We start from the raw sequence: 49,485 nt of genomic DNA on the forward strand, positions 1-49,485 counted from the left end.
TTCCTATAAGGGATGGAAACTTATACAAGCATATGCGTGTATAATAATAGTAGAACTTTTTATACTTCCTATAAGGGATGGAAACCATAAAGAAGCATCTTTGTTGTTATCTTAACAGGATCCTTTTTATACTTCCTATAAGGGATGGAAACTTCGGAGGCTGTCACTTTTATTAGGCCGTGGCATCATCTTTTTATACTTCCTATAAGGGATGGAAACAATGCCGCTTGAATCTTTTTTCGAAGATGCTTTTCCTTTTTATACTTCCTATAAGGGATGGAAACTCGTAAGAAACTGTCAGTGTTGCCGAAGCCTCTATCCTTTTTATACTTCCTATAAGGGATGGAAACTCTGTTATGGCTGCGTAGTGTTCAGAAATGGCCGGTCTTTTTATACTTCCTATAAGGGATGGAAACATCTTCCCGAAAGTGCGTAAGTTCATCGAAGCCGAGGCTTTTTATACTTCCTATAAGGGATGGAAACGGCTCTTCGAGTTCCTTGGGGTCCTGAGAATCTTCGGCTTTTTATACTTCCTATAAGGGATGGAAACTTCAGCCGATGAACCCTAAGGTAGAGATGCATGGCGACTTTTTATACTTCCTATAAGGGATGGAAACCCCACTACTCGGTTCTCGTGTGCATTGAAGTCTATACTTTTTATACTTCCTATAAGGGATGGAAACTCTACACTCCCGCTTGGATGGTATTTTTTTGAGCCATCCTTTTTATACTTCCTATAAGGGATGGAAACTTTGCAAGAATAGTATAACATCTTTTGCAACACATGCTTTTTATACTTCCTATAAGGGATGGAAACTAGGATCACGAATCGCCACTGGAACCCCCATAGCCTCTTTTTATACTTCCTATAAGGGATGGAAACCAGGTACAGACAGGATAGAACCGTGCATCACAATAACTTTTTATACTTCCTATAAGGGATGGAAACATATTCTAAAACGCTATATTACCTATAAAAATTAATCTTTTTATACTTCCTATAAGGGATGGAAACTCCAACCGTGGGGCGGCACTTTTCTTGTACATGTTTCTTTTTATACTTCCTATAAGGGATGGAAACTCGTTCGCAACTTTCCTGAGTACGTAGCTCAAAATACTTTTTATACTTCCTATAAGGGATGGAAACAAGCTCGATGCGGCGGGGAAACTCCCAGGTGACATTCTTTTTATACTTCCTATAAGGGATGGAAACATGCCTTGCAATTCCCACTCACCCCTCCTACCTGAGACTTTTTATGCTTCCCATAAGGGATGGAAACACAAATAACACCGGAAAATGGCATGGGTAGCGGGGTCTTTTTATGCTTCCCATAAGGGATGGAAACACGATTCCCCTTTTGCCGCATCGCCGAGAAGTGCCTCTTTTTATGCTTCCTATAAGGGATGGAAACCAATTGTATAGCTATGGATGGTAGTTGCAATGGCTTGCTTTCCCTGTTGAAACATTAAAACAGACCCCTAGGGTGCTGGCTGCCCCTCTCTTGATTTTCGATTCGGCGACGGTCTCCGGTAGCCTAGTTGCTATGGTGGAGTTAAAAGACCCCGATGGGGCAACTCTTGTGGTGCCCTTGCGACTTAATAAGAGGCAGGAAGGGTGGTATGTAGTTAACGAGATTTCTAGTGTTTACGGAAGAAAGCAGCATGGCACTCAGAAGCCGAACAATCAGTGGTTTATTAATCAAGCAGAAGAAGGTCGGTTACGTTACATAGACACAAAAAAAGCTCCGCGTGGTCAGACCTGTCGGGACAGGATTTACTTCTAGGCAAATCCCATCCGCATGGCCGAGCAAGCGAAGCCTTGTTAAACCAAAATATACCAACAGAAGCTGACCTTGTCAAACTAAAATAACAATTCTCATTCTTTTATCAAGGTAAAGCTCATGGCTCTACGTCTTTTAGCTCCAGAGATACTGTAATCAGACTGTTCCAGACAGCGAATAGGCCCTCTCCCCTATTTGCATGGCGAGTAGCCGCAGCTAAAACAGTAGGCGCATCCGGAAATCATTTCCATGGGGCTGCCACACTCAGGGCAGCGTAAATCATGTTTTTCCTCCACGTGCCCCTCTTTTTCAATAAGCTTCTCAAGCAACATGGCTATAGCGTCAGGAATAGATCTGGCAATGTGGGTATCATCGTAATCAAATACCCAGTATTCCTTCCCCGATAGCCCTTTCAATGTAGCAATAAAGTCTTCCAGCTTGCCCCCGCTGCGCAAACCGATGGATATGGCACGAGAGAGAGCTTCTGTCATAGCATTGAGCTCCGATCCACTTTTACCTATAGTGGCAAAAACCTCAAAAGGCTCGCAACCATCAAAATTGAGGGTAACGTACATGCTTCCCCATGGTGTTTTCTGCTTTATAGTTTTGCCAAAAACAATAAGACCCGGCCGCTTCTTTACTTTACTGGTATGAGGTTTTTCCTCTGCCTTTCTCTCTATCTCTTCTTTTTTCTTCACTTCGATAGGTTGGGCAGAACGGGATCCATCTCTATAAATAGTAATCCCCTTGGCACCCATTTTATAGCACATGGCGTACACACGTTTTACATCATCCACGGTGGCAGAGTTGAGAAGGTTCACAGTTTTACTAATTCCACTATCGATGTACCGAGCAAAAATACCTGTTACCGCTACATGCTCATCAGTAGAAATATCGTAGGCTGTAACATAAATAGGGTTAGAAAGAGCTCCTGTTTGTTGCAGTTCTTCCTGTTGTTCTTCATCTAGCAGTTTATGGCAGAATTGCCGAAGTTCATGGCCAGATCCATCAGTCTTCATTATGCGTCGTGTCCATGACCATGCAAAGTTAGGTTCGATTCCCGAACTTGTATCTACAAGCATGGAAATAGAACCGGTAGGAGCAATACTTAAACGACGACTATTTCGAATATTGCCTGAAGCCAGGGCTTTTAAAAGGTTTTTCACCTTCTGGATCCGCTCTTTTTCATTCCCCATAGAGTCATGGGTCAACACGCTTTCCAGAGCATTGACCAGTGTGTAAGGGATGGTTTCCGTTGCTCGCATGGTGGCTATCAGGGCGTAAAGATCTTCCTCGCCAACACGGGCGAACCATTCCTCTGAGAAAAGATCTTCTCCTTCCGTTTCCTCCTTAAAAAGTTTAAAAAGTTTTTCTACTAAATGGCTTTCATCAAAGGGAGTTTTGTTGGCTGACGATACGAGTTCTTCAGTAGCGCATAATGCAGCGGCAGCTAAACTTTCTCCCAGAGATGTGCAGTACAAGTTAAAACTCTCGCTTCCATAACGCATACCCAGCATAATAGCAGCATCGGCAAGTCCCATAATACCAAGACCCACTGGGCGGATCTTTTTCGTCCGCTCCTCTATTCGTTTCAATGGGTAGGAACAGGCGTCGATCACAAGATCAAGATAATACATAGACCGATATACCTGATCCACAAATGCTTCCATATCAAAGAAGGACAAGTCTCCCTTTGCTGTTACAAAAGATTCCACATTGATAGAGCCTAAGTTGCAGCTTGTGTAATTAGGCAAAGGCTGCTCACCGCAAGGGTTTGTCGATTCGATACGCCATTCTTTATCAAGTTTTAGAAGATTATCAACATTGGCCCGGTCAATAAAGAAAACACCAGGATCTCCCCTTCTCCAAGCGCTTTCACAGAGCTTATCCCACAATTCTCTGGCTGGCAGCGTACGGACTACGCTCCCATTAATACGCGAAAGGAGGGGAAAATCTCCATCGTCATGTACAGCTTGAATAAGGCGATCAGAGACACAAACAGAAATATTAAAGTAAGAGAGCTTCCCTTCCTCAACCTTGGCATCAATAAAATCCATAATATCAGGGTGATTATCGTAGAGCATCCCCATAAGGGCAGCTCTTCGCCGTCCTCCCTGCACAACCACCGATCCCATAGTGTTCCATGTCTCCATAAAGGAGATGGGACCACTGGCTTGTCCTCCCGTTCCGCCATTTATATCGGCGCCTCTTTCTCTGAGGTTGCCAAAGTTTCCCCCTACTCCACCCCCGAATTTGCTTATGATGCTGGCGTCTTTCACAGAGTCGAAGATCCCTTCTATGCTGTCTGGGATGTTGATGACAAAGCAGGCGAAAAGCTGTTGATTTTTCGTTTTCGCCTCTAAGAGAGTCGCATAGTCTTCGAATGTCATTTCCGTTGGAGATTTGTAAATCCGTTCTGCCAATTCCGGCACAATAGTCATTCCTGCGCCAGCACTGAAAAGACACGGCGAGTTAAAAAGAAAACGCCTGTTGAGAATATCGTTGAAGATGTTCATTTCAAGAATTTGGAGCCACGGAAGACTCTGAGGATCGTCTTTCTCAAGGTAAAGGATTTCGGCACTGGCTATGATACGTGATATGCGCCGAGCAAATTCCTCGAAAGATCGTTCTTGACGGATCCCTTCCTCTTCTTCATCGTATCGCTGAATAAAATACCTTTGGGAAAGAAGCCACATGGCATTTTCAGACAGTCGAAGTTCGGCGGGATGTTCCAAAACATCCAGGTCGATATGGTGGTTGAAGCGTTCGCGGAACAGTTTGATCATCTCTCTCGACCTCTTTTCGTTGAAATACCCTATATATAGGGCCATTACTATAATATGACGCTAACTTGAAAGATACCACTGTATTTTATTAGGCCTTTCTGTCTCTTTTTTATGGGCGGTAAAACCTATATAAAAAAGAATATACTCTTTAGGGTAAAATGATATTATAGATGAAATTGTTGAAGATAATACTGCTATATATTCCACGGAGGTGTTAAGTAGTGGGCACATACAACTTCGATGCAATTATTGATCGACACCATACGTCCTGTGAAAAATGGGATTTTATGACGAAGAAATTTGGCCGTGACGATCTTCTGGCCATGTGGGTTGCAGATATGGATTTTACAGCTCCTCCTGAGGTTGCGGAGGTGTTAAAAAATCGAGTTGATCATGGAATTTTTGGCTATACAGGGAAAAGTGACAATTATTTTCAATCCATTGTAGAGTGGGTTGAGAAACGACACAAGTGGGGAATAGAAGCGGAATGGATCCGCCATTCCCCGGGGGTTGTTCCTGCCCTTTCCATGGCTGTTCTTGCCTTTACGAAGCCGGGAGATGGAATTGTCGTGCAACCGCCAGTGTATCCCCCTTTCTTTAGCGCTGCTAGCGGGCGTGGACGCCATATTATAGAGAATCCGTTAGTAGAGCGACATGGCCGTTTCGAAATGGATTTTGAAGATCTCGAGAAAAAAATAGATTCTTCCGTGAAAATGATTTTCCTTTGCAGCCCTCACAACCCTGTAGGAAGGGTTTGGACCAAAGAGGAGCTCACGAAGCTTGGAGAAATTTGCCTTCGCCACAATTTGATTGTGGTTTCTGACGAGATCCACTCAGATATTATTTACAAGGGCTTTCACCATATTCCCATGGCGTCTCTTTCCCCGGAGATCGCTTCCAGAACTATTACTTGTATAGCTCCGAGCAAGACTTTCAATATTGCGGGGCTTTCTACATCGGCAGTAATTATTCCAGATCCTCAAATTCGGGACGCCTATACTTCTGTTTTAAACTTCCTTCACATTGATGGAGGGAACCTTTTTGGAACCTTTGCCCTAGAAGCTGCTTATAGGAAAGGGGAGCCGTGGCTTCATGCTTTACTAGAGTATTTGGAAGGAAACGTGAATTTTATTGAAAAATATCTAACTGAAAATCTTCCCGACATTAAACTTGTACGACCGGAAGGAACATATGTTCCTTTCCTTGACTGCAGAGGACTTGGCCTTTCTGGCGAAGATCTTTTCAATCTTATAATTAACAAAGCGCGAGTGGCCATGAACAATGGAGCTTGGTTTGGCACGGGAGGGGAAGGCTTCATGAGAATGAATATCGCAACACCCCGGGCCTTGATCAAAGAAGGCCTTGACAGAATATCCCGAGCTGTTGCCTGTATTGAAAAATAGTTTATGCGCGTAAAAGAGCGGGGCCATTCTTTCCAGAACAGCCCCGTTCTTTGTTTCTAACTACGTTTTTATTTCGTTCTTTCCTTCAGTGGTTTCCCTAAGTTTTTTCGAATATAAGGGCAGTAAAGAGCCGCTACAGGATTATGCCCAAGCTTCCGGTCTTTTACCACTAAGGTCGTCGCAGGAGCTACAGAATGGCGATAAAAAACAGCGTCATGGCCTACACAAAGGCCTAAAACAATATTAAGTTCGCTTCCCGATTCGTTTAAAACCCTGGCTTGCTCTGCAGGATTGCAGGAGATCGTGCCCACCCACGGCTTCAGCTTCGCACCTACACTCTCTTTAGGAAGAGAGCCAACTTTACAGCAAACGGAACAAAGCTCAAACTCCTTTTCAATAATTGAGGCAAGGAGAGTTGCCTCTTCAGAAAATCCAACGCAAAAGGCGAGGCCAAGTTTTTTAAATCTCATGCGTCTGGCAAACTCCAATGTTTCATCAACTCGACAGGCCTCTCCATAAAAGAGGGCTTCTATTTCAGAAGACACCGCAACGAGACGACGATCAAGATCGTTTTCATACAGGGGCAGACTCTCCTTGGTTTCGCAAGGGTTCCCTTTCTGACAAGGGTGAGCAAGGCACTTATGACACTGCATTTTTAGCTGAAACCTCCTCTTTATAGCGGTTTAAAATGAAATTAATAATGATACGATCCACGTTTTTCATGCCCTCCACATTAATAGCAGCAGCATTTTCCACGGTTTTTTCAATGGTTTCATCTACAACTCCTTGAGGACCATCTAGTTCATGCCCCTCTAATACCATCATTGCAGCACAATAGGCTTCATACGCCCCTGTCCCAACTTTGAGAGCACACGTGTCTTTGGCTCCATCGCAAATCATGCCAACAAGGTTGCTTACGAGAATCGCCATGGCTTTTTCTGCCTTGCATATATCTTGAGACAAAAGGTAGGCTATGCCAGCCGCTGCTCCAGCACCGGCTGCTACACTACATCCACATACTGGGCTCAGGCGCCCCATGCGGCTTTTTATAAAGCTTGTGGAAAGATGACTTAACACTATAGCACGAGCTATTTCTTCCCTGGTTTTCTGATAATATTTCCCCACTGTGGCTACAGGCAGAATAGCGGTAATACCGTGATTGCCACTTCCAGCGCTGCTCATAACGGGAAGAGCTGCTCCAGACATTCTGGCATCTGATGCCGCTGCAGAAATAGCTTTTATTCTATCGCCAAGGGTTCGGAAATCATTGTCGTCGCCAGCAAGTTTCATTACAGTTTTTCCTACTCCGAGCCCTGTTTTTCGCGTTGGATCGAGTCCCAGCATGGCAATTTCCATGTTCATGCGTACGCCTTCCATAACATACTCTATGTCTTCTTCATCTATGTCGTTAATAAGACGTGCGAGATCACGGTAGGCCATTGTCTTAATTTGGTCAGAAATATTTTTTACATCACTCTTGTTCTTTTCGGAAATTCCCTGCAGTTCATACCGAGATTTGCCATCGAGGGCAACTTGAACAATATTTGTATGACTTCCTTCAATTACGCACTCTGATACATGTTGGTCCGTGGTTACTACAGCCTTAACATAAACGCCATTCTTGTTCATATCAGGCAGAACTTTAATTTTACCTTGATCTATATATTTTTGTGCCTGTTGCACAGCCTCTCTCGAACAATCTTTTAATACTTCAAGGCCATACTCGGCATTGCCGCAAACAGAAGATAAAGCAGCCGCAATTACATTTCCTTTTAACCCTTGTGTGCCGGGAATGCTTACAGCTATGCCATTTTTGTAGATACTGCCACTTACTGTAACCTCAACAAACCTCACACTCTCATCCCCTATTTCCTGACGCGCCCGGGCCACAGCCAAAGCCACAGCACCGGGCTCGGTACACCCAAGAGCTGGTGTAACTTCAGAGCGCAAAAACTCTTTCGCTGAAAACATGTTTTATGCCCCCTTTACTTCATATTTATATTTATCTTCTTAATTTTAAATCAAGAAGTACTTTCTCGCAGACACAAAATGTTAAAAATCTACACCCCATGAAGTAACGATGGAGCAACCATTTTCTGAGGGCATACCCACCTCTCAAACTCCTCTGTCGTTACATATCCGAGTTGCAACGCCGCTTCTTTTAATGACATCCCCTCTTTATGAGCTTTCTTGGCAATTTCTGCTGCCTTATCATAACCAATATGGGGTGTAAGAGCTGTAACAAGCATCAGAGAGTTCTGAAGGTACATATCAATGCGTTTCTGGCATGGCTTTAAGCCACAGGCGCAATGCTCCTCAAAGGAGTTCATTGCATCGGCAAGGAGGCGACATGACTGTAAGAAATTATAGATAATGACAGGCATAAATACATTCAGCTCAAAATTTCCCTGACTGGCGGCAAAACCAATAGCACTGTCGTTGCCCATTACCTGTACAGCTACCATGGTTACAGCTTCGCATTGGGTGGGATTCACTTTTCCGGGCATAATAGAGCTACCCGGCTCATTAGCGGGGATGGTTATCTCCCCCAGACCGCAGCGAGGACCAGAGGCCAACCAGCGAATATCGTTGGCTATCTTCATGAGATCAGCCGCTAAGGATTTGAGTGCGCCATGTGCAAACACGAGTTCGTCTTTACTTGTAAGAGAATGAAATTTATTTTCTGCCGTACAAAAGGATTTCCCTGTGAGAGAACTTATTTGCTCAGCCACGCAAGAAGCGAAATCTGGATGGCTATTCAGGCCAGTACCAACGGCTGTTCCTCCAAGGGCCAAATCTTTCAACATGTTGGATCCATTAAGAATCATGGCTCCGCAACGTTCAAGCATCCTCACCCATCCACTTACTTCCTGCCCCAGAGTAAGAGGTGTAGCATCTTGTAAATGAGTTCTCCCCACTTTCACAATATGCTGGAACTCTGCCGACTTTTTCAAAAGCGTTTCATGGAGACGGCGAAGAGCAGGCAAAACGTTGTCTTCCATGGCAAGAACAGCCGCTATATGCATAGCCGTGGGGAACGTATCGTTAGAACTTTGAGAACAATTAACGTGATCGTTAGGATGAACAGCTGGGGAATTGCCGGTAATTTCATTCGCGCGATGAGCAAGAACTTCGTTCACATTCATATTTGTTTGGGTACCGCTGCCCGTTTGCCATACTACGAGGGGGAAATGTTCCTGAAGTTTACCTTCTAAGGCTTCGTCAGCCGCTTGCACAATGGCATTTCTTCTCTCCTTATCAAGGAGCTCTAGGTTACAGTTCACAACAGCCGCGGCTTTTTTAAGAATAAAAAATGCTTTCAGTATGTCATAAGGCATTGTTTCAGTGCCAATTTTAAAATTTTCAAGGCTCCTTTGCGTCTGGGCCCCCCACTTTTTATCTGCTGGAACCTGTACTTCTCCTAGAGAGTCTCGCTCCACCCTATATTCCATTCCATGTCCCTCCCCAAAAAAAATGGGGGCATCTTATAGAGATGTCCCCACATAAATACATATCTCCTGCCTTTATTTCTGGCAGGCGATAAGCTCCATTTCTACCTGACCGCCAAGGGGCAGCGCTGCCACCTGAACGCAGGAACGAGCTGGTTTATCGCCAGGGAAATATTCGGCATAGACCTCGTTCACCGCAGAGAAGTTAGCCATATCAGTAAGGAAAATGGTTGTCTTCACCACGTCATCAAAAGAAAGATCCGCTTCCTTCAACACAGCAGAGAGATTCTTCATCACCTGATGGAACTGATTTTTAATGTCGCCTTCCACAAGCTTTCCTGCTGCCGGATTCACTGGTAACTGCCCTGACGCAAACAAGAAACCATTCACCAAAACAGCCTGAGAATAAGGTCCTACAGCTTTGGGAGCTGTCGGCGATGCAATTATTTTTTTCATTTCATATCGTCCTTTCCGAATAAAATTAACCGCTAAAGCGGTCGTCGGCCTTCACGTTTTCTGGAGAAATATCTTGTTTTTCCAGCCATCCTGACCGAAATTCTCTGCCAAAAATATCAAACTCTGGCACAAAAGGTTTAATATCAAGAAGAGGGGTTCCATCAAGAATATCCACATCTTCTATAATAAGCTTACCCTGTTGAATAGCCACAAGGCGAACAACAGAAAGCCCGATCTGGTTAGGGCGACGAGGGGCTCTAGTAGCAAAAACACCGTGATGCTCGACGTCCATAAACGGCTTGACTGTCAGATCAAAGCCTTCTGAAAGGTGAAACCAGTATAAAAGGTAAATGTGGGAAAAGCCTTCGAGGCCCTGAAGACCTTTTTCAAATTCTGGAAGCACTTCCACACTTCCACGAATACCTCGGGCGCCGGCTGGCTGGATAGGCATTCCTTTCCTCTGTCTAAAAGGGGACCGGATAATCCCAATACTTTGCAGCTTATATTCCAAACCCATAGCTTCCCCTCCAATATCTTTTTAATTTCATTATATCTCACAGTCGATAAAAAAACTTTTTTGACGGAATAAATTTCTTCGCTAAAATAGAACTATGTGGAAAAATTATCCGTTTCCTGATGAAGAATGGTTCGATAATGAAAAAAAGAAGTCATCCAGGTTCCCGAAATATTTTCGAGATATTCTGCCGAAAGTATGGGGATTATGGTTGTTGCTGTTTGTTGCTCTTCTCGCTTCTCTTGCTTTCCCCTCTTTCGCTCGTTTTTATACAGACTATCTTTGGTTTAAATCTCTGGGGCATGGTTCCGTATTCTGGACGATGCTCCTCCCCAAATGGGCTCTTTTTATACTATCAGCTCTCGTCTCTTTCTCGTTTCTTTTCCTGAATTTTCGAATAGCTCGTCACAATACGCTACAGCTTATAACTGCAGATTCCCCTTTCGGGAATGTTCCCAAAAAGTTTACTTCTGTTGTGGTTCTCTCTGCATCCGGTATTTTAGCTATACTCAATGGTCTTTCCACTCAGAGATACTGGGACATGATCCTCCGTTATCTCCATAGCAGCTCTTTTGGTTCTGTAGATCCTATCTTCGGGAAGGAAATGGCTTTTTACATTTATAAACTTCCTTTCTTAAGCTTCCTACAAACCTGGTTTATGGGACTTCTTATTCTGGCTCTTGTTGGTGCGGGCTTTATGTATTCTTTTGTCATCGCTCCAATTGTTATGGGGCAACATAACCCAGTTCCACGTACAATTTTTAAACATCTATCCCTTTTGGCAGCAACTATAGCCCTCCTTTGGGGTGCCGGTTTTTGGCTCGAACGGTTCAATCTTCTCTATTCTCCCCGGGGCGTGGCTTTCGGAGCCAGCTATACCGATATACATGCCGAGCTGTTGGCTCTGAACGTTATGTGGGTTCTGACCATTATCGTGGCTCTGCTTTTAGCGGTAGGGCATTACAAGAAAACGTGGAAATTCTCCTTAGGGATTATTGGCCTTTTGTTTGCCTCCTCTCTCCTTCTGCGAGGCGTGTACCCTAGCATTATCCAAAAGTACGTTGTAGAGCCCAATGAATTTGACAAAGAACGACCATATATAGAGTACAACATAGACGCAACATTAAAAGCTTATAAACTAGATTCGCTGAAAACAGTCTCTGTGGTTCCAGAATCAGAAGTTACATGGCCTATGATAGATAAAAACAAAGAGACAATTCAGAACGTGCGTTTATGGGACTACGACCCTCTTCTCAGGAGTTTTAAACAGCTTCAGGAAATTCGATCTTACTATGATTTTATTGACGTGGATATCGACCGATATACTTTTAATGGCGACTATCGTCAGGTTATGGTTGCTGCGAGAGAACTAGATTTTAAAAACCTTCAGAACCCTACATGGGTGAACCAGCGTGTAGAGTTTACACACGGCTACGGAATTGTAATGAATCCGGTTAACGAAGTGGGTCGCAGTGGGCTTCCTGCGCTCTGGATTGAAAACATTCCACCTCATATAGCAGTTCCCATAGAACTAAATCGTCCTCAAATTTATTACGGAGAGAAACCTAGCTCCTATGTTTTTGTTAAAACTACGGAAAAAGAATTCGACTACCCTATTGGGGATTCTAATGCGAGAACGACCTACGAAGGAAGTGGGGGCGTTTCTATTGGCAACTTTGCCAGACGGCTCCTCTTTGCTCTGCGTTTTGGAGACTCTAAAATTCTTTTTACAAACTTTTTTACTCCTGAAAGCCGTGTGCTTTACTACCGAAACATACAGGAACGACTGCAACGGTTAGCTCCTTTCCTTTTCTATGATGAGGATCCCTATCTCGTTATTCATGAGGGGCATCTTGTATGGATGCAAGACGCCTATACAGTAACTGATCGGTATCCCTACGCAGAGCCTGTCCTTATTGGCTCCGAAGAAAGGCAACGTAACGTTAAAATCAACTACATTCGCAATAGTGTAAAAGCCACAGTCGATGCATATGACGGGACCGTCCATTTTTATATTTCAGACGAGAAGGATCCTTTAATTAAAACATGGGCTCAAATTTTCCCAGGCCTTTTCCAACCCATGAGCCACATGCCTGAAGGCCTGAAAAAACATATTCGATACCCTAAAGACCTTTTTTCTGTGCAAAGTGAGATATTAAAAATCTACCACATGCAAGACCCTAATACTTTCTATAACAAAGAAGATGTATGGCAAACATATAAAGGCAGTGGGAATAAAGAAGAACTTGGGGCTTTTTATGTCATTATGAAGATAGAGGAAGATCAGTCTGCAGAATTCGCCCTCATCACACCCTTTACTCCCGTCGGCCGTGACAACATGATCGCATGGATGGCGGGAAGATGTGATGGTGACCGTTATGGAGAACTTTTTGTTTATACGTTCCCTAAGCAAAAACTGATCTATGGGCCGGCTCAAGTGGAAGCCCTTACAAATCAGCACCCAGATATCTCTGCCCAGCTTTCTTTATGGAGCCAAAGAGGCTCTGATGTTATAAAAGGTAATATTATCGTTATTCCAATAGAGAAAGCCGTTCTTTACGTTCAGCCTCTCTATCTCAAGGCTGAAAATAGTGATTTGCCGGAACTAAAACGAGTTATTGTTTCCACTGGAGGGCGAGTTGTATGGGCAGAGCGTCTTGACGAAGCCCTGGAAAAGCTTTTAGGGAAACGAGAAGGGGTAGCAGTTCCATCAAAGGTTGTCTCGCCAGAAAGGCCTGCGGATGTAACAAAACCCGCTGAAGGAATAGATACAACACAAAAACAACAGGTGCGAATAATGATAGAAGAAGCACAAAAGACTTGGGAAACAGCACAGGAAGCCCTTCGTCTTGGGGACTGGGCCCAATATGGAGAAGCTATGAAGCATCTTGAAACGTTACTTCAGTTATTGTATCGTTCTACACAAGAGTAAGAGTCGCCTCTCTCGCATAGGGTTACTTAAGATAAGAAGAGTTGCCTTGACTTTTGTGTATGTTTTTGGTTTCATTTCTCCCTCTATGCATAAATGTCTTCACGTAAACGTAAAAGACAAATAATATCTATTATTTTAGCTTCTAAGGATAAGAGAAAAAGGGGAACGGGCCGCCTTAAAAAAGCGGCCCGTTTTGGTGCGCCCGTGGTGTTTGGTGTTATACGAATGATATTAACGTTATGCTTCAGATTCTTTCGGTTTCAAATATCCCTGTTTATCGTATTCATACTCATTGAGGGCCTTCGAAACAACCTTCGCCAAACCGAGAACAGCAATAAGGTTGGGGATAACCATCAAACCATTGAAGGTATCTGCCAATTCCCACACAAGATTCACTTTCAAGGTAGAGCCGAGTACGATAAAAATCATGACCAGAATTCGATAGGGGGTAAGGCCCTTTAACCCAAAGAGGTAGCGGATATTAGCCTCACCAAAGAAGTACCATCCAATAACAGTGGAGAAGGCAAAGAAGAAAAGGCAAATAGCTACAAAAGTGTTGCCAAAACCGCCAAAAGCATTAGTAAAGGCATTTTGAGTAAGTGCAATGCCTGTTGTCTGACCATCAAGAGTTCCTGTTACAAGAATAACGAAAGCGGTAATGTTCAAAACGATAAATGTATCGATAAAAACGCCAATGATGGCCATCAGACCCTGTTCTGCTGGGTGATCAACCTTGGCTACAGCGTGAGCGTGAGGAGTAGATCCCATACCAGCCTCATTAGAGAAAAGGCCTCGGGCTACGCCATAACGCATGGCTTCTTTAACTGTAGCTCCAATAAGCCCACCTGTAGCGGCTCTTGGATTAAAGGCCCCAACAAAGATCATCTTGAAGGCAGGGATGAGCATCTCGATATTCATAACAAGGACAATGACTCCGCCAATAATATAAAGGAGAGCCATGAGAGGCACTACTTTTTCTGTAAAAGATGCGATTCGGCTAATGCCGCCGAAGAAAATAAGGCCTGCAAGAAGAGCCAAACCAATGCCTACATAAAGACTGGGCATATTGAATGCCGTCTGGAACGCATCGCTAATAGAGTTGGACTGTACCATATTGCCGATAAAACCGAGGGCAATGATAATAGCGATAGAGAAAAATGCGGCAAGTCCCTTGCTTCCAAATCCCTTACTGATGTAATAGGCTGGCCCACCTACAACCTGTCCGTCCACGTCTCGTTCTTTATATATCTGGGCAAGGACAGCCTCTGCAAAAATCGTGCTCATGCCAAAGAAAGCGCTGATCCACATCCAGAAAATGGCGCCAGGTCCACCAGATGCTATAGCCGTAGCAGCTCCTGCGAGGTTACCTGTTCCAACTTGAGCTGCAATTGCCGTGGCCAGAGACTGGAAAGAAGACATCCCTTCCTTTCCGGCTTTCTCTCCAAAGAGAGTTATTCCACCAAAGGCATGGCGACAAGCATCTCCAAACTTCCGTAACTGCACAAACTTCAGTCGAAACGTAAAATAAATTCCAGTACCGCAAAGGAGGAAAATAAGGACGTAACTCCACAGAATACCATTAATACCTTGAACAATATCAATGAGCTCCATAAAAAAACCCCCTTGGTCTTGTAATATAAAAACAAAAAAGCCCCCTTTCTTTGTTAGATTATGTTATGAGATGAACAAAGTCAACGATATAAAAAGAAGTTTAAATATAAAAATATGTTTATTTATAGACAATTATATACACAACAAAAAAGGGGACACCTTAAGGTGTCCCCTTCACATTGCATCTGGAGCGGTACTGTTTTCTTAGCGTAACGGTTAGATTTCCCCTATCAGTTTCAGGACAGCTTGAGCTATAACGGCAGAACCTACGTATGTTCCAATAAAAACAACAAATGAAACCACAATGATTCTCCAGCCCGTTTTTTTCAACATTCCCAGGTCTTTGCCAAGCGAAATACCAGCATATGCCAGAATCGGTGTTGTAAGGGCCAAGAAATTAACTTTCTGAACCCAGGCAGAAAGAAGAGCGGATCCTGGAAACCCTGGGTATGTCAAGATACAGCCGATGGTAACAATATAAGCCACTGAAGGAATGCGGACTGGAATAAATTTTGCACATAGCACTCCAGCCATACAAATGGCCACTAAAGCCAACATTCCTGGGACAGCACTCAAAAGAGGTGTATTTGCCCCCACGAAGTTTCCTATAAGGGTCATAACGGCAACAATAATAAGAACCATAAAAACTTCAACAGACTTCATGAATTACACCCCCTTGTATTGAGGCTCTTCCGGAAACTCTCCGTATTTTATTTTGTACGTTTTTTTGTAGAGCCATTCGGAGAGGGGTAGGGCCATCCATAGAGACATATAAATACCATCAAGGCCTGAAAGCATGTTGCTCGCCGCACCAAGAGCCTGAATTTTATCGGCAATTTCGGGGTACATAGCGCTGAGAGAGCCTACAGAAGCCGTCATCATGCTAGCACTTCCAACACCTGAAGCCATACCTAAAGCCAATGGATGGAATATATTGAGAGCCGCTGTAACAGTAGCCATAAGGCCATAAAAAATTGTACCGAAGACTGTTCCGCAAATATAAACTCCCATTACCCCTTGCCCTTCAGGTGTATCAAGCCCGTAAATATCTCCTATTAAAGCCACATTAGGCTCTCGAGATACAGAGTGAGCTGCCCCAATTGTTTCTCGCTTCAATCCGAGCAAGACAGCCACAGGAACTCCTACTAAAACGGTCCCCAGGTTGCCAAACTCCTGCAAAATAAGAGCAGGGCTTGTTTTGAGAATCATGGGCAGATTAGGCCCCACGAGGGTGCCATATCGCGCCATAAGAAGCATAAGGGTTACACCGATAAGGCTTCCTGCATCTACCATATCTTTCTGATTCGCCAATTTCAAAAACTTTGGCCCCAATAGAGCCCCCGCCATAAGAGCATAAAGCATCGGGAGAAGGACAATGGTACCAATACCTACCTTAAAAGAGTGAATTCCGATCCATTCTGCCATTACCACTAGGGCAAGAACTAAAGCGTGAATTTTCCAGTTGCGGATCGCATCCCACACGTTCTACCACTCCTTTCATATATTGAAGTAACGCTCCAGAGTTTGAAGATATTCTTCCCGTGTCATGAGAGGACGGTGAGTTTTAAGCAATTCCCGTCCTTTTCCTGCTCCGTTGTAAAGTAGGTCAATAACAGTTGTCGCCATAACTTTCGCTGGAAGAAGCACTGCCGCTTCATAATCCACAACTCTAAAATCTCCTGAATGAAGGGCTCCAATAACTCCTCCAAAATAAGGATGAATAGCAGGCATAATATGGCAGAGATCTCCCATATCTGTGGATCCGTCAAAATGAGGAGCTACCACAATGTTTTCTTGAGGCACGAATTTCGCTGCATTTTTGGCAAATATGTCGTTCATGGTTTTTGAGCATGCGAGAGGGAGGTATCCCGGGATCGTAACAATTTCGGTCTTGGCTCCTACTGCATCGCCTCCAGAGCGAAAAGCTCGATCAAACTTCGTATGGGTGCCATTGATCGCATCCATGGATCTTCCTCGTACGTAAGCTTCAAGACGGACATCAGCAGGCACTGAATTTACAGTATCGCCCCCTTTAGTGATAATAAAATGGACTCGAATATGATCATCATCTCGAAAAGTTTCTCTCGTAGCGTGGACGGCGTTAATACCAAGCACCGCTGCATTAAGCGCATTAATTCCCTCGTGAGGGGCAGCGGCAGCATGGGTAGCTTTGCCGATATAGCGGATAGTTTTCGCAATAAATCCATTTCCAGTCTCGCCAATAAGAAAGGTTGGATGAGGCATATTCGTTCCGGCGTGAGCCATCATGGCCATATCTATATCATCAAAAGCTCCCTGATAAACTAATTCCTGCTTACCGCCAAGGAAATGAATTTCGCCTTTTTTACGGCGTTCCATCCGTTCTTCAATTTCAATGAACTCCTCTGCAGGAACTCCCATAAAACAGACAGAACCATCCAGCTCTTTTCCCGCACCAGCACATGTTAGTCCCATAGCAGCGCCAAGCATGGTTCCTATTTGCAGATTATGGCCGCAGGCATGCGCCGCTCTCGTCTCTTTCACTGCTTGAGGATGATCTGGGCTAATAACCCCATCGAGTTCGCCAAGAATCGCCACTGTAGGACCTGATTCCTTCCCTTTCAAGCGTGCTTTCACTCCGGTTATTGCCAACCCCGTTTCCACGGGAAGTCCAAGCTCTTTCAGAAACGCTGCTACACTGGAAGATGTACGGACTTCTTTAAAACCCAGTTCTGCATGGCCACCAATCTCTTTAACAAGAGAGAGGAGATCCTCTTTCCTCTCATCAATACACTGACATACCCGATTTTTAAGATCTTGCACACTCATATTTTTAACACCCCTTGCTGAAGTGGATAATTTGTATTGTACTGACATTATATCTTGTTTTACCCTAGAATCCATCCAATAACTTTTTTTGTAGCAATATATTAGTTATCCTTGTACAATTATGCATGTTCATTTTTCATTTCATGGAAGTTGGTGAATGTTCTTTTGAAAAAGTTTTTCTTTTGCATAAGTGGCATAGTATTTTTACTGCTACTTCTCTTCTTCTGGAAAGGATATTCTAAAAAAAACCCCTATAGTTCCAGAGAAAGTTACGCCTTAGGGACCCTTATACGAATTCAAGCGCAAGGCGAGAACGCCCCTCAAGCTCTCGAAATGGCTCTTCAACGAATTGCTAAAATCGAAGATCATATGTCTCTCCATTCTTCTTCCTCCGATATTGCTTTCGTAAATCAAAAGGCAGGAATAGAACCTGTAGTTGTCCATAATGACACTTTTTTCGTAATGGAACAAGCTTTAAAATATGCACAGAAAAGTTCGGGATATTTTGATCCTACTATTGGCCCCATTGTGGATCTTTGGGGTATCGGAACCAACAAGGAGAAACTACCAACGGAAAAAGAGATTACCCAAAGGCTTCCATTGGTAAATTACGCTCATTCCGTTATCAATAAAGAAACGCAATCCATTATGCTTCTACAGAAAGGACAAATGCTGGATCTTGGCGGCATCGCAAAGGGATATGCTGCAGATGAAGTGGCTCAAATTTTTAGGGGAAAGGGAATTAAAAGCGCTCTTATCGATCTGGGCGGGAATATATACGCATACGGAACCAAAGCTGACGGGACCTTGTGGAACATTGGCATTCAAGACCCCTTAGAACCTCGAGGAACACCCTTGGGGATCGTAAAAGTTTCTAATTGTTCCGTAGTAACATCAGGCAATTACGAACGTTTTTTTGAAGTGGGGGGGAAACGGTATCATCATATATTTGATCCTCATAGCGGCTACCCTGCCGAGTCTGGGCTACTGAGTGCCACTATTGTATCTCAGACATCAATTGACGGAGATGCTCTCTCCACAACTCTCTACATTTTAGGGAAAGAGGAGGGGCTCGCTTTTATAGAACGCATCCCTGGCGTTGAAGCCCTTGTTGTTACGGAAGAGAAGAAAATTTATGCCACATCAGGAATGTCTAAGATATTTCGTCTTATCAAGGGGAAGGGTTACATATATGAAGAAGGGAAATAAATTTATAACGACACTCTTGGTGATACTTATAGCAGGAAGTCTCCTCGTGAGTTTCACATATAAAAAATGTGAAGGGACGGGAAAAACAGTGGCTGTCATAGAGGTAGACGGGCACATCGTAAGGGAAGTAGTTCTTGATGATGTTACTGCCCCGGAAGAGTGGTCTCTCTGTGGAGAAAACACATATAATGTAATTAGGATAGAGCATGGTCGAATTCGCTTTCTTGACGCCAACTGTCCTCATAAGCAGTGTATTCGATCTGGATGGTTATCCCAGCCTGGGGAGACAGCTGTTTGTCTGCCCCATAAGACAAGTATCAAGATTATCGGACACAGGGGCCGCTACAAAGGGCCTGATGCCATTTCTCATTAAGGAAGGGGGCTTTGCGATACATGTACAGCAAGAAGCATCTGAAAGCTATGATTATAATGGCTTTGCTTGTAGGTCTCGCCCTTTCCATTCATGTGGCAGAAGCCCAGATACCTCTCATTTTTCCAGGCGTTAAGCTGGGGCTGGCAAATATTATTACTCTTGTAGCTCTTCGACTCTACGGATGGAAAGAAGCTCTCACCGTCACCCTCCTCCGTATTGGTCTTTCCGCTTTCTTCAGTGGAAATATGATCGCCTTTCTGTGCAGTTTTACAGGAGGGGTATTGAGCTGCCTCCTTATGATTGAGCTTGATAGACACTTCAAAGATTCAATAACGCTCCCCTACCTTAGTATCGCAGGAGCAGTAACCCATAATATAGGACAGCTACTTGTTATTATCGCATTAATACAAAACTTTTATGTCATATTCTATTTGCCTGTGTTAATTTTATCAGGGGCAATTACAGGCTATTCTACAGGCTTTCTTGCCTCTCTTTTGAGCGAACGGCTTAAGAGGGTGCCTCAAATGCGCCTTTAAAGAAGGGCCATCTTTACACTGGACAGCCCTTCTTATAGTTGATATTATGTTCTAATATATGTGGGTACTGCCGCAAAGAATAATCCTGCCCGAAAGAGCAATTCCCTTGTTCTATTATTCCAATATGGCTTCAAGAACCTGTTTACGACTAAAACCTTCAAGGCGAAGATAAAAATCGGCCACATCGAGGAGTGCCTGCATAGGTGTAAGGCCAATAATCTCGCTGCCTACTATATTCACCCCGTAGCGAGCAGCCTCAGATTTCACCGTCTCAAAAACCCTATGGAGAGGCGTTCCCTCATAGTTAGTCATGTTAATAGAAACTTGGGCAATTCCACGCTCTTCCAACATAACGCCCATAGCACGACAATATTTATAGCCTCCCTTTGCTTCCCTGATAGTCTGGGCGATTCTCTTGGCTATGGCCAAATCACTTGTTGAAAGGTTAATGTTGAAAGCAATAAGGAAGGGGCGAGCCCCTACAACGGTGGCACCTGCCGTAGGATGCATGGTTTGAGGCCCTTCGTCAGGCGCTCGTTCTGGTGTCTTTATGAGCTCTTTAAGCCCTTCATACTGTCCTTCTCTCACTTTAGGAAGGGATCTCATTTGAGGACGTTTTGCGGCTTCCTCGTAAAAATAGACAGGAATATTCAACTTTTCTCCTATATCTTTCCCTAGAGAATGAGCGAGCTCCACACATTCTTCCATTGTTACGTTAGCCACTGGAATGAAGGGGATAACATCTGTAGCGCCAATGCGGGGATGTTCTCCATGATGTTTCTCCATATCGATGAGCCCCGCTGCCTTGGCACAACAAGCAAAAGCTGCTTTTTTAGCAGATTCGGGATCACCTACGAACGTAAGAACTGTTCTGTTATGGTCTGGATCTGAAGAGTAATCAAGAACCTTAACTCCAGGAACGCCACGAGCGGCATCAACAATGGCTTCCACTACATCTCCTCGTCTGCCTTCGCTGAAGTTAGGAACACACTCTACAAGTTTTTTGCTCATATTCACACGTCCCTTCTTTTGATGAATAAATGAAAGGCCGGCATCGCCTCAATTGCCGTACCGGCCTTCGACATCCTCTATGAGATAAGTCTATTTGGTCAGATAGTTGATAAACCAGACAATGTTAGGCAACCCTACAAGGTCAATGAGCACTGCCCCGCAAAGAGGCACAATGAGGAACGCTTTGTGAGACATAACTTTATAGCGCTCACAAACAGCGCCCATGTTAGCAACAGCATTAGGAGTGGCACCCAGGCCATGCCCCATAAAGCCTGCACACATAACGGCAGCATCATAATCCTTGCCCAATAGGGGGAAAAGAAGGAAGGCCCCCAAGAGGAAAATGGCAACAGTCTGTAAGGCAAGAATAATAATTAAAGGAACGGCAAGATCGTAAAGTTCCCAAATGCGAAGGCTCATCATGGCCATGGTCAAAAAGAGTCCCAGAGAGACGTCAGATATAAGATCTATCGCTTTGCTTCGAATCTTTACTAAAGGGAAATGATCGTTTATGTTACGGAATACCACTGCAACGAACATGGCACCTACATAACCGGGGAGGCTGAAATTATACCATTCTTTAATTTTACCTGATAGGAAGCTACCTAAAGCCATCATTACGAGGACAAGTGCTAGCATTTTCAAGAAGTCGAAACTTGAAAAAAGATTTTCTTCCTCTTCAATATCTTGAGCTGTAGGCTGAATATAAATCTCTTCCTTACTGGCTTTTATATCTACGTTATGACGATCTATAAGCCATTTGGCAAGAGGGCCACCCAAAAGACCACCCGCAATGAGTCCGTAGGTTGCCGCGGCAATAGCCACAACTTTTGCACCAGCCACACCTAATTCTTCCGCCATGGGACCAAAAGCAGCTGCTGCACCGTGCCCTCCTTCCAGAGAAACAGCTCCCGCCATAATGCCCAAAGCCGGATGGATTCCCAACATTTTAGCAAGCCCCGCACCAAAAGCATTCTGGAAAACAGCCAGTCCCCAACAAAAAACCAGGTAGACGATAAGCGCTTTCCCTCCCTTTTTAAGAAGACCGAAACTACCTCCAATACCGACAGTGGTAAAAAAGGCGATCATCATAGGTGATTGAAGGGCCGTGTTGAACTTAAGAGCGCCGCCTCCCTGGTGGTGAAGTACTAATGCGATAAGAGACATGAGGACGCCTCCTATGACGGGAGCAGGGATACAAAAAACCTCGAAGAAGCGGATTCGTCGTCGCAGGCCGTACCCAATCATAAGCAAAATAGCGGCAAGAGCTGTAGTCCAGACTCCATCAAGGTTTATAGTAAAAATATTGTTAGCCACTTCAAAAGACATAAAAATTCCCTCCTTATCTGATGGAACTACGCATTGTTCTCTCCAACTGTCTTCAGACTTTGCAAGATTGCAAAGCCCCTTTGACATGAGGCTTCAAAAGTTACAATTTGAAAATATTGGCTCGTTCCAATTTAAGCGGATTCTCAATGTCTTTCTCCACGTCTATAGTCCTCAGTTCACCTCCCTCGACAATTCTTGCCCCCCCTATATAGAGGTCCACAAGTTTTTCTCCATCAAGAACCTTAAAATCCGCAGCGGCTTGAGGTTCTAAAACGCCAATTTTAAAATCATGAAAATCAAAAGGAAGATATCCAAGCTTTTTCGATTCTTCGTAAGAAACCGCCGGATTTATTTTTTTCAGATAGGCAATTTCTCTTTCTATTGAAAGGTCATCGTTACTCGCCTCTCCGTCGGTACCGACATAAACAGGAATCCCCCGGCGGAGAAAGGCTTTCAGATCTGCTCGGCCTGCTTTGACCCTATCATTCATTCTCGGATTTAAAACAACGTTCATACCACTTTGAGCTATGAGATCTTTTTCTTCTTCGCTTGTCCAGATACAGTCAGAAAGTATAAGATGGCTTAAAGAAGCCACTTTTCCCTCCTGATAGAGGCGATAAAGCACGTCTACAGGCCTGCCTCCAAACTGTTCTTCGCTTAAACGCACGTCCCCCTCATCTTCAGAAAGGTGAAGCTGCACTTTTCTTCCTTCCTGATACCCAAGATTAATGCCATGAATCATAGCGTCCAAAGTATTCGCATGGAAACTATGGAGAGAAGGGGCCACTATAACACGAGGATCGTTCCATGCCTCAACTTCTTTTTGAAGGGCTTTATAATTTCGTTCTGCCCCATCTATAGTTTCAAAATAAGAATGCTGAGATTCCCTCTTTTCCGGGTAGGCTGTTTGGGAAATTACATCATAGTGCATCCTCCCAAAGTAAAGGCGTATCCCTACATCTCGTGCCGCTCGAAGTACCTCTCTGTCCAGCTCGTTTCCTCGCCGATTGTGGCAATAGAAAGAAACCATCACAGATGTAATTCCATAAGAAACCATGCGAGAAAAGGCTCTGGCGCAGGCTAGATAGACGAGTTTTGGGGTCAGAGAGACGCTGTATCGATAGATAGTATGTCGACACCATGTAGCTAAATCCCATGTCGGATCTACCATCTCCACATAAATAGATTGCTCTGGATGAGAATGGGCATTAAAATCTCCAGGAGCTATTCTGAAAGAGCTATAATCAACCTTGGCTTCAGAAGGAAAATCAAGATTATTCCACTCTCCTGCCGCAAGGAATTCCTTAAAAAGGCCCTTGTCTCTATCGATAATGGCGATCTTCAGTTCTTCCCCATTTTCGAAGACAAAAGTTCCCTTTATAGCAAGTTCTTTCCCAACCAATATGTTTTCACCTCCGAGGTGTCCGCTTTCTCTAATAAATCTATCTACAGGCTATTTTCAAAATAAGATCGACAATGAACTATATTTGCGCGCAAGGAACGGGTCAAGGAATGTTGGTAAGTAGAAGTAGAAGTAGAAGTAGAAGTAGAAGTTACAATCGAAGCTGAAGTTAATATTAAAGCATAGAAAAACAAATTTTTATAAACAGTTATTAGATTTTACTATATATAAAGAGGGCTGTCTGAAAAGACAGCCCTCTTTATATATTTATCTTTTATTTTTGCCCTTAAATAACTATCCCGCCATCTCCTCACCTTTTACAAGGTTCTGCACAGAAATAGCCCCAACCGGACACTTCATAGCGCATGAGGTACATCCTGTACAGAGATCGGGATCGATGACAGGAAGATTATCTCTCATTGTAATAGCCTGGGGGGGACAGACCTTAGAGCAGAGACCACAGCCAATACACCCTGCATCACATACTTTTTTCACCCCTACCCCTTTTTGGGTAGAGTTGCAAGTAACTCGCACTGCCAAAGCCGCCGGGATGAGAGAAATCACGTTTCTTGGACAAACAGCCACGCAGGCTCCACATCCTGTACATCGGTCTTCGTCCACCTTAGCGACCCCATCCTCCATATACATAGCATCAAAGGGGCACGCCTTTACGCAGCTTCCAAAACCAAGGCAGCCATTTTTACAGGCTTTCGTACCACCACCTGGAACAATCGTCGCCTTTCGGCAATCAAGCACTCCCTCATAAAGAGAGATTTCCCTTGCTTTCTCCCTTGATCCAGCACATCGCACAAAAGCCACGCGTCGCACGAAAGGGCCTACTTCAACCCCTAGAATAGCGGCAATTTTACGAGCTACTTCGGCACCTCCAGCATTACAACGATCAGGAGAAGTCTGGCCAGAAGCCACAGCGCTCGCATATGCGTCGCATCCAGCATAGCCACAACCACCACAATTGGCTCCTGGCAAAATATCTCGAATTTGAGCCACTTTAGGGTCAATTTGAACTGCAAATTTTCTCGCTGCAAAACCAAGCAACAATCCAAAAAAGAGACCTAATCCTCCAAGACTTATGGCGGGATAAACTATCGCATCCAACATTCCACGTTCCCTCCTAAATCAAACCGCTGAACCCTAAAAAAGCGATGGACATAAGAGCCGCCGTAATAAGACTAATGGGCAGCCCTCGCAAAGCTTCGGGCATGTTCGTATTATTCTCCATTCTCTCTCGTAATCCTGCCATTAAAACAATAGCAAGCAAGTAGCCGAGAGAAGCGCCTAGAGCATGAACTATCGACTGCATTAAACTATAGCCTTCGTTCATATTAATTACGGCCACACCAAGAACAGCACAGTTTGTCGTAATCAAGGGAAGGTAGATGCCCAAAGCCCAGTAGAGCGCCCTCCACTTTTTCCGAATGACCATTTCTACAAACTGAACCAATGCTGCAATCACGAGAATAAAGGCTAACGTGGAAAGATACGTAATATTCAGAGGCACAAGGATTAAATTATACACAATCCATGTCATAATGGAAGAAAGTGTGATGACAAAAACGACAGCCAATCCCATGCCCACAGCAGTACTTACGCTATTGGAGACTCCAAGAAACGAGCAAATTCCAAGGAATCGAGACAATAGAATGTTATGAACAAGAAGAGCGTCTATAAAAATAGCAAAAAAACTCATTTTATTCTCCTATCCTTCCAGCCTTAGGCATCAGCAAAGTGGCTGATTCGTTCGTTGGCCTTTTTCTTCTTTATATTGACATGGTTAATAAGCGCCATGAGAATACCCAACACCAAGAAGCCGCCAGGAGCCAGAATAATAACGAGTGCTGGCTTGAAGCTTGCTGGCATAACATGAAGGCCAAAAATAGTTCCTACCCCTAATAGCTCTCTAATAGACCCCAGAATAACAAGAGCTGCTGTAAAACCTAACCCCATTCCAATAGCGTCGAAAAGAGAGGACAGGACTCCATTTTTAGAGGCATAGGCTTCAGCACGGCCAAGAATAATGCAGTTGACCACAATCAAGGGAATAAAAATACCCAACGCTTTATTAAGGGAGGGAAGGAAGCCCTGCATGAAAAACTGGATCAACGTCACAAATGCGGCAATAATGATAATAAACGCAGGGATTCGGATTTCATCTGGGATAATTCGTTTCAAAGCAGAAATAACCAAATTTGATCCCATGAGGACCACAGTAGCAGCCAGTCCCATTCCTAAGCCATTTTCAGCACTGGATGTGACTGCGAGAGTTGGACAAATTCCAATAACCTGAACAAAAATAGGGTTGTTGGAAACAATGCCACTTTTAAGTCTTTCGAAAAGAGCTCCCATTATTTTCCGCCTCCTTTCAGGCTCGCATGGAAGAGAGCTACAGCCTGATTTACTGCTGAAGTTATTGCTTTGGACGTAATGGTGGCACCAGTCAAGGCCTGAATTTCTTCTTCTCTCGCCGGTGTATCTTTCACCACAGAAAGTTCAACTGCCGGTTTTCCCGCAAACTGGCCGGAAAAAGCAGGCTTCACAGATTCAGCCCCCAACCCTGGAGTTTCTCCATGGGATAGGATACGAATTCCCTGAATGCGACCATCCATACTAATTCCTACCATAAGTTCTATAATGCCGCCATATCCCTTTGGTGTTACTTTAATGTCGTATCCAACTAATTCTTCCCCTTTGTAGCCACCGTTGACTTCGCGAATAAAACTATCTGATGGAAAAGATATGTCTACAGGACGGAAATCTTCCGCCATGGGAAGAGTGGCTCTCATCGCTTCTACTTTCTCTTTTTGAAGTTGACGGGCAATAGGTTCCCTTGTAACTTCATGAACCCAACCAAGGAGTATACCAGCAATGGCTGTAATAACGAAAAGGATCGTTCCGAGTTTCAGTATTTTTTTCACCTATCTCACCTCTCCAAAAATCCGGGGAATCGTAATTCTATCTATAAGAGGAACAAAGAGGTTCATAATGAGGATAGAATACGATACTCCCTCGGCATACCCGCCATAAAGACGAATAAGAGTAGTAAGAAGGCCACATCCCAAGGCAAAAATAACTTGACCTTTTTTCGTCATGGGAGAAGTGGTATAGTCCGTAGCCATAAAAATAGCTCCAAGCATAAGCCCGCCTAAACACATCTCATACAAAGGATTTCCTGACATAAAACCCTGCCGTCCAAGTACCAAGGTAAGAATCGAAACGGTACCTATATACACAACAGGAACATGCCAACTAATAACGTGACGATAGAGAAGATATGCTCCTCCAAGGAGAAGTGCCACTACTGAAGTTTCACCAAGACAGCCTCCCACGTGCCCTACAAAAACATCAAAGAGAGGGGGCAACGCACTTACGCTCCCTTCTTTGAGAAGAGCCAAGGGAGTCGCAGTGGTAACCCCGTCGATTGTCCATGTGGTCATAGCAACGGGCCATGACGCCAAGAGAACAGCCCTTGCGGCTAGGGCAGGGTTCACTATATTCTGACCAATGCCCCCGAAAAAATGCTTTACCACAATCATGGCAAAGACACCGCCTATTGCGGGCAACCAAAGGGGAACAGAGGAGGGCAGATTAAAGGCCAACAAAACGCCGGTAACTATGGCGCTCAGGTCTCCAATAGTCTGAGGTCTCCCCAAAAGTTTTTGCCACAAGGCTTCTGAAAAAACGCAGGAAGCCACTGATACGGCAATAACCCATAAAGCATCTGCTCCAAAGAAATAAAATGCCGCCACAACTGCTGGCGCTAAAGCAATAAGAACATCTCTCATAATGGTCTGAACAGTGTCAGAAGATCGCAAGTGCGGCGAAGATGAGACCATTAGTTTTTTTTCTGCCATGACACAAGCTACCCCTTTCTTCTCATCGCTGCGATGACGGATCTTTTCGCCTCTCGACAGGATTGCACCAAATGGCGCTTAGAGGGGCACATAAAAGAACAGGAACCGCATTCGATACAGTTCATTCCACCATTTTCTTTAAAAGCGTCATACTCATTTCTCAACGACAAGGCGTTGAGCTTAAAAGGAAGAAGTCCCATAGGGCATGCCTCTACACACCGGCCACAACGAATACAGGGATACTCTTCGTAGAGTTGTATCGCTTTCTCAGTAAGGGCCACAATCCCCGATGTTCCCTTAATAACAGGAATGTCAAGACTGTTCACCGAAAGGCCCATCATAGGACCCCCCGCCAGTACTTTTACAGGATCTTTGACAAAACCACCCGCTGCATCTACAAGCTCTCTAAAAGATGTGCCTAACCGAACCCGTATGTTTTTAGGTGTAGCAACAGCATCTCCTGATACAGTTACAATCCTCGTTAAGGTAGATCTCCCCATAACTACTGCATGGCGAATCTCGTACACAGAACAGATATTGCTCACAACACACCCTACATCGGCAGGAAGTTTACCAGATGGAACTTCACGACCGGTTGTGGCGCAAATAAGCTGTTTTTCCCCGCCTTGAGGGTATTTCGTCTCCAAAGCTACAACCGACACCTTGGGGATTCCCTTAAAAGCCTCGGACATTTTCTGAATAGCTGTGGGTTTATTATCTTCTATGGCTAAAATCAACTCCGCGGTAGGGAAAATCTGGAGAAGAATTTTCGCTCCTTCCGCTATTTCGCCACTATGTTCAAGCATTAATCGATAATCGGAGGTAAGATACGGCTCGCACTCCGACCCGTTAATAATAATGCGATCAATAGTACAGTGAGGAGGGGGGGAAAGTTTTATATGGGCAGGGAAACATGCACCTCCCATTCCGACAATTCCAGCGTCTCGGATCATGGCTCTTAATTCATCAGGAGAAAGCCCCTTATACTCTCGAGGAGAAAGAGGGGATTCCTCTTCATATCTATAGTCGTTCTCTACCACTACAGACATTATGTCTGTGCCCGACGGTGTGGGCATAAACGTTACGTCTTTCACTGTTCCCGATACGCTTGAAATCACTGGAACAGAAAAATCCCCCTGAGGCTCTCCTATTTTTTGCCCTACATGCACATAATCGCCTTTCTTCACTGCTGGCATACACGGCGCCCCAATATGTTGAGACATAGGAAACACCAGATCACCTTTAGGCAATAGATCTTCTATCTGTTTATCTGCCGTCCAATGTTTGTTATCGGGAGGATGAACGCCTCCTCTAAACGTTAAAAGTCTCATATTGAACTTTCTAGCCTCCTATTGTCATGTTCTCATGATAAACTATTCTATTCATATGTATGTCTAGGATAGCTTCGCCCAAATATGTATAAATTATACTACATACGTTATACCTTTACTCTTTGTACTATTTTTCTTTATTCGTTTTCCTTCTTTCTACCATATTTTCTGACTTAATTATAGTATTCACGCAAAGAGAAAAAACCCTACAAAACAAAACTTAAAATTAATTAAGAGCTACAAAAGTTGCGCAGATCCCCTTCATCGTTATAATTTCTTATTGCCTTTCGTAGAGCTTCTATGAAAGGCGTTTAATTTTTCTGTACTTTGAAAGGAGGGGACACAGCATGAGGAAAGGAATTACACATACAATCCTCGCTGTTCTGCTGCTCTCCGTGGCCGGGCTCGTTGCATTTACCACTGGTTACCGCCATTTGCACCTCCATTTACGCAGGAAAGGAACGATGCAACCTGAGAAGATACAACTTAAAGATTGGACTCATGAACCTGCAACTGCTTCTTTTTACCAGATAGGTCGATTTATGACCAGCCATTTCTCCCAATCTTTGCCCAATCATGTAAAACCATTTCTGGTTCTTTCCGAGACCACCCAAGATTATTTAGAAACAATGGGTATGCTCGCACGTTTCATTCAGAAACAAAATCCGGCCATTTCGAGAGAAATAGCAGCACGGGAAGCCGCTGCATTTTTGAGATACTCCACCAAATATGGGGCTCCATTGGATTTGGTGGTAGCTGTAGCCAACACCGAAAGCCACTTTAATCCCTTAGCGCGAAGCGCTTACGGTGCCGCTGGCGTTATGCAGGTTATGTGGAAAATTCACTCTAACCTGTTACGCGCTAATGGGATACGAGGAGAAGACGAGCTTCTTCTTCCAGAGCAGGGGATCGCTGCAGGATGTCTTCTTATTTCCAGATATCTTCGAGCTTATGGCTCTCCTGAAAAAGCCTTGGGCCGATATTATGGCGGCCCATCGTCTGTTTACTGGGCGCGGGTTTCAAGGAATCTCTCGAAACTTCAAAGTTACAATCCAGAATCTCGCCTTTAGTTTGAGCATCAAACGGGTGAAGGGCGGGGATGCTTTTTCCCCGCTCTCCCGGTGATAAAATAGCTATACTTACTTAAAGAGGTGAACGCACCATGACTAAAGAAAGCGGGGCTGTTTTAAATAGGAAAGGATCAGACCGCATTACCCGTAGACACCCCTGGATTTTCAAAGGTCATCTTTCCACTCTTCCTCTATCGAAGCCAGGAGATTTGATACCCCTTTTCAATAATCGATCTCAAACTGTAGCCTGGGGATTCTGGAGCCCTGGCGCCCTTTGTGTAAGGGTGCTGTCTTTTGCTCCTCAACGACCAAACCTTAAAGCGCTTCTCACTTCACGACTTGAAAAAAGCCTGGCCCTTCGTAAGCGATGGATAGCTGAGAGACAAGCTTTTCGTCTTATACACAGCGAGTCCGATGAGCTTCCAGGCCTCATTGTGGACATTTATGGTCCCGTAGCATCAATACAACTTCTTTCAGCAGGGTGGTATCGTCATAGGGAGGTTGTTCTTGACTCTCTTTTAGACCTTATCCCCCTTCAGGCTGTTGTTCTTAAAAATGACGTGCGATATATAGAGCAGGAAGGCATTCCCAGAGAGAATCGTCTTTTATGGGGAGAACTGCCCTCGAGTGGGAATGTAGATATAATGTTGGGAAATGTTACAGAGCGAGTCTATCCTCTGGCTGGTCAGAAGACAGGGCTCTATCTTGATGTGCGTTCCTTTCCTTCTCTTTTTAGAGAAGTTGCATGTGGAGCTCACGTATTAGATTGTTTTTCTTTCCAAGGCCATTTCGGCCTTCATGCACTCCACTGGGGAGCGCATTCAGTAGTGGCTGTTGAACAATCGGAGGAGGCCCTTCAAGTTTATAAGGAAAACTTGACACTTAATAAGTTCTCTCCAGATGCAGTAGATTTTCGACATAACAATGCTTTCGACGAGTTACGAAAGATAGAACAGGAACATAGCCTCTTCGATGTCATTATTATGGATCCACCGCCTTTTTCTCCAGGAAAAGCACAAATAGAATCAGCTCGTCGAGGATACAAGGAATTAGCCCTTCGAGCTTATCGGCTTTTGCGCCCTTCAGGCGTACTGCTCTACCTTTGCTGTAGTCACGCATTCTCCAGAGACATGCTTGCCGAAGTCCTCCAAGATGCGGCCCATGATTTACAGCAACGCGTCCGGTTAATACGAGAAGGGCAACAGCCAGAAGATCACCCTGTCTCTCTTGAAATTCCAGAGACTCACTATTTAAAAGGTTTTCTTCTCGAAGTAGAAAAGTAAACTATCAACGGGGCTGGGAAAATATTGTTTCTGCGTCACCTTTGTGTGCCGAAATAGTCAGAGAAATTTCTATTTCACTGGACCTACGTAAACGAAACTCTGCCCCATCTACATCGGAAGGCATATTGTGTCTTGACCATACAGCGCTCATGGTTTCGCTCAATGCTCTCAGAAGGCGACGGGACATGAAATTTTCCCGTACCGATTGCGCACTCATTGAAACCCTGTACAAGTACGGAGAGGTTCTCAACAGTTTAATTTCCCATTTGTCCCTGTACCAATTCGGCGAAGAAAATGGAATATCCAATTTCTCCGTGTGCAAGGCAAGTCCTAAAATGAGCCATAGTAACATGTTTGAAATATATGCGCCAATTCAAAAAAGCGGCACATATATCCGGTTGTCAAAAACATATTTTTACTCTCCTGATAGAAGGATAGATAGATATAAAATCTTTTCTTCTTCTATCATTCAAAATAATATTGATATATTTACGCTTGCTTTATGTAATCCCATTTTGCCATACGGGAAAATAACCAAGCAATTAAAGAAACAACTTCCCCAGGCAATAGAGACAATACGGATAAAACTCCCGTTTCCACAGAAGCAGGAAAAGATAAAAGTTGCGGCACGAATATTCGCCCTTTTTAAAATACTTCTAGGGTCAGCATCAATACAAAAACCATCAAGTTACATTTCAGCCATTCTAAAAAAAGAGAGAGGCAGCATGATGAAAATTGCCCCACTCTTTATGTTTGTCTATCCTTTTTTGGGAGGGTCTTTTTTTACTTCTTGTTAGCAGGGTATGTTCTCAGTTATTCTTTTTATATTCATGAATATAAAAGGGGTGTGCGTAAACGTGGTTTCAACACGTATTGGACCGTATCAATCACATCAGAAAAATATGGCCAAGAAAATTGTTTTGGGTATCCTTGGGACTCAATTTGATGGGGTAGCGATAGGAATTCTTATCGCTAAATTTGTATTGTGGTGCTGGACGCATAACTACACGGCCATACTTGACTTCTCGGGGGTCATATATATTGGGGAACATGTTTTTACTGGAACTCAACAGTATTTTTGTGATTATAAAAAATCCCTGAATGGGGAAATTATTATTCAGGGATTGTCTGACACGTATAAAGAAAAACTTGATTTTTTTAACATTTAGGGTACTTATCACCTTTTATATCATTCAGTGTAATTTCCGAATGCATATCACATATGAGCGCATGGATTTGTTTTCTATCCTGTTCAGTGTATTCTGTTTATCCACCCCAGCGGATATATTACCTCCTCAACCAACGACGGTTCACTTCCAAATTTTTCGGGTGCCGGTTCCGCTTCTTCGTCCCACTCTTTACGGTATTTAAGAAGAAGTTCCTCAAGAGTTTTACTCATAATTTCCATTTTTTTCTTAATGTCTTGTTCTTGCGTTATCCCTTGACGTTTAAGATATTCGCGATAAAAGTTTTTCATTTTTTCTTTTATAATCTGCTCGTCTATTCTTATAAAATGCTCTTTGTATGCTTCCGCCGTTTCTTTATGTTCTTGTATTGATGCCATTCTCCATGCGTACTCCATAGCTATATCACACGCATCGTTATTTTCTTTTATATCTTCTTCTCGGAAAGGGATTTTAAGGATTCTCACTATGTTATCTATGTGAAGTCCTTCTTTACGTATATTTTCAGTTTCTTCTAAAATCAATTTCGCAAGGAGGTTGTTTCGATATTCCTGAAAACGTTTTTTTTCTTCTTCTTTTTGACATTCAGGAACTTCTCTCGGTACATATGCCCCTTTTATATCATTCGGTATAATTTCCGAATGCATATCACATATGAGCGCATGGATTTGTTTTTTATCCTGTTCAGTGTATTCTGTTTCTTCTTTTGAGAGTAAACGAAGATACATATCCACCGCATGGTAACGTTCCACCTTTTGAACCCGTGTTTTCTCATATTCTTTTTCCCCAAGATATTGAATATATTCTTTAAAAGCCTCAGTTAACCATTCTCTGTATATTTCAGGGTGCTCCTTGTCTATGACTCTCATGGGCAGATTAAGGGCCTGCCTCATAGTTTCATATGAAGCGTCCAGTTTTCCTTCTTTATAATCCTCTATCTTTTGCCGAGCAATTCGATTTACAGTGTTTTGTTTGCATTGCAGAAAATGTTTTTCTTCCTCTTCTTCCATATTTTTAGGAACAGTTCTTTTTATATACCCGGCCGCAATGTCACCTTGCATTATTATTTGTGTTAAGTTTGTTATAAGGTCTCTTATCTTTTGCCGGTTCTGCTGTGTAAGAGGTTCTTCCTCAATGAGCCGCAAGGTTTCTTTAACATCTCGATACCGTAATAAAACTTCCCTCTGTTTTTTCGCATACCTTAGCAGAATTTGATTTTCAGCGTCTTCTATACGGCACATTTCCTTGAATAACGCGGAATCGAGGTCCCACTCTGTATGTATATTGTTATACCTATTAGATATCATTTTAGATATCGTTTTCGCTATTTTATCCTTATTATTGCGAGCCTCTTGCAGTTCAGCGGCGGTAAGAGGCCGTTCCCTTCTCCCACAAAATTTCGCGAGGGTTTTTTTGCATGCGGGAAGAGAAAGCTGTAATCGAGCGGCCACCTCCTCCGCTCGCCTAAAATACCAGATACTATCCAAAGACATTCTTTGGATAGAGTCAATCGTCTCGTGGATTTCTTTATCTATATCTTGTATGGGATACTCGTCCGGCATTTTCTCCGTTTCAAGGCATTGTTCGATAGTCAACTCTTTGGGTGTTTTATTTTTTTTTGTTTTTGTAAACATTTTTGGGAATATCTTTTTAAACATGCGTAAACACCATCCTCTTTACTTCCTTATGTATATGATTTACAGTTGTGAATGAACTCTTTTAGTATATCCGTGTTATCCATCTAGGCCTTGAAAACAATCATATACCAAAAGGTCATGCTAAAACAAGTGAGCCTATTTCAGCATTGTTAAAATAATTCAAAGACGTTTTTGTACTCTAAAGGCGGTGAATGTCATTTATTTTTATTCGGGGAATACATATGCCTCCAGAACAATAGCCGAGAGTTTTACGGCGGATGCCCCTTTTTGTCTGTCGTTTTTTTGGGACGAGAAGGATATGACGCAATCATTGCCGTCATTTCGACAGGACGCGTTGTTCGCGCCATCTTATTTGTCGTCATGCCCGTTTGACCCCGCGTTTGACATTCTTTTAGGAGCAGAATACGTATATGATGGCGCACGGACATTTGCGGAAGCGGTTGTCCCCGACACAGATATTCAAGTAGCCCACGACCCAATGTGGACATATAATGCCCGAACCCTGTTTTTAAACCTATATATGGCAGGCGTGGCGGTATGGGAATATGCGCATACGCACGCCTCTTCCGGACGCGCTCCCCTTCCCTCCTTAACCGACACTATTTTGGGAATGGTGGATGATATGGCCATGACGCGTATGCAAACCACTGAGACGCAGTATCGGGATGGAAATTTATCATATCCTTCATGGTGGCATTTATTGGGGCCAGATGAAAAAATCTTTTTGCGCAACACTGTCATTGGAGCCCCACTGAGTACATCTGGGTCATTACTTGCCGTTGTCAATTCATATACGGGGAGATTGACAAATACGTACACCGCAACAAAGTGCGCTCCTCTTTTCTCTACACATAAACCATCTCATATCAAGGTTTTTCTTCCATCAATAAACGCCCAGACATTTAGGGTACTTTTGTCATGCGCTCTTTTTATATGGGGGCGTCGAGCTACAATATGCGCCCATAATGTGTCCGCGTGGGGGCAAAGTTTTATTATGTCATTAAGTGATTTTATGGTGTCTCACCCCTTAAGGGATACGGAACTGCTTATAACAACCCAAAGCCCAATCCCCGCAATAGAACATGTCTACAATGGAACAATGGCGTGGGGCGCCCGGCTTTCCATTAATGCCCTGACCTCTTTCAGAAAAAAGGTCGAAGAAACAACGGGCAATCCAGGAGGCCTTTTAACTTCCTTGCCTGTTGAGACCCCCGCCCAGCTTCCTGAAGATTCTTATTTTGAACTCACTGAAAAGGGTTGGGGACTTAGAAGTTTTGACACCTCTCTTTTTCAATACTGTTCCACTATGGAGCCTTTTACTTTGCAACCAGCTGAAACGTGTCAATCCGAAGAGGTGCAACGATTAAAACACATTTTCGCCATTGAAAAAAAAGAAGTCCTTAATATAAAAAGTGACGGAACTATTTTTGTTTCGTTGTCAGAACCTCCTATAGAGGAATCTGAAAAAGAAACCCGTGTTAAGAAACAACAGGGGAAACGTCGTGGTTTCCTTGTCAATATGCATACACCACAAGAAGAATCCGTGGAAGAAGAGATGACAGACAACGACTCCGATAGCATGAATGCCCTGGACGAATGGGAACACGATATGGACATGCTTGACCATATGTTATCCATGGAAACATACACCTCAAACCCAGACAATATTAACGAGACAGAGAAAACAAGGGAGGATAACGAAAAACCATCCGACCACAATAATGATGAGGCTTTGTAAAAACAAGCCCGCGTGGCATTTTTGTTACAAGTGCTACACTTCCGGATGTATCCGTGGGGAGTACGTCACATTCAGGCAACGCCACATATACTTTATGGAAAGGCTTCAAACAGAGGAGTTGTCTGAATGTATTTACAAGCACAGGTGGAACGTCAAATATATTATGATTCGGAAAGTTCTTTTGGAGTGTATGATGTCAAGGAGCTTTCCACAGGCAAAATACAGTCCCTTGTCGGTGTTCTGCCTGATTTGCTCCCGGGGGAGATAGTTGAGGGGGAGGTCATAGAGCAGACACGCTATAACCCCTACATGAAGGAAAATGAATTGCAGTGGAAAGCACAGGGAAGCATGCTACCGACTCTTCCAGTCACAGAACATGCTATCGAACAATTTATAGCCGGCGGCTTTGCTCAAAATGTTGGTCCGTTTGTCGCTTCCAATCTTGTCCGTCATTATGGGGCAGACACTCTGAATGTTTTGGGAAGTTTGGAAAATTCCGTCTTGGCTGTTTTCTCTGAAGAAATTGACACGGAAAATCTCAACACCTTTCAAGATGCTGTCGCGAAATGGGGAAAAAAGAAAAGCGGAAAAGCTGTATTACAACCATTGCTGGATGTCCCCGGGGTTGGACCGAAAACTGCGGCGTACCTCCTCGCGGGCTGGATTCACAATAAGGCGAAACGTGACGTCATGCTTTTTTTATATAATTGCCGCCTCACTTCGTCCATGGCTGGAAAAGTTATAAAAAAACTTGGGTTGAACGCGCCTGATATATTGCGGGAAAACCCCTATGTCTTATTACAAATAATTTCATCCCTCCCCTTTTCCATTCCCGATAAAATTGCCAGGACTCACGGTATGGCCGCAAATGATATACGCCGTGTTGAAGCTCTCATTACACACGTTTCCAACATTTTGACGTGGAACGCGGGGCATGTTTGCGTTCCAAAAACAATGTTGATTGAAGCATCTTTTAATTTTGCAGATAAAATGAGATGGGTAATTGGCGCAGAAGACCTTAGCCGAGGACTTGACGCAATGATACAAAGCAAATCTCTTATTGAGCAAGAAGCAGAAAATGAGCAGTACATATATACGCCAACGTTTTTTAAATGTGAAACAGCGTCCGCGGAAAAGCTATGTTCTCTCATGACAAGTAACCATACTTTTGTAACTATTCCTAAAGAACGAATAAAGATACTACTGGAAGAATGGAGCCGTAAAGCCAATATTACATTGGACGAATCTCAAAAAAAAGCAGTTTATTTATGTTTGGAAAATCCCGTGTGCATTCTGACTGGTGGTCCTGGGACAGGAAAGACGACCTTGCTGAACGCAATAAAACACATATTGCGGCATAGTGGACATACATATACAGAATGTGCTCCCACAGGAAAAGCGGCTCGAAACATGTCGCAACATGCGCAAACAATACACCGTTTGCTTCAATTGCGTCCTGATTCATACGACATGTACGCACCACAGGAACAAATTAACTCTGATGTTGTGTTTGTTGATGAAAGCAGCATGGTTGATATACAACTTTTTTCATCCTTGCTTCAATCCATTCCGATAGGAACGCATGTTGTATTCGTCGGAGATGCTGACCAGTTGCCGAGTGTCGGACCAGGCGCGGTTCTTCAACACATGCTATCCAGTCAAAAAATTCCCCGCGCCATTTTGGACACCGTACACAGACAAAAACATGGCGGCATTATTGAAAACGCGAATATCATACGAACCATGCAGCCATATACCTCGTCTCCTATACAAAAGTTACATTATACTTCGACTATGACACCCGATAGTGAATTTGCACTTCGTCTTTCCCACAATGACGCACAGATTGTTTCAGAAATTGATTCCGCTATCGGCATTTTGCATCAGCAAGGATTCGACCCGCTACGTGATATACAGGTTATGGCTCCCATGCGTAAGGGAGATGCGGGAATTTATGCTTTAAATGCTCATTTACAAGCGTTACTGAATCCCAATATTCGTATATCCGGGAAAAATTTTCAGACAATGCATCTGGGGCAAAAGGTCTTATGGGCTGAGCAAGACCGTGTGATGAACGTTAAAAACGATTAGGTTTTATATCAACCCCTACCTGGCATGGTTGGGGTATCAGAGTTACCGAACCAGCGAAGGGATTATGATTATTACGGATATTCCTTTTAAAAAAATCAAACAATTTTCAAACTATGGTCTAAAAAGGACATTTTTGTTTGATGGGATTTTCCTTGTGCGGGGGACCGATAATATTCTAGATTGAGAAAAGTGTCATAAAAGAAATATAAGGGTGGAGACGGTTCTGTAACTAACTTGTTTTTTTGCCTTTAGACTGTTTTTGAGATAACAAAAAAACAATAAAGGATTAAAACGACGAGGGTTCAATTCTCCCCGTCTCCACCATAAATTTTGAAAAGGGGAACTTAGGTATAAAAAAATAGAACTGAGTAATTTTACAAAAGAAGAACAGATTCTTTATGATGCAGTGATAAAAAACTTATCTTGCAAAACGGGATTTAACATTCTGGAAATGAATGATGTGATCGAAGAAAAGTTAGAAACGATAGTTAGCAGTTTTAAAAATCAAAGAAAGTCATATGATTACCTTCAACAGTATTGTTCTTATTTGTTGGGGGCAATTTCTGAAGAAGAATTTAAAGAAATCGCGGAAAAATTTGTGAGGCCATATGAGACAAATCTAACGGGAAAAGAAATAGTCTCCCGTTGTCGTCTTCTAAAAAATGTTTTACAGGAACCTTTAACAATCACAGATTACTCTGTATTGTTAAATCTGAATCCCAGTGATATAGCTAGAATTTTTTCTTTAGAAAAAGAATAAAAGAAGAAGAAAATGATAACTCTAAATATCAGAGGTGGTTGAAAATAGAAGGGGTGTTTCCCATGGAAAAAATCGAAAAAAGATGGATGACGACCAAAGAAGCGGCGTACTATACGGGATATTCGCCCAAATATCTGGCGAAACTCCGAGAAACTGGGAATATCGGGAAACGAGTTGCGCCGCCGTACGGAAAATCGAGTAGTGGCGCTGTCAGATACGAAAAAAAGGACCTAGATGAATGGATGGAAAAAAACTTCCAGAAAATTGGTGGCTTTGAAAAAGAGGAGGTGTCGATATGACCCTTCCGACACTTTCGCAATTTTTACTTGATTATGAAGAAATTCGAAAGCTAGCTTCCATTGAGCGTGATTTTGTGTTACCAGGCCTTCCGAGCGGAAAAGTAGCCATTTTGGCAGGTGCGCCTGGTATTGGCAAATCTTTTCTTGCACTGCAATGGGGCATACAACTGGCAGCAGGAGAAAAAATGGCAGGAATTAAAAATTTTTCTTCACCTCCCAGGAAGGTGCTTTTTGGGAGTTTTGAGGACGATTCCAAAGATATTCAGAAGCGCGGCGGCGCTATTATCCGCGCATTTCCAAACTTGCAGAAAAAATTGAACAAATAAACGCTAATTTGGATTGCTTTTCTCTCGTTGGGGAACAGCTCGAACTGTTGCAATCACAAGGGATAGGAATAGTCAAAAATCAAGAAGAAATTAATTTTTGTATAAAAGAATTTAAAAACTACGATTTAGTAATTCTTGCCCCCTTAAGTTGTTTGTCCTATTTAGATGAGACTCACAGAAATGTTACAACCTTATTTTCCGTTTTAGAGAGAATCGCGATTCAAGCCAACGTCGCGATTCTCGTTCTTCATTATATTTCACAGGATATAGATATGATGGCAAATTGTGTTATGACACTTTCTGTACATACAAAAAATAAAATGGAACAAAAAAAATAAAAAATAATTTTAAGCTTTGTTAGACTTAACCATTACAAACCGATTTCTCCCGCGACTTTATATGGGAATAATGACGGAGTGTTATTAGATAGGGCAAATACAAAATAAAACTAACAACATGTGCTTTCGACATAGCTTTCGATTTAAAACAAGTCGAAAGCTACTTAAAAAAGGGAGGTTGCGAAAATAAAAAAGTATCGTCGTTTTTTCTCGGATATATTATGTAACGCTCTGTAGTATTGGTGAAGGCGAAGACGGGGTTATTCATGTTGGAAGATTTTCTTCTCCTGAAGTAGTCGAAAACATTATTAAAACACTGGTCGTCCCTGGAAATTTTCTTGAAGTAGAAGTTACAGAATGGCAACCGGAATCTCAAACGTATTTTTTCAGCGCATTGAATGTTTATAGCTGTCCAGAAGATATGTGTTCTGCATTACGTGGTGGAAGCCAACTTATACGGGAAAATCATTTTTGTGTTGAACAGATACAAGGAGAATCTATAATTTCTTCTGTCGCAGATATGGAAAAAGAAAATGTATCTATAAAAAATCTGGAAATCTTTTTTAATTTATAAAAATATGTTTTTAAGTTTTTCTCTATGTTTTTTTCACCTTCTCTAGTAAAAAAACAAAAAAACTATTTTAAAATTCTTTCCTAAAAGTTTTTCACAGCAATTCTATGTTTATTGTTTTTTCCTATTTTTTGTGCTGGTTTCTTGGCTTTTTATTTTATATGCTATGTTTATTTTAAAATTCTATGTTTTTAGGGAGACTTGTTATGCTACACTCTCCCCTGCTATGGTAAGAATGAACCTTGACAAGAGTTGTGCCGACCTCGGGTAGCGTACAAACCCTGGGGGGGGCGACACACATCATACAGAACACGAGAATGTGGCGTAACGCCTGTAACCATCGGACATTACGTGGATTTACACCGCAAATGGCATACAAAACAAAGGCGGTGTATGCAAAAATAGAAAAATGTGAAGCCAGTCATAGCAAGGGTCGGACGGGGGGTATGTAACTAACCTGCTTTTTTGCTTCATGCCGCTTTTGCGATGACAGCAACCGGGATTAAAATGGGGGACACAAAACAAGTGAGGCAATTGTTTTGTATTTGTAACTAACTTGGCGCGCGCATATGCGCAAGCTATGGGATTTTTAAAAAAATCTATCTATAAGTTTTATTCAAGGGGAGTGGGTCATGAAGAAAAAATTACACTATTATATGGAATTAAAATATGAGATAACGGCTCGTGAACTTCCCAAAAGCCAGGGCGGTGGTCCACAAGCGCTTCCCGTTCACCATCCGCCTCAAGGACAGAGTGGCGGAGAAAAGTGTCGGGAAGCCGGTCCTGGTCAAGGTCGACCCCGGAGCACGGTTCACCGGAATCGCTGTCGTGCGGGAGGACGAGCCTGGCAAGCTCCGTCTCATCGCCGGGCTTGAGCTGGAACACCGTGGAAACGCAATACGGGACAACATGACGAAACGTGCGAACTATCGCCGACGACGGCGCAGCGCAAATACCCGTTATCGTGCGCCACGTTTCAACGACCGGCGCCGACCGGATGGGTGGCTGCCGCCGAGCCTTCGTCACCGGGTTGACACGACCATGTCGTGGATGAGGCGGATTATGCGTATCGCCTCCGTCTCCGGGTTCAGCGTTGAGTCCGTTAAATTTGACACGCAAAAAATGCTGAACCCCGAGATTTCGAGGAAGGAATACCAGCAGGGAGAACTCGCAGGATACGAGGTACGGGAATACCTGCTGGAAAAGTGGGGGCGTAAGTGCGCTTACTGTGGAGCAGAAAATGTGCCGCTCCAGGTGGAGCACATCGTCCCGAGGGTACGGGGCGGCTCCAATAAGGTGTCCCGCCTGACGCTGGCGTGTCAGGAGTGTAACCAGTCCAAAGGAGCCAGGTCGATTGAGGAGTTCCTCAAGGGCAAGCCCGAACTCCTGGCACGTATCAAATCTCGTGCGCTCACTCCGCTGCCCTCCGTCGGGGCGGTCGATTCAGTAACCGTCCTGGCAAGAGACACTCTGCGTGTCCGCTGCACCGGACGGGGGTAGTACGCCCGAACGCTCCCGGACAAATACGGATTCCCGAGGGCGTATTTGCCGCACAGCAAGTGCTTCTTCGGATTCCCCACAGGTGGTATGGTGCGAGCGACTATCCCTAAAGGAAAATACAAAGGGACGCATGTCGGAAGAGTAGCTGTTCGTACGAGAGGAACCTTCGCATTGTCCGGAAATAAAGGGACTATAGATGTCAATAGCAAGTACTGTACGCTGCTCCAGCGTTCTGACAGATACAGATACACAATAATGAAACAGATGCAGGGGCAAAACCCCCCCCACTTAACCCCTGCGGGGTTTGAAGTGGGGCAATGTCGATGGATTGAGGATGGTCTTGAGATTCCTCTTCCAGAGCGTTAACAAGCCGCAAAAGGGAGGGGCAGTATGTCGGATTCGCACGTTGCATATATGGACATTATCATGTTTAGCCATGAAAAAATAAAGAACGGCGCGCGGTATTGTAACATGCGCTATATGCAAAAAAACGAAAAGCTTCCATCATTAAAAACACTTGCCTCATTTTTCTTTTGTGTGGATTTTATAATGACACGAGAAACGGGATTGCCATGTTTTGGACTCACGTATATGGTTAGTTATGATGGGGCGCTTACGGTTGACGAAAACCAAGACAAGTATTACATGGCGCGTAATCCTGAAAAACATGTTCATCCGGAAATGGACTGTTTTAGCGATAACGAAATACGCGTAATGGAGATGGTTATTGCAAAAACGTTAGAAATAAAGACTCCCCATACACAGACACTCGCATGGCGGAAGGTTCTTGATGCGTTAAAGGGACCGGGACAGACATTTCCTTTCGTGGTTCCATACTCCTTCGCGTTTGACCAAGACCCAGCGGAGAAAGACCCCGAAGAGTTGACGTCGGAAGAAGAGCGGTTCGTGGGGAATGAGGACGACCTTTTTTGCCATTCTCTTGAGATGGGATTATAACACGTCAAATTACCCGCCACCTATCCGGAACGTTAGTGTTCTGGGTTGAGGCGGGGGGTAATTAAACAATGTCAATAGAAGAAAGGGAGGATGATTATGTTGTATTCAAATATGTCATGGATGGATATTATTCCTAACAGCCAATATAAGGCGAAAAGTGTTATTGGGAAATATAAGCAGATGTATAAGGATGATTCTAAAAAATCTTCTTTTCCGGAAATGTGTATTTCCTCTTTATTTTATGTGGATATGATGACTACGCGAGAGAAAGGAGTTCCATGTTTTGGATTTACATACATGGTTAACTCCGACGGGACTCTTACAATTCAAAAAAGCCAGCTAGAGTTTTGTATGGCAGAAAACGCCTGTGAATTTAAGAATAGCATGTTTTTTGAGAAGGAAAAAGAATTTATATTAGAAACGTGTACATTAGAAATGAAGACTCTCCATACACAGACACTCGCATGGCGGAAGGTTCTTGACGCGTTAAAGGGACCGGGACAGACATTTCCTTTCGTGGTTCCATACTCCTTCGCGTTTGACCAAGACCCAGCGGAGAAAGACCCCGAGGAGTTGTCATGGGAAGAGGCAAGGTTTTTATGGGGTGAGGATATTCTTTTCTGTGATTTTTCTGATTTCGGACCAGAATTCTTTTGAAGTCTCGTGTATGTCCACAGAAAACGTAAAGGTACATATGTATAGGAAAAATGTTTACAGGAGAGTCACCCATGTTTAGAAATAGACAAACTGATTATGCTGTCCCAACAGGCGAAATTATCGAAGAACATGTTAAATACCTTCACATGTCGCAAGAATGTTTTGCACAGAAAATGGGGCTGACACAAGAAGAGACATGTCAGCTTTTTGAAGGAACGCTGCCTGTTACACCATCTATGTCCATAAAACTTGAACGCATTTTAGGTGTCTCGTCATCCTTCTGGCTGCGGTTGGAAAAATTATACCGCGAAGATATGCGGCGATTGGCAGAAACACAAAAACGAGAAGTCAGTGATAGTAAGGGGTAGACGGGGTTTGTAACTAACCTTACATCTCTTTTGTTTCATTGACGCTTTTACAATGAAACCTGGCGCTCGCGTATGGCGCAAGCCATGGGATTAAAACCAAGAACAAAAGAAAAGAGATACCTCTCCTCCCTCTTCACAGAATGCTCAAAAAAATAATAAATTCGTTTTCTATGTTATTTTTACTGTTCCTCTGTTTTTTTACAATACATATTTTATTTTATTTGTTTCTTTATTTTTGGGAAATAAGCTATGTTTATTTTTTTATTCTATGTTTATGTAGGGGGGCTTGTTACGCTACCCTGCCTCCTGCTATGGTAAGAATGAACCTTGACAAGAGTTGTGTCGACCCCCAGTAGCGTAAAAACCTCGGGGGGTCGACATACATCATACAAAGCAGAAGAATGTGGCATAACACCTGTATCCATCGAGTGTTACGTGAATCCACGCCACAAATGAAATACGAAATCAAAGTCTTTATTTTCCAAACACTCAAGGCACAGAGACCGGATATTGTTTTGCAAGAGATGTTTTTTGGCCCCTACTCCGCTTCCGTGGCTTGTGACGCATGCGATCTTGAGATGAGCGGCGAGATGTGCATGGAGCATGCGTTTTACATAAAAGATACTCGATTTAAAATTAAAAAATCACCTACCTGTCGACACACTATCCGCCTCTGTGGGTATCTTTTCGCTTAAGTTTTTACCCCCACAAATTGAGCATCTCTTTCCACCACATATTATAAGTACTATCCCTGTAATAATCAGTATCGGACCCAAGATCCATCCTATAATAGCGAAAAAGAACATTAGGATCGCTCCAATTAACAAACAAAGAAGACCGCCAGTTAAGTTTTTCTTTGTTCCAACAATTCTCTTGCAATTCTCACAATACATATCCGCCATATAAAAACGCCTCCTCTAAAAAATAATATAATAATTTATGAAATTAAATTATCAATGTTCACGACACTTTATCTAAACATCAATGTTTATTTGTTTTTAAGCTCCCGTCTCATTTTTTCAATATAATCTTCACTCTCCTGAGAGATTTTACTATCTCGTGTTTCCGTTTTTTCCTCCATGTTATTTTCACCGATAGTATCTTCATCTATAGCCAGATGACTTCGGTCCACCTGGTGGGGGAGATACCGGAATCCCATAACAAACTCGACATCATCCAAAATATCAAATGGATATAGACGGAATTGGCCATCAATATCCGCTACAATGAGGTTCCCATTCTCAGACATCCCCAAAATGGCAACAGCCACTTCACAGCGACGGTCATACTTGCCAGTACTATTTATGTCCGCTATATCGCCAAAAAGTCCATGGTCTCTTGTGCGATATCCAATTCTGCGAAGCGTAGATGATGTGGAAGCTATGCTATCTTGTTTTCGGTATGTATCATCACTCACAAAAGCCAACGCCGTTGCCCCCTTGGCAAAAGCGTTGCGCAAGGACTCCTCTTTCACTAAAACCTCATCCTTATCTTTAAAAATAAGAACCTGGTAATCGTCTTTGTTTAACCGGCATGCCTGAGATGTTTTTTTGTATCCAAGATACATGCTGTGAGGGGTATTCAAGTACGGCCGACGAGTCGCTTTCCATAGCTTACTTGCCATTTCAACGTCGATATCAATATCTGTCGCTACACTAAAGGATTGTAGAAGAGCGACATATGCCTGGGACGGAGTACTTTTTATTTGTTCTTTCTGTGATTCGGCAATCCCGTCAACTATCGTATTCCGTATTATGTTTTCGATAAAAGCGTGTCCCTGAATTGGAGCGACAAAAAACAGAAGTCCACATATTCCGAGTACAGTCATGTTTTTGATTGAACAAACTTTTTTCATGAATATAAACCCCCCAGTATAATTAATTTAATTTTAATAACCTCAGTTGCAAGCAGTATCTATATACTCATTTTAACCTTCTTTAATTTAATTGTTTCGTGCAATTTTAATATTATATAAAGTCCTTACCCTTGTCAATTATAGAGTCTTCATTGTTACCGAACAGCGATAATGTCAGTTGAAAAGGGACAGCAAAAATGTCATGTTTATTGAATTATGAGAGGAGAAAAGTTGTTGTCCCAGAAAGAAGCAAGGCGCGTATCTATAATTAAAAAGCTGGTAGAAGATATCCTTACAGTTAATGGGGCATCACTTTTGCTGGAGCTGAGCAAACGCCAGATATACAGACTTAAGGAGGTATTCAGCAAGGAAGGTGCCAGTGGACTGGCCCACAAAGGGAGAGGGCGATGTGCCCATAACAGGACATCTAGTGATATCAGGAGCCATGTGATGGATCTGGCCACTAGAGTGACGCCGGAGGCAAGTTGTCAGCATATAGCAGAGATGCTGGAAGAGGATAAGGGGTGCAAGATCAGCTCGAAGCCGGTTGGACGCATTCTCCAAGAGACTGGAATACCCCTTGCCCCACGCTCATAAGGCGCCGAAAGGAAGCCATCCAGAGGACGCATGCCGTCCACCAAGCTTCTGGTGCAGATCGATGCAAGTCCCTTCGAGTGGCTTAGTCCTGTAAGAGGGAATCTTCATCTTCATGACGCGATAGACGATGCCACCAGTAATATACTGGCTCTCTGGCTGGACAGATCCGGGAACTGCACGGCCTAGCTTCATGTCATGAAGGGGATGTTCGAGAGATGGGGAGTTCCAGAGAGACTATATAGTGACCGCCACGGCATATTTTTTCCGGTGAACTCCAAGCCAGCATTGGAGAAAGAGCTTGCAGGCAGGAGAGTCTCCCTTTCACAGTTCGGCAAAATCATGGAGAGATTGGGTGTGACTCACATCAAGCCAAACTCCCCTCAAGCAAAGAGAAGAGTGAAAGGCTATGGGGAGCCTTTCAACATAGGCTTGTGGGTAGATCTAAGGAGAAAGAGTATAACCTCCATGAAGGAAGCCAATGCCTCCTTCCGGAAACAGAAGATTCGGAGTGAAACCCAAAAGCAACATGTCATCCTTCAGGTTTCTTCCCATGAACTGGATCTTCTCCTGGTTAAAGAACATGGGAGAAAGGCGGACAAGGAGCCCAGGATTTCATACGAAGGGGTAAAGTATCAGCTTAGGGATCAATGAGACAAAGTGGTGGCGCCGAAGCCCGGAAGTCCCGTTCATATTCTTATACATATGGATGGTCATCTTTCGGCTAGAAAGGAAGAGGATCATTTCTGCCTGACCGAATTTGAGGAAAGGGCTCGGATGGAAACAGAAGAAAAACAGATACCCCTGGGGAAAGCCAACATGGGAGGGTGGATCATCCTTGGAGGCTCCAGGGTATGAGGAAACAGGTTATGGAGAAGAGAAAGGAAGTAAATGTGACTTGTGAATGGACAAGAGCATAGGGCTTTGAGATCATGACATTTTTGCTGTCCATTGACATCATAGAGTCTTAATAATCTTTAGACGGGCCAAAACAGTGACAAAGAGAACCCATCAGCAGGCGTTAATTGCGGGAATACTTTTGGGGCTGGTGCTTGTCCATCAAAAGAAAAAAACATCCAATAGTGAAAGTGATGGAGAAAAACAAAATGTCGCTTTACGACAGATAGTCCAAGCGCCTCTTTTTAAGCAGGTTGACTTTGGAAATATGCATACAAGCAAAATAGCAAGGTTATTGTCTCGTATTCCTCTTCTGCAAAAAGACGCGGTAAAAGGTATCGCCAGTAATAAAGAACAGGACATGTTTGTGTTTGTGTCTGATTTTATAAATCAGACACGGAACCTGACCCCGGAAGAGAACTTTTTCTTTGTCCTTGGGTTTATGGACCCCTTTATTTTTACGGAGTTATTCCCTGTATCTAAAAAGCAAGAAGAAAGCCCTGAAAATACAGAAGAAAATACAGAAGAAGATGAAGAAGAAGATGAAGAAAACGAGGGGTAATTTTTGATAGCACATGCGGGGCCGTACACATAAGCCCCGCATGTTTCATGTATATACAAGGTATATCATCTATTTACTTAAGGGACTTAAAGAACAACAGAGAACTTCTGAATTCATAAATAAAGGAGTGTGTATTGCGATGATAGACCCATTATTGTGTGCAGTAAGTATTGTACTTTGTTCAATACTTTTAGAAAAATCTATAGAAGAAGATTGTGTTCGCAAAGAAGCAAAAAAAATGTTTAAAGAACAAATATCGGAGGCTTCTTTTGTTCCTGTCTCCGCACGAATTGATAATAAATATATTGTTGTCATAAGTATACTATTTTGGGTATATGACATACGTTTTATTTTTATGATTGTCACGGGTTTGTTTGAAAATGGGATATTTGTATGTATGTTTTTGATGTGCTTATCAGGGGTCGTCGTATTTTTCTTTGGGCGTTTATATATTTTGGCATATAAAAAAGCCGACGAATCCCCAATAGCATACTCGGTACAAGCGATTAGTGCAATAACTTTTGTTTATGCGATAGTTTGTGGGGGTTTAGAGTTTGTTGGTCTGTATTTCCCATTGTTATAAAGAAAACTTGAGAGTAAACATGATATTAATAGCCTTGGTGATAATAAAGTTTACATTATGCATAGTGACATTCAACTTTGACCCTATGGAGTTGATATTTACATCTTAATATTGTATGGTTAAAATACGTTATATACAATTTCTTTTCAAAAATAAGACAAGAAAGGAAGTATATATATGTCAGCAAAAGAAAACGTCAATAAAAAATATGCTATCTTAGGCTTAATAGTTTTCGTTGTTGTTATTGCGGTTGGGATGGTGGTTATGACAAGGCCGGATGGAACAAATACCCTTTCATCAAAAAAAGATTTCGTGTATGTAAACCAAGGATATCACGGTTCGCAAAGTGAATATCCTTTTCGAAATATTGAGACATGGATGTCCACTGACTTTTTTACGTTTATAAAAAAGCAATTGAGACACTATGACATGAAAGAAGAGGAAACACTTTATAAATATTACTGCACCTTATATGATGGGCCATATATCCCTTTAAAGGAGTGTTACACTGATATATTGCGGGATATTTCCTACGCGTATAGGGAGTTAAAAATGCCTGCGGAGGACATTAATTATATTGTTCGTAGCGGGATGTTGAATACAAGCATTAAATATAAATGCACACCTAAATTGCAAAAAAAATATGACGAAATAGGGTTTACCGACGAAGCCTTAAAAGGCATGATAAGAAGTTCCTTTATAGAGTTTTTCCATGTAAAGGAGCCTGGAGAAGAGGACGAAGAAGAGTAAAAAATCAATTGTATTTTTTATTATACGGGGGATTCCATATATGGGATTTCCCGTATTTTTTATGTATATATCAATGTTCCTAAACCCTTAATATTATTTCTACTACGTCGGATATACATTCTCAATGTTAATGATAATAATATGTAGATGAAAATATTTTTTGTGAAAAGTCGTATTGTGTTTTTCCCCCCCTTGTTTGTGCCTCCTTCTTTTGTGTATTGTAAAAATATCATGTAGAAAAGAAACACAAAAACAATACATAAGGATAAAGGAGCGAATGTTTATGACAAAGAAAGGGAACAAAAACACAACCCCCAAGAAAAAGGTAATCGTTGAACCCCCCGAGTACACAGGGTTTAAAAATAATCATCAGTTTTTATTTGCGTATGCTGTTCAGCGGGCGAACCTGCTAAACTGCCTCGGCCGGCTCTTCTGCCAATTTTCTAACCTCCTCGGCAACGACAGCAACCCCCCCCCGCTTCTCCTGCTCGTGCCGCTTCAATAGCCACGTTTAACGCCAAAAGGTTCGTTTGGTCTGCAATTTTAGTAATAGTCTCTACGAAAAAATTTACCCCCACAATGAATCTCATGATTGATTTGGCCAACTTAGTTCATCAAACAGATTATCGCGAGAAAGGAAGAAC

At 43.1% G+C, this 49,485-nt stretch carries 47 protein-coding genes, 1 pseudogene and 1 CRISPR repeat array; of the genes and pseudogenes, 26 read left to right on the top strand and 22 right to left on the bottom strand.

Features of this window, described 5'->3' with window-relative positions:
* Nucleotides 1–55 precede the first annotated feature (55 nt).
* Nucleotides 56–1,412: direct repeats of the CRISPR family, unit length 30 nt; unit sequence CTTTTTATACTTCCTATAAGGGATGGAAAC.
* 24 nt (nt 1,413–1,436) lie between these two features.
* Entirely contained in the window at nt 1,437–1,784 is a 348-nt protein-coding gene (locus B3L97_RS10050; RefSeq protein WP_353889994.1) for a hypothetical protein, read from the top strand.
* 188 nt (nt 1,785–1,972) lie between these two features.
* Here the strand turns inward: B3L97_RS10050 and B3L97_RS09795 are convergent, their stop codons facing one another.
* The gene (locus B3L97_RS09795) at nt 1,973–4,567 is read right to left on the bottom strand and encodes an adenosylcobalamin-dependent ribonucleoside-diphosphate reductase (RefSeq protein WP_286935018.1); all 2,595 of its coding nucleotides are present in this window, start codon (nt 4,565–4,567) and stop codon (nt 1,973–1,975) included.
* Between the two features lie 221 nt (nt 4,568–4,788).
* Here B3L97_RS09795 and B3L97_RS09800 point away from each other — a divergent pair, with 221 nt between their 5' ends.
* Nucleotides 4,789–5,970 carry a MalY/PatB family protein gene (locus B3L97_RS09800; RefSeq protein ID WP_286935019.1) on the top strand — a complete coding sequence of 394 codons (1,182 nt, stop codon included), beginning with the start codon at nt 4,789–4,791 and terminating at the stop codon, nt 5,968–5,970.
* 68 nt (nt 5,971–6,038) lie between these two features.
* On the opposite strand, the gene B3L97_RS09805 is transcribed toward B3L97_RS09800, so the two are convergent.
* The 5 genes from B3L97_RS09805 to tsaA form a co-directional block, all read right to left on the bottom strand.
* Nucleotides 6,039–6,623, bottom strand: a complete 585-nt coding sequence (locus tag B3L97_RS09805; RefSeq protein ID WP_286847865.1) for a DUF1847 domain-containing protein — start codon at nt 6,621–6,623, stop codon at nt 6,039–6,041.
* Nucleotides 6,610–7,941 carry a serine dehydratase subunit alpha family protein gene (locus tag B3L97_RS09810; RefSeq protein ID WP_286935020.1) on the bottom strand — a complete coding sequence of 444 codons (1,332 nt, stop codon included), beginning with the start codon at nt 7,939–7,941 and terminating at the stop codon, nt 6,610–6,612. Before B3L97_RS09810 ends, B3L97_RS09805 begins: the two co-directional genes overlap by 14 nt.
* A gap of 89 nt (nt 7,942–8,030) precedes the next feature.
* Entirely contained in the window at nt 8,031–9,422 is a 1,392-nt protein-coding gene (gene fumC, locus B3L97_RS09815) for a class II fumarate hydratase (RefSeq protein WP_286847863.1), read from the bottom strand.
* A 72-nt stretch (nt 9,423–9,494) separates the two neighbouring features.
* Nucleotides 9,495–9,875 (bottom strand): RidA family protein, encoded by a 381-nt coding sequence (locus B3L97_RS09820; protein WP_286847861.1) that lies wholly within the window; start codon nt 9,873–9,875, stop codon nt 9,495–9,497.
* 25 nt (nt 9,876–9,900) lie between these two features.
* Complete coding sequence (gene tsaA / locus B3L97_RS09825) at nt 9,901–10,392, bottom strand: tRNA (N6-threonylcarbamoyladenosine(37)-N6)-methyltransferase TrmO (protein ID WP_034326124.1); 492 nt, start codon at nt 10,390–10,392, stop codon at nt 9,901–9,903.
* A 208-nt stretch (nt 10,393–10,600) separates the two neighbouring features.
* Between tsaA and B3L97_RS09830 the strand changes: the two genes are divergently transcribed.
* Complete coding sequence (locus B3L97_RS09830) at nt 10,601–13,321, top strand: UPF0182 family protein (protein WP_286935021.1); 2,721 nt, start codon at nt 10,601–10,603, stop codon at nt 13,319–13,321.
* A gap of 237 nt (nt 13,322–13,558) precedes the next feature.
* Here B3L97_RS09830 and B3L97_RS09835 read toward each other — a convergent pair whose 3' ends face one another.
* From B3L97_RS09835 to B3L97_RS09850, 4 genes are all read right to left on the bottom strand, one after another.
* Nucleotides 13,559–14,932 (bottom strand): alanine/glycine:cation symporter family protein, encoded by a 1,374-nt coding sequence (locus B3L97_RS09835; RefSeq protein WP_286935022.1) that lies wholly within the window; start codon nt 14,930–14,932, stop codon nt 13,559–13,561.
* Between the two features lie 216 nt (nt 14,933–15,148).
* The gene (locus tag B3L97_RS09840; RefSeq protein WP_286935024.1) at nt 15,149–15,595 is read right to left on the bottom strand and encodes a hypothetical protein; all 447 of its coding nucleotides are present in this window, start codon (nt 15,593–15,595) and stop codon (nt 15,149–15,151) included.
* Nucleotides 15,596–15,598: 3 nt separating this feature from the next.
* Nucleotides 15,599–16,414 (bottom strand): DUF3100 domain-containing protein, encoded by an 816-nt coding sequence (locus B3L97_RS09845; protein ID WP_286935025.1) that lies wholly within the window; start codon nt 16,412–16,414, stop codon nt 15,599–15,601.
* Nucleotides 16,415–16,429: 15 nt separating this feature from the next.
* Nucleotides 16,430–17,740, bottom strand: coding sequence for an amidohydrolase (locus B3L97_RS09850; protein WP_286935026.1), 1,311 nt, complete (start codon nt 17,738–17,740; stop codon nt 16,430–16,432).
* Nucleotides 17,741–17,905: 165 nt separating this feature from the next.
* On the opposite strand from B3L97_RS09850, the gene B3L97_RS09855 reads away from it, so the two are divergent.
* Genes B3L97_RS09855 through B3L97_RS09865 form a run of 3 tightly spaced genes read left to right on the top strand, consistent with a single transcriptional unit; the run spans nt 17,906 to nt 19,858 of the window.
* Complete coding sequence (locus tag B3L97_RS09855) at nt 17,906–18,949, top strand: FAD:protein FMN transferase (RefSeq protein WP_286935027.1); 1,044 nt, start codon at nt 17,906–17,908, stop codon at nt 18,947–18,949.
* Complete coding sequence (locus tag B3L97_RS09860; RefSeq protein ID WP_286935028.1) at nt 18,933–19,322, top strand: NusG domain II-containing protein; 390 nt, start codon at nt 18,933–18,935, stop codon at nt 19,320–19,322. The genes B3L97_RS09855 and B3L97_RS09860 overlap by 17 nt, the downstream gene beginning before the upstream one ends.
* A gap of 20 nt (nt 19,323–19,342) precedes the next feature.
* A complete protein-coding gene (locus B3L97_RS09865) occupies nt 19,343–19,858 on the top strand; it encodes a Gx transporter family protein (protein ID WP_024821149.1) in 516 nt (171 codons plus the stop codon).
* 114 nt (nt 19,859–19,972) lie between these two features.
* On the opposite strand, the gene ftcD is transcribed toward B3L97_RS09865, so the two are convergent.
* The 9 genes from ftcD to rsxC all read right to left on the bottom strand — a co-directional run bounded on the left by ftcD (nt 19,973) and on the right by rsxC (nt 28,800).
* The gene (gene ftcD / locus B3L97_RS09870; protein WP_286847852.1) at nt 19,973–20,869 is read right to left on the bottom strand and encodes a glutamate formimidoyltransferase; all 897 of its coding nucleotides are present in this window, start codon (nt 20,867–20,869) and stop codon (nt 19,973–19,975) included.
* 90 nt (nt 20,870–20,959) lie between these two features.
* Nucleotides 20,960–22,198: a sodium/glutamate symporter gene (gltS, locus tag B3L97_RS09875; RefSeq protein WP_286847851.1), complete on the bottom strand. Its 1,239-nt coding sequence runs from the start codon at nt 22,196–22,198 to the stop codon at nt 20,960–20,962.
* A 100-nt stretch (nt 22,199–22,298) separates the two neighbouring features.
* The gene (locus B3L97_RS09880) at nt 22,299–23,600 is read right to left on the bottom strand and encodes an amidohydrolase family protein (protein WP_286847850.1); all 1,302 of its coding nucleotides are present in this window, start codon (nt 23,598–23,600) and stop codon (nt 22,299–22,301) included.
* A 294-nt stretch (nt 23,601–23,894) separates the two neighbouring features.
* Nucleotides 23,895–24,719, bottom strand: a complete 825-nt coding sequence (locus B3L97_RS09885) for an RnfABCDGE type electron transport complex subunit B (RefSeq protein WP_286847848.1) — start codon at nt 24,717–24,719, stop codon at nt 23,895–23,897.
* 13 nt (nt 24,720–24,732) lie between these two features.
* Complete coding sequence (locus B3L97_RS09890; RefSeq protein ID WP_024821154.1) at nt 24,733–25,308, bottom strand: electron transport complex protein RnfA; 576 nt, start codon at nt 25,306–25,308, stop codon at nt 24,733–24,735.
* Nucleotides 25,309–25,331: 23 nt separating this feature from the next.
* Complete coding sequence (rsxE, locus tag B3L97_RS09895) at nt 25,332–25,964, bottom strand: electron transport complex subunit RsxE (RefSeq protein WP_286847847.1); 633 nt, start codon at nt 25,962–25,964, stop codon at nt 25,332–25,334.
* Nucleotides 25,964–26,533 carry an RnfABCDGE type electron transport complex subunit G gene (locus tag B3L97_RS09900; RefSeq protein ID WP_024821156.1) on the bottom strand — a complete coding sequence of 190 codons (570 nt, stop codon included), beginning with the start codon at nt 26,531–26,533 and terminating at the stop codon, nt 25,964–25,966. Before B3L97_RS09900 ends, rsxE begins: the two co-directional genes overlap by 1 nt.
* Nucleotides 26,534–27,469 carry an RnfABCDGE type electron transport complex subunit D gene (locus tag B3L97_RS09905; RefSeq protein WP_286847845.1) on the bottom strand — a complete coding sequence of 312 codons (936 nt, stop codon included), beginning with the start codon at nt 27,467–27,469 and terminating at the stop codon, nt 26,534–26,536.
* A gap of 8 nt (nt 27,470–27,477) precedes the next feature.
* Nucleotides 27,478–28,800, bottom strand: a complete 1,323-nt coding sequence (rsxC, locus tag B3L97_RS09910) for an electron transport complex subunit RsxC (RefSeq protein WP_286847843.1) — start codon at nt 28,798–28,800, stop codon at nt 27,478–27,480.
* A 347-nt stretch (nt 28,801–29,147) separates the two neighbouring features.
* On the opposite strand from rsxC, the gene B3L97_RS09915 reads away from it, so the two are divergent.
* The 4 genes from B3L97_RS09915 to B3L97_RS09930 all read left to right on the top strand — a co-directional run bounded on the left by B3L97_RS09915 (nt 29,148) and on the right by B3L97_RS09930 (nt 32,322).
* Nucleotides 29,148–29,870 (top strand): transglycosylase SLT domain-containing protein, encoded by a 723-nt coding sequence (locus B3L97_RS09915; RefSeq protein WP_286847841.1) that lies wholly within the window; start codon nt 29,148–29,150, stop codon nt 29,868–29,870.
* Between the two features lie 92 nt (nt 29,871–29,962).
* Nucleotides 29,963–31,153, top strand: coding sequence for a class I SAM-dependent rRNA methyltransferase (locus tag B3L97_RS09920; RefSeq protein ID WP_286935029.1), 1,191 nt, complete (start codon nt 29,963–29,965; stop codon nt 31,151–31,153).
* Nucleotides 31,154–31,338: 185 nt separating this feature from the next.
* Nucleotides 31,339–31,950, top strand: a complete 612-nt coding sequence (locus B3L97_RS09925) for a hypothetical protein (RefSeq protein WP_286935030.1) — start codon at nt 31,339–31,341, stop codon at nt 31,948–31,950.
* Nucleotides 31,951–32,010: 60 nt separating this feature from the next.
* Nucleotides 32,011–32,322: a hypothetical protein gene (locus B3L97_RS09930; RefSeq protein WP_286935031.1), complete on the top strand. Its 312-nt coding sequence runs from the start codon at nt 32,011–32,013 to the stop codon at nt 32,320–32,322.
* An 83-nt stretch (nt 32,323–32,405) separates the two neighbouring features.
* Here the strand turns inward: B3L97_RS09930 and B3L97_RS09935 are convergent, their stop codons facing one another.
* Complete coding sequence (locus tag B3L97_RS09935) at nt 32,406–33,995, bottom strand: hypothetical protein (protein ID WP_286935032.1); 1,590 nt, start codon at nt 33,993–33,995, stop codon at nt 32,406–32,408.
* 298 nt (nt 33,996–34,293) lie between these two features.
* On the opposite strand from B3L97_RS09935, the gene B3L97_RS09940 reads away from it, so the two are divergent.
* The 10 genes from B3L97_RS09940 to B3L97_RS09985 all read left to right on the top strand — a co-directional run bounded on the left by B3L97_RS09940 (nt 34,294) and on the right by B3L97_RS09985 (nt 43,600).
* Nucleotides 34,294–35,733: a hypothetical protein gene (locus B3L97_RS09940; protein ID WP_286935033.1), complete on the top strand. Its 1,440-nt coding sequence runs from the start codon at nt 34,294–34,296 to the stop codon at nt 35,731–35,733.
* A 126-nt stretch (nt 35,734–35,859) separates the two neighbouring features.
* Nucleotides 35,860–37,824 (top strand): AAA family ATPase, encoded by a 1,965-nt coding sequence (locus tag B3L97_RS09945; RefSeq protein ID WP_286935035.1) that lies wholly within the window; start codon nt 35,860–35,862, stop codon nt 37,822–37,824.
* Between the two features lie 451 nt (nt 37,825–38,275).
* Nucleotides 38,276–38,584, top strand: a complete 309-nt coding sequence (locus tag B3L97_RS09950; RefSeq protein WP_286935037.1) for a hypothetical protein — start codon at nt 38,276–38,278, stop codon at nt 38,582–38,584.
* 62 nt (nt 38,585–38,646) lie between these two features.
* Nucleotides 38,647–38,883 carry a helix-turn-helix transcriptional regulator gene (locus B3L97_RS09955; RefSeq protein WP_286935039.1) on the top strand — a complete coding sequence of 79 codons (237 nt, stop codon included), beginning with the start codon at nt 38,647–38,649 and terminating at the stop codon, nt 38,881–38,883.
* The gene (locus B3L97_RS09960) at nt 38,880–39,209 is read left to right on the top strand and encodes an AAA family ATPase (protein ID WP_286935040.1); all 330 of its coding nucleotides are present in this window, start codon (nt 38,880–38,882) and stop codon (nt 39,207–39,209) included. Before B3L97_RS09955 ends, B3L97_RS09960 begins: the two co-directional genes overlap by 4 nt.
* A 1,662-nt stretch (nt 39,210–40,871) precedes the next feature.
* On the top strand, nt 40,872–41,618 hold the full coding sequence (gene iscB, locus B3L97_RS09965; protein ID WP_286935052.1) for an RNA-guided endonuclease IscB: 747 nt from the start codon (nt 40,872–40,874) through the stop codon (nt 41,616–41,618).
* Nucleotides 41,619–41,705: 87 nt separating this feature from the next.
* A complete protein-coding gene (locus B3L97_RS09970) occupies nt 41,706–41,984 on the top strand; it encodes a hypothetical protein (RefSeq protein WP_286935041.1) in 279 nt (92 codons plus the stop codon).
* A gap of 24 nt (nt 41,985–42,008) precedes the next feature.
* Nucleotides 42,009–42,575 carry a hypothetical protein gene (locus B3L97_RS09975; RefSeq protein ID WP_286935042.1) on the top strand — a complete coding sequence of 189 codons (567 nt, stop codon included), beginning with the start codon at nt 42,009–42,011 and terminating at the stop codon, nt 42,573–42,575.
* Between the two features lie 96 nt (nt 42,576–42,671).
* A complete protein-coding gene (locus B3L97_RS09980; RefSeq protein ID WP_286935043.1) occupies nt 42,672–43,232 on the top strand; it encodes a hypothetical protein in 561 nt (186 codons plus the stop codon).
* Nucleotides 43,233–43,303: 71 nt separating this feature from the next.
* Nucleotides 43,304–43,600, top strand: a complete 297-nt coding sequence (locus B3L97_RS09985; RefSeq protein ID WP_286935044.1) for a helix-turn-helix transcriptional regulator — start codon at nt 43,304–43,306, stop codon at nt 43,598–43,600.
* A gap of 988 nt (nt 43,601–44,588) precedes the next feature.
* Here the strand turns inward: B3L97_RS09985 and B3L97_RS09990 are convergent.
* Nucleotides 44,589–45,455: a hypothetical protein gene (locus B3L97_RS09990; protein WP_286935045.1), complete on the bottom strand. Its 867-nt coding sequence runs from the start codon at nt 45,453–45,455 to the stop codon at nt 44,589–44,591.
* A 234-nt stretch (nt 45,456–45,689) separates the two neighbouring features.
* Here B3L97_RS09990 and B3L97_RS09995 point away from each other — a divergent pair, with 234 nt between their 5' ends.
* The 6 genes from B3L97_RS09995 (at nt 45,690) to B3L97_RS10020 (ending at nt 48,841) form a co-directional block, all read left to right on the top strand.
* Entirely contained in the window at nt 45,690–46,052 is a 363-nt protein-coding gene (locus B3L97_RS09995; RefSeq protein WP_286935046.1) for a helix-turn-helix domain-containing protein, read from the top strand.
* A 204-nt stretch (nt 46,053–46,256) separates the two neighbouring features.
* Nucleotides 46,257–46,703 carry a hypothetical protein gene (locus B3L97_RS10000; protein ID WP_286935047.1) on the top strand — a complete coding sequence of 149 codons (447 nt, stop codon included), beginning with the start codon at nt 46,257–46,259 and terminating at the stop codon, nt 46,701–46,703.
* Between the two features lie 9 nt (nt 46,704–46,712).
* The gene (locus B3L97_RS10005; protein ID WP_286935048.1) at nt 46,713–46,907 is read left to right on the top strand and encodes a hypothetical protein; all 195 of its coding nucleotides are present in this window, start codon (nt 46,713–46,715) and stop codon (nt 46,905–46,907) included.
* Nucleotides 46,908–47,043: 136 nt separating this feature from the next.
* Nucleotides 47,044–47,508, top strand: a complete 465-nt coding sequence (locus B3L97_RS10010) for a hypothetical protein (RefSeq protein WP_286935049.1) — start codon at nt 47,044–47,046, stop codon at nt 47,506–47,508.
* A gap of 139 nt (nt 47,509–47,647) precedes the next feature.
* Complete coding sequence (locus tag B3L97_RS10015) at nt 47,648–48,091, top strand: hypothetical protein (protein ID WP_286935050.1); 444 nt, start codon at nt 47,648–47,650, stop codon at nt 48,089–48,091.
* A 177-nt stretch (nt 48,092–48,268) separates the two neighbouring features.
* Nucleotides 48,269–48,841, top strand: a complete 573-nt coding sequence (locus tag B3L97_RS10020; RefSeq protein WP_286935051.1) for a hypothetical protein — start codon at nt 48,269–48,271, stop codon at nt 48,839–48,841.
* Between the two features lie 415 nt (nt 48,842–49,256).
* On the opposite strand, the pseudogene B3L97_RS10025 reads toward B3L97_RS10020, so the two are convergent.
* A pseudogene (locus tag B3L97_RS10025) lies at nt 49,257–49,401 on the bottom strand (methyl-accepting chemotaxis protein); the annotation flags it as partial.
* Nucleotides 49,402–49,485 lie beyond the last annotated feature (84 nt).

The sequence above is a fragment of the Aminobacterium sp. UBA4834 genome, from assembly GCF_002400205.1.
Taxonomy (GTDB): domain Bacteria; phylum Synergistota; class Synergistia; order Synergistales; family Aminobacteriaceae; genus Aminobacterium; species Aminobacterium mobile.

Coding starts and splice junctions, on each gene's coding strand:
- B3L97_RS09795 (WP_286935018.1), bottom strand. CDS start 4,567: ATGATCAAACTGTTCCGCGAACGCTTCAACCACCATATCGACCTGGAT.
- B3L97_RS09805 (WP_286847865.1), bottom strand. CDS start 6,623: ATGCAGTGTCATAAGTGCCTTGCTCACCCTTGTCAGAAAGGGAACCCT.
- B3L97_RS09810 (WP_286935020.1), bottom strand. CDS start 7,941: ATGTTTTCAGCGAAAGAGTTTTTGCGCTCTGAAGTTACACCAGCTCTT.
- fumC (WP_286847863.1), bottom strand. CDS start 9,422: ATGGAATATAGGGTGGAGCGAGACTCTCTAGGAGAAGTACAGGTTCCA.
- B3L97_RS09820 (WP_286847861.1), bottom strand. CDS start 9,875: ATGAAAAAAATAATTGCATCGCCGACAGCTCCCAAAGCTGTAGGACCT.
- tsaA (WP_034326124.1), bottom strand. CDS start 10,392: ATGGGTTTGGAATATAAGCTGCAAAGTATTGGGATTATCCGGTCCCCT.
- B3L97_RS09835 (WP_286935022.1), bottom strand. CDS start 14,932: ATGGAGCTCATTGATATTGTTCAAGGTATTAATGGTATTCTGTGGAGT.
- B3L97_RS09840 (WP_286935024.1), bottom strand. CDS start 15,595: ATGAAGTCTGTTGAAGTTTTTATGGTTCTTATTATTGTTGCCGTTATG.
- B3L97_RS09850 (WP_286935026.1), bottom strand. CDS start 17,740: ATGAGTGTGCAAGATCTTAAAAATCGGGTATGTCAGTGTATTGATGAG.
- B3L97_RS09860 (WP_286935028.1), top strand. CDS start 18,933: ATGAAGAAGGGAAATAAATTTATAACGACACTCTTGGTGATACTTATA.
- B3L97_RS09865 (WP_024821149.1), top strand. CDS start 19,343: ATGTACAGCAAGAAGCATCTGAAAGCTATGATTATAATGGCTTTGCTT.
- ftcD (WP_286847852.1), bottom strand. CDS start 20,869: ATGAGCAAAAAACTTGTAGAGTGTGTTCCTAACTTCAGCGAAGGCAGA.
- gltS (WP_286847851.1), bottom strand. CDS start 22,198: ATGTCTTTTGAAGTGGCTAACAATATTTTTACTATAAACCTTGATGGA.
- B3L97_RS09885 (WP_286847848.1), bottom strand. CDS start 24,719: ATGTTGGATGCGATAGTTTATCCCGCCATAAGTCTTGGAGGATTAGGT.
- B3L97_RS09890 (WP_024821154.1), bottom strand. CDS start 25,308: ATGAGTTTTTTTGCTATTTTTATAGACGCTCTTCTTGTTCATAACATT.
- rsxE (WP_286847847.1), bottom strand. CDS start 25,964: ATGGGAGCTCTTTTCGAAAGACTTAAAAGTGGCATTGTTTCCAACAAC.
- B3L97_RS09905 (WP_286847845.1), bottom strand. CDS start 27,469: ATGGCAGAAAAAAAACTAATGGTCTCATCTTCGCCGCACTTGCGATCT.
- rsxC (WP_286847843.1), bottom strand. CDS start 28,800: ATGAGACTTTTAACGTTTAGAGGAGGCGTTCATCCTCCCGATAACAAA.
- B3L97_RS09915 (WP_286847841.1), top strand. CDS start 29,148: ATGAGGAAAGGAATTACACATACAATCCTCGCTGTTCTGCTGCTCTCC.
- B3L97_RS09920 (WP_286935029.1), top strand. CDS start 29,963: ATGACTAAAGAAAGCGGGGCTGTTTTAAATAGGAAAGGATCAGACCGC.
- B3L97_RS09925 (WP_286935030.1), top strand. CDS start 31,339: ATGAAATTTTCCCGTACCGATTGCGCACTCATTGAAACCCTGTACAAG.
- B3L97_RS09935 (WP_286935032.1), bottom strand. CDS start 33,995: ATGTTTAAAAAGATATTCCCAAAAATGTTTACAAAAACAAAAAAAAAT.
- B3L97_RS09940 (WP_286935033.1), top strand. CDS start 34,294: ATGACGCAATCATTGCCGTCATTTCGACAGGACGCGTTGTTCGCGCCA.
- B3L97_RS09945 (WP_286935035.1), top strand. CDS start 35,860: ATGTATTTACAAGCACAGGTGGAACGTCAAATATATTATGATTCGGAA.
- B3L97_RS09950 (WP_286935037.1), top strand. CDS start 38,276: ATGAATGATGTGATCGAAGAAAAGTTAGAAACGATAGTTAGCAGTTTT.
- B3L97_RS09955 (WP_286935039.1), top strand. CDS start 38,647: ATGGAAAAAATCGAAAAAAGATGGATGACGACCAAAGAAGCGGCGTAC.
- B3L97_RS09960 (WP_286935040.1), top strand. CDS start 38,880: ATGACCCTTCCGACACTTTCGCAATTTTTACTTGATTATGAAGAAATT.
- B3L97_RS09970 (WP_286935041.1), top strand. CDS start 41,706: ATGGTGCGAGCGACTATCCCTAAAGGAAAATACAAAGGGACGCATGTC.
- B3L97_RS09975 (WP_286935042.1), top strand. CDS start 42,009: ATGTCGGATTCGCACGTTGCATATATGGACATTATCATGTTTAGCCAT.
- B3L97_RS09980 (WP_286935043.1), top strand. CDS start 42,672: ATGTTGTATTCAAATATGTCATGGATGGATATTATTCCTAACAGCCAA.
- B3L97_RS09985 (WP_286935044.1), top strand. CDS start 43,304: ATGTTTAGAAATAGACAAACTGATTATGCTGTCCCAACAGGCGAAATT.
- B3L97_RS09990 (WP_286935045.1), bottom strand. CDS start 45,455: ATGAAAAAAGTTTGTTCAATCAAAAACATGACTGTACTCGGAATATGT.
- B3L97_RS10000 (WP_286935047.1), top strand. CDS start 46,257: ATGTTCGAGAGATGGGGAGTTCCAGAGAGACTATATAGTGACCGCCAC.
- B3L97_RS10015 (WP_286935050.1), top strand. CDS start 47,648: ATGATAGACCCATTATTGTGTGCAGTAAGTATTGTACTTTGTTCAATA.
- B3L97_RS10020 (WP_286935051.1), top strand. CDS start 48,269: ATGTCAGCAAAAGAAAACGTCAATAAAAAATATGCTATCTTAGGCTTA.